The organism is Streptomyces sp. R-07 (assembly GCF_049913175.1).
In the GTDB taxonomy this organism is placed as follows: domain Bacteria; phylum Actinomycetota; class Actinomycetes; order Streptomycetales; family Streptomycetaceae; genus Streptomyces.
This window is the reverse complement of the sequence record NZ_CP183978.1, coordinates 7175587-7232357: the sequence shown is the minus strand read 5'-3', so window position 1 is coordinate 7232357 and position 56771 is coordinate 7175587. Positions and strand designations below refer to the sequence as shown.

Here is a 56771-nt window from a genome sequence, read left to right as displayed (position 1 = left end):
GACGAGCGGGACGCTCCCGAATACGTGGACCGCCTGCGCTACCCGCGCCTGCACGTCCAGGCCCTCATGGTCGGCGGAGCGAAAGACCCGGACGGCGTGCCATATGAGTGCGAGATACAACTGCGCACAAAGGCAGTCGACTTGTGGTCGAGCATGTCCCACGAGCTCCTCTACAAGCCTGGCGTCGAACCCCCGGCCGATGTCAGACGCTCGCTGTACCGTCTGATCGCACTGGTCGAGCTGTACGACCTCGAAGTCGAACGGGGGGTGGAAGCGATGGCGCAACATCCCGATCTTGTCCAAGCCAACCGTCTCCTCAGCGTGGCCGAACAGCTCTACCGGACGTTCACCAACCAACCCTACAGCCGAGACCTCTCCCGGGACGTCGTCGACGTCCTGTCCCGGACCATCACCGACGGCGCCGCCTACGGCGAACAACTCATCGAGTTCACCGAAAACTTCCGTGAGCGTCTCGATCGGGCCTACACCGACTACGGCCCCACCAGCGTCCACTTCTTGCAGCACGGTCGCTATCTGCTGGCCAGCCAGCCGGAGAGTCTGATCATCTTCGAGCGGCTGCACCATGCGCGCTTCAGCCTCAAAAGCGCCTGGGACAGAAGCCACCTACCGGAATCCATGCTTGCCGATATGGCGCAGATCTGGGGAAACGGACTATGAGCAACCCCACACAGCCAGAACCCCCAGCCCTTGCGGCCGCCACCGCGATGTTCGTCGAGGTCCTCGTGGTGGGTATCGGCACGCTCACCGCAGCGGTTCTCCTCCTCATCGCGCTCGTCGGTCCCGTCACCGCGAGCAAACTCGCCCCGGCAGTGGACTCGTCCCTGGTCGCGGGCGCGGCCCTCGCCGCCGCCTACGCCCTGGGCATCCTTATCGACCGAGCCGCTGACGCGATCCTCACCCACCAGCGTCGGCTCCTTCGCACCCAGCACTTCCCTTCTCAGAACGCGTATGCCCAAGCGCGCCTACGCCTGGTCGACCACCCTGCCCAGGCCGCACGGGCCGACTACACCCGCTCACGCATGCGCATCTGCCGCGGATGGTTTCTCAACTCGATGGCCCTGACCCTCACTGCTGACCTGACCATGCTGCGCTACTCCTTCGCCCATCGCCCGCTCGTGCTCTGCGCCGCCACGCTGCTCGGCGCGGTGACCGCCTTCGGATTCCACCGCGCCTGGCGCGCGCTCACCGAGACTGGCTACCGCAAACTCGCCCAGCAGACCGCCCTCACCACCGGCTCGGCCGTGCCCTCGCAGCCTCAACCTGGCACGACACTTCCCTGAGGCAGCCGGAGAGTGAGCGCCGTCTTGACGCTGATCGCAGTCCAACTATGGCCTCGACCCGGTCGGCACCGCTGTTACGAACCATGAACTGGCGAGGCAGACTTCGGACCAGCTTCGAAGCCATGCTCCAGACCATCGCCGCTTCCACCAGCCGCACTGGCCTCGCCGTCCAGACCAACTCGACGGTGAGTGCCCCACCAACATCCGCATCTGCGACGACGAGGTTGCCGCCCTGCCCACCATCCGCCATCACTTCCAGGGCGATTGGACTCGCCTCACGCGGCGTTCGCTCCAGCACCCTGACAAGATCAGACCAAGGTATTGATTCCCAGCAATTCCTCAGGCGGAATACTCCGCGCCCTCCCGCGATTGGTCTTCGTGCAGAGATCACAGGGGGAGGCGCTAATGGCCGAGTTGATGTTGTTCCGGCAAGGCGCGGACGGGCGGGATGTCGAGCTGTCCGGTTCGACAGTGGCGCTGGAGGTGGAACTGCAGCGGCGGGTCGAGGCCGGTCTGGAGCAGATGCTCGGTATCCGGTTCCTGGCGTCGGAGTACGCGACCGGGCCGTGGCACCGGGGGCGGATCGACACGCTAGGGCTGGATGAGAACGGCAGTCCGGTGGTGATCGAGTTCAAGAAGGGCTCTGACAGCGGGGTGCTGTCGCAGGCCGTCTCCTACATGGCGTGGCTGGAGTCCGCGCAGCACGAGTTCGAGGCGCTCGTCCGGAAGGTACTGGGCGCGGAGGCGGCCGAGTCCGTCGACTGGCGGCGTCCGCGGATGGTCTGTATCGCGGCCGGCTTCTCGCACCACGACCGGGTAGCCGTGCAGCGGGTGCCCGAACGGATCGACCTGGTGCGTTACCGCGTCTTCGAGGGTGGTCTGCTGAGCCTGCTGCTGGTGGACTCCTCGCCTGGCGTGCCGAGCACGGCGTCTCGGCGGAGCCGCGCGCGGGAAGCGGCGGCCGAGGACGCGGCGGCGGCCCCGGTAGTTCCTGCGCCGGCGGGTGCTGGTCTTGTCCCGGAGTGCCTGCGGGATCTGTTCGCGGAGGTGGACGAGGCGCTGACGGCGTGGGGCGAGGTCGAGGTGGCGGTACTGCGGCACTACATCGCCTACCGGAGGCTGGTGAACGTGGCGTCGGTCCTGTTCCGTCCGAAGCACCAGGTGATCCTGGTCTATCTCAGACTCGACCCGGACACGGTCGTGCTGGAGGATGGCTTCACTCGGGACATGCGTGGTGTCGGGCATCTCGGGACGGGGGACCTGGAGGTGCGTATCGCTTCGGTGGAGGACCTGGAGAAGGCGGCGCCGTTGATCCGGCGGGCGTTCGAGGCGGCCTGAGACAAGCGGAAGGGCGGCTGGAGCATCGGTTCTCGATGTTCCAACCGCCCTTCGGTGTCTGCGGCCCGCCGGCCCCGGGGTTTTCGTTCTCATGCTCAGTCCTCCGGTCCGGCCAGGGTGAAGTCGTCCTGCTCCAGCTCGGCGCGCAGGCGCCGTTCGGCGATGTCGGCGTAGTGCGGGGAGAGTTCGACGCCGACGAACTTTCGGCCTTCGCGGAGGGCGGCGACGCCCGTGGACCCGCTTCCGGTGAAGAGGTCGAGGACGGTGCCACCTTCGGGGCAGACCTGGACGAGCTGCCGCATGATCCCGACGGGCTTCTGGGTGATGTGGACCCGGCCCTTGCGGGGCTGGGAGGCGATGTAGTGGCCGGGCAGGTAGAGGTCGCGGGTGTTGTCGAGGGATCCCTTGACGCCCCAGACGATGAACTCGGAGTCCTGCTTCGGCCCGCCCTTGCGGGGCCGGCTGGCGGGCTTGATCCACGGGAGGGTGCCGCTCCAGGTCCAGCCGGCCATCTGCAGTGCGTCGGTCGTGGTCGGTTCCTGTCGCCAGTCGGTGAAGACCATGGCGACCGCGTGCTCGGTGGAGGCCCGGTATGCCTCGGTGAGCAGTTCGGTCAGCCAGGAGCGGTAGGAGCGCTGGTCGCGGTTCTCGCCGGGAAAGTCGGCGAGGTCGTGTGCAGAGTTGCTGGTGACGTACTTGGCCCGCGCGGTGCGTCCGGTGCGTTCCGAGCTCGTACGGCCGCCGGAGTTGTACGGCGGGTCGGTGATCACGGCGTTCACGCTCTCGTCCGGGAGGGACTTCAGGACGGTCAGGGCGTCGCCTCGGTGCAGCGTGTAGCTCATGGGAGGGCCTCTCTTCGGGGGGCGGAGGGTCGTGGGCCCGTGCCGGACAGCGCTCAACAGCGCTCGGCTCTGGCGGGGTTGAGCCGGAGGTTAGCCGTAGTTTCCGGCCGGACCTAACGAAGCGGCGGTGGCTCGGGGCCGGGGCCGGGGATCGTTTGGCGCGGCCGGAATCGCGGTCTACTGTCTCGCCGTGTCGCCGGGAAGAAGCCTCGCTCCACCCCGCTGACCTGTGCTTATCCGTGCCTCAGCGCACGGATAAGTGTGTTCCCCTCGTGTCCCCTGCCGTCAGGAGTCCCTGGTGTTCTGCCTGAGATTACGAGCGCGGCTGGCTGCCGCGCGTGACCTGAGACCGGCGTCCGGGAGCCACCAACTCCCCTGACCCCGGGCCCGTCCGAGCGGCGGATGCACATCGGCGCGGTGCCGGCGGCTTTGCACGAGAAGCCGGCACCGCGCCTCCTACGAACACCGAGGAGCCGCTGCGATGCAGCATGCCCTGATACCTCCGCGCCCCGACCCGATGGCGTCGCCCGGCCGGCCCCGCCGCCCCGGTGAACGGCGGCGGTGATGAAGAAGACCACCAAGGGTGTCGTCGGCCTGTTCACGGCCGGCTCGATGCTGCTGGTCGTGCCGGTCCTCGCCTTCGGCGCCGGCACCGCTTCGGCCTCCTGCCCGACCGACGGCGCGCAGTCCGTGGACACCGCGGCGGTCGCCGACCAGGTGAAGGCCATCCTGGAAGGCGGCGGCAAGACGTCGGTCTCCGTGCCCGGTCTGGACAATCCGGCCGAGCAGATCCCCTTCGCCAAGACGATCCAGGCCACCGGCGTCGCGATGAACATCCCGGCCCGCGGGCAGATCGTGGCCCTGGCGACCGCCCTGCAGGAAAGCGGCCTGCGGAACCTGACCTGGGGCGACCGCGACAGCTTGGGGTTGTTCCAGCAGCGGCCGTCGCAGGGCTGGGGCACGGCGAACGAGATCCTCGACCCGGTGCACGCCAGCACCAAGTTCTACGAAGGGCTCAAGAAGGTCTCGGGCTGGGAGTCCCTGTCGATCACCCAGGCCGCCCAGGTGGTGCAGCGGTCGGGCTATCCCGAGGCGTACGCCAAGTGGGAGCCACTGGCCACCGCTCTGCAGAAGGCCATCGAGCCCCTGCTGCCGAAGGCCAGTGGCGGTGGCATGTCACCGGATCCGGCGCCGGACGGTGCCGGCGGTCCTTCGCCCGGCACTGCGGGCGGCTGTAGCGCCGAAGGGGACGGGACCGACTTCGGCACCATCCCGGGCGGCGCGCTGCCGAAGGAGTACAACATGTGCAGACGGCGATCCGGTGGGCGCTCGGCCAGCTCGGCACGCCGTACCAGTGGGGCGGTACCTGCACCGACTCCCACGGTGACACGGCTATGGGCCGGTGCGACCGCTCCTCCCTGATGCAGCAGGCGTACAAGGCCGCCGGGGTCACCCTGACGCGGACGACGTACACGCAGGTCAAGGAGGGCAAGCCGGTCCCGGCCGACGCTCTTCGGCCGGGTGACCTCATCTTCACCGAGGGAACGGCCGCCGTTCCCTCGCACGTCGGCATGGCCATCGGCCAGGGCCTGATCGTGCACGCCCCACGCACCGGCGACGTCGTCCGCATCACGACCGTCGCCGCCTGGAAACCCGGGATTCTCGCGGTCCGCCGAGTCGTCTGACCGGCACCTCTCCCCCTCCCCCCCCTTTCCCGCACCGCCGCCCCACCCCCACGGGCTTCGGCGTACATTCATTCGAACTGGAGTTCCCCATGTATCTCGCCGAACAGGTCATACAGCTCGCCTACGACCCCGGGATCAAGCCGAACGAGGGCGGGCTGCCGGGCCTGAACGTCCTCAAGCAGGTGATGGGCTCCATCAACCTCTTCGGCCTCGTCGCCGTGGTGGGCGCGCTCGCCGTCAGCGCGGGCGTGTGGGCTTGGGGCCACCACTCCGGCGGCCACCAGGCCGAGGCCAACGGCAAGAAGGGCGTCCTGGTGAGCGCCGGCGCGGCCCTTCTGCTCGGCGCGGCAAATGGCGTGGTGGCGTTCTTCAGCACGCTGGGGACGCAGGTCCGCTGATGCCTTCCCACTCCTCCAACCCCGGCGGCGCATCTCGCGTGCGCCGCCGGGCGTTGCTCGGCACCGTCGTCCTGGCGGTGCTCGTCGCCCTCGCCGGCCTGGCCGCCTACCTCACCCGCGACGGCAGGATCCCCGCCAAGACCGCGGCGGCGCGTCCGAGTTCGCCGACGTCTTCCTCCTCGGCCGTCTCGTCGTCCGGGCCGCCCCCGGTGACCACCCGTCCCCGCTCCCTGCCGGTTCCGCCGAGGACCACCGACCCGATCGCCTTCGGGAAGGCAGCCGCAGCGGCGCTGTGGTCGTACGACACCCGCGCGTACCCGCAGGCCGAACTGCGGCGCGCTCTGCACGCGTGGCTGACCCCGGAGGCCAAGTACGCCGACGCGACCTCGGTCGACCGGGGTATCCCCTCGCCGGTGCTGTGGAAGGAGATGGCCGCCAACGGCCAGTTCGCCACCGCCACGGTGCACGAGGGGCACTTCCCGAACGCGTTCACCCGGGCCCTTCAGGAGGACCCGGGCGCGATCACCCAGGCGTACATCTACGCGGTGACGGTCTCGGGCAAGCAGACGATCGCCTGGAAGGGCTCGCCGGGCGGCGCGGAGAGCCGCTCCACCACCCTCGCGGTCCAGTGCCGCCCCCACCAGCCCTGCGCCCTGGCCGGCGTCATGCCGTCCGTCGCGCCCTGACCCACGTTCCCGAAAGGAGGTACCACCATGGACGTCTGCGGCCTTCCCATGATGGACAAGGTGTGCACCGCCGTCGACTTCGCCACCAACCCAGCCGGGGCCGTCACCGACGGCATCGGCGCGTGGATCGCGAAATCGGCAGGAGAACTGGCGGCCAGCGCGGCGGACCTCGCCGCCAAGGCCGTCGACCAGACGACCGCCATCGACCTCAATGCCGGCTGGTTCCGGGACAACTACCAGCTTCTGCTTCCCATCGGGCTCGCCCTGACCGTCGGCACGTTCTGTATCCAGCTCATGCTCGCGGCCTGGCGGCGCGACGAGCGGGCCCTGGCCCAGGCCGCGATCGGCACCATGACCGGCGTCCTGTTCAGCTTCTGCGCCATCGCCTTCACCACCGTCGCCATCACCGTGGTCGACGCCCTGTCCGACGGCCTGTTCCAAGCCGCCAACACCTCGGTCGACGACGCGATCCGCCGCGTCGTGAAGATCAATGAGTTGGGGGCGATGTACGGCCTGGGCTGGGGCGTTCCCGCCTTGGTCGCCCTGGGCTGCGCGATCGGCTCCTTCCTCTACTGGGGCGTCATGGTCGCCCGAAAGGTCGGCGTCCTGATCATGGTCTCGCTCGCCGTGTTCGCCGGCGCCGGCGGCGGCTGGGAGGTCGCCAAGCGCTGGCGGCGCGGCTGGATCGAGGCCACCGCCACCCTGGTCGTCTCGAAACTCCTGATGACCATCGTCTTCCTGATCGGCGTCTCCGCCATGGGCAAGAGCGACGCCAACGACGGGCTGTCGGCCCTGTCCGACGCGATGGCCGGCATCGTCGTCATGGTCCTGGTCCTCCTGTGCCCCTACGCCACGTACAAGTTCGTCCACTGGGCGAGTGACGGCGGCGGACAAGACGACCTGCACCGCACCGGCGTCGCGGGCATGGCCATCGCCGCCGGAGCGGCGAAGACCGCCGCCAGCCTGGCGATGCGGGTCGGCACCGGAACCCCCGCTCCCCAGGGGCCGAGCCAGGTTCCCGGCGCGGGTGCCGACGGCGTCGCCTCCGGGATCAACCCAGCCGGCGGCAACCTCAGCAAGGAGGGCATCGACGCCGGCCCGCCCAAGCCGCAGACCCGCTTCCGGTACGGCGAGGACCCGAGCGCCCCCGGCGACAAGGGCCGGGCCCTGATCCAGCGGCCCGGGATCCCGCCGCTCATCACGCGTCCCGGCGGAAGCGAAGCAGCCCCTTCCGCCGACGAGATCCCGGCCCCGGCCGCCTCTTCCGGTGTTCTCACCGGCGCGTCGGCTCCGGGCAGCAGCATGGTCTCCGTGCCGTCCGCCGCCGGATCCCCGTGGTTCGCCGCCCGGGCCGCGCCGCCGGCCACACCCCCTCCGGCCTCGACCCCACCGGCCGTCGGTTCCCCGACGCCGACGAACTGGGTGTACCCCACTCAGCCGCCCTCGGGTTCCTGACCCGTCACCACCGGGGGCGGGCTGTCCCTCCGCAGCCCGCCCCCTCTCGACCCGACCGTCAAAGGAGTCCCGTCATGTCCTCCAGAAGAGCGCCGCACGCCCCGTCCCTCGTTCGCTCCCACCGTCTGGAACCCTCATGTCCGGCAAGCACCAGGCCGAAGTCCCCTCGGCCACCGTGAAGTTCCCCCACCGCAGCAGGCGCGGCGTCCTGCTCGGCCTGACCGCCCCGCAGCTCCTCGTCGCCGGCCTCACCGGCCTTCTCCTTCTCGCCGTGATCCTCGCCCGCGGCGTGGTCGGCGCTCTCGCGCTCATCCCCCTGTGGGCCGCCATCGCCCTGTTCGTCTTCGTCCGCCACCGGGGCCGTGCCCTGGCCGACTGGGCGCCGATCGTCGTCCGGTACGCCCTGCGCCGGATGCGCGGCCAGCTCGTCTGGCTCACCCGTCCCTCGCGCCGGCCGACCCGCGAGGGACTGCTCCACCTGCCGGGCACCGCCGCCAGCCTGCGCGTGGCCACCGCGCCCGACGGCCGGTACGGCGCGGTCCACAATCCGCACCACGGCACGCTGACCGCCGTGGTCAAGGTCTCCTCCCGCGCCTACGCCCTGCTCGACCCGGGCACCCAGCACGCCAACGTCAGCGGCTGGGGACGGGCCCTGGCCGCGCTCGCCCGGACCGGTCAGATCGCCCGCGTCCAGGTGATCGAGCGCACCGTCCCGGACTCCGGCGACAGCCTGCGCCGCTACTGGGAGGAAGAGCACGGCCGCCCCGACACCCCGGTGGCCGGCGCGATCTACAACGAGCTGATCCAGAGCGCCGGCCCGGCCGCCGCCCCGCACGAGGCGTACGTCGCGCTGTCGCTGGACACCAAGGCGGCACGCCGGCTGATCAACCAGGCCGGCGGCGGACTGACCGGGGCCTTCAGCGTCCTTACGCAGCTGACCTCGACCTTCGAGCAGGCCGCGCGGACCGCCGGGCTCAACCCGACCGGCTGGCTCACCGCCCGCGAGATCGCGGCCGTTGTACGTACGGCGTACGACCCCAAGGCGCTCGCGGTGCTGGACCGCTGGTCGGCCACCGGACGCACCGAGGCCGACGCCGCCGCTGCCGGTCCGGTGGTGGTCGTGGAGAAGGCGGACCACATCGCGACCGACTCAGCCATCCACGCCACGTACTGGGTGGAGAACTGGCCCCGGACCGAAACCAGCGCCGGCTTCCTGCACCAGCTCCTGTTCACCGGCGGGGTCCGGCGCACGCTGTCGCTCTCCTACGAGCCGAAGGGACTGGACGCCGCCCTGCGAGACGTCCAGCGCAAGAAGGCGTCGGTCATCGCCGATGCCGCCGAGCGGGCCCGGCGCGGCCAGGTCGACTCCGAGGCGGACTCGATCGAGTACCAGGACATCAAAGCACGCGAGCGGCAGCTCATCGCCGGCCACGCGGACGTCGCCCTGACCGGGCTGCTAACCGTCTCGGCCGACTCCGAGGAGGAGCTGCGCACCGCGTGCGCGGTCGTGGAGACCGCCGCCGTCGGCGCCCAGCTCGACCTCCGGCCCCTGACCTGGCAGCAGGCCGAGGCGTTCACCGCCGCCGCCCTGCCGCTTGCCCTCGCCGCGTAACCTCCGACGCCCCCTGCCGAAAGAGCACTTCCGTGTCCCGCACCCCCAGCACGCCCGCGCAGGACTTCGTGCCCTTCGCCACCGCCGCGCTCGACTTCCACCGCGCGCTCAACCTCCCGGGCGGCCCGCTCGTCACCTCCCGCGCCGAGCTGGACGCCCTGCACGCCCATCTCGTCTCGCTGTACGAGCTGCTCGACGCCCACGCCGGACGCGTCGGCCAGCTCCTGCCGGCGGAGGGCGACCACCTGCGTGCCGCCCGCACCCGGATCTGGCAGGCCGCTGACCACCTCCACGCCGCCTACCACGCAGCCCCCCGGGCGGACTCCGGCGAGGTGCCCGAGCGCGAGGCGTGCCGGGCCGGCCTTCCCGAAGGCGTGCCGGAGCTGACCGTCTGCCAGCGTCATCAGCGCACCGCGCACCTGGTCCGCCGCCGTACGACGCCGGCCGACCTGCACGCCCCGTTCACCGGCCTCGTCCGCCGCTGATCCCCTCTCGCCTGGAGAAACGTTCATGCCCCGTACCCGCGCCAGCGCCTCCCAGCTGTTCGTGCCTCACAAGGCATCACGCAGCCAGCGGAGGGCCGCCCGAGCCGGTTTCGCCGACGCCCACCGCCAGGCCCGCCGCGCCGAAGCGCCCCCCAGGCACCGTGCCCAGGAGGCCGCCGATCCGGAGCTGCGGCCGGTCTACCCGCTGTCCGGGCGGCCCGGCCCGGCTTCGGCCCGCGGCGGCAAGCTCAGCCTGCCCGCCCATCGGATGACCACCGCCACCGTCAGCGGGGCCTATCCGTTCGTCGCCGAGGGCGGTCTGGGGGCGGAGGGGGTCTTCATCGGCCGCGACGTCCACGCTGAGGCCGCGTTCTGCTTCGACCCGTTCTCGCTGTACGGCAGCGGCCGGATCGAGGGCTTCACCAACCCCAACGCCGTCCTCGCCGGGATCATCGGCATGGGCAAGTCCGCGCTCGCGAAGTCCATCGCCACCAGGTCGATCGCCCACGGCTACCGGATCTACATCCCCTGTGACCCGAAGGGCGAGTGGACCGGCGTCGCACAGGCCCTCGGCGGCTACAGCATCGCGCTCGGTCCAGGCCTCCCGGGACGGCTGAACCCGCTGGACGCACCGGCCCGGCCCGCCTCCGTCAACGAGGACGACTGGGTGAGCGAGGTCCGCAAGCGCCGCCTGCTGCTCCTGGCCGGCCTGGCGCGCACCGTCCTGAAGCGCGATCTGCTGCCGATGGAGCACACCGCCCTGGACCTCGCCCTCGACCTGGTCGTCGCCGAGGCCGCCGCCCGGGGCACGGTTCCGTTGCTCGGCGAGATCGCCTATGTCCTCGGCTCTCCCCAGCGCCTCGACCAGGCCCTCGGTAACTCCTCCGGGCACCTGGGGACGGCCGCCCAGGACGTCGCGCACGCCCTGCGCCGTCTCGTCCACGGCGACTTGAGCGGCATGTTCGACGCTCCTTCGACGGTCGCGTTCGACCCGACCGCGCCGATGCTGTCGATCGACCTCTCCCGCCTCGGCGGTGCCGGTGACGACACCGCGCTGGTCCTCGCCATGACGTGCGCGAGCGCGTGGATGGAGTCCGCCCTCGCCGACCCCGGCGGCGGTCGGCGCTGGGTGATCTACGACGAGGCGTGGCGGGTGATGCGGCACGTCGGCCTGCTGGAGCGGATGCAGTCCCAGTGGAAGCTCTCCCGTGGTCTCGGCATCGCGAACTTGATGGTCATCCACCGACTCAGCGACCTGCTCTCGGCGGGCGACGCCGGCTCGCGTGGCCGGGTCTTGGCCGAGGGCCTCCTGGCCGACTGCTCCACACGCATCATCTACCGGCAGGAGCCCGACCAGCTCGACGCCGCCGCGTCCCTGCTCGGCCTGACCGGCGTCGAGACCCAGGCGGTGTCCGCCCTGACCAAGGGCCGGGGCCTGTGGAAGGTCGCGGGCCGGTCCTTCATCACGCAGCACATCCTGCACCCGGCCGAACGCGAACTGTTCGACACCGACGCCCGGATGGCGGCCTAGGCATGTCCGGAGAAAGGATCACGTCCGTTTCCCCCAGTTCTCCCGCCCCGGCCGAGAACCAGCCGACGGCCACCGAGGACCTGGCGTGGCGAAGGCACATCCCAGCGCTGGCCTCCGCCGTCGCCGGGATCCGGCAGGCGTCCGACGCCTGGGACGCGGTCTCGGACTCCTTCTGCGACACCGACGGCTGGCCCGTCGACGAGCACGGGTACGAGGACGGCAAGGTGAAGCGCGACGCCGAGGCATGGCGGCACGTCGAGGTCTTCCTCGACCACAGCCCCGAGGTCCTGGCCGGCATCCGCGCCACCGCCTGTGCTGCCGACTACGTCGAGGGGCCCATCAGCGAAGACCTCCGCTCGCTGCGCGGGATCGACACCACCCTGAAACACGCGGCAAAGCTCCAGCGCGAGTGGGACCAGATCATGGCCCTCATGGACGCCTCGCTGCCCGGCTCGCGAAAGCTCTACGAGGGCAGGGCGAAGGAGGAGCGGAACGCCGACGGTTGGCACTACGCCGACGAGCTGGCCATCCACGGCCCGGCCCTCGTCCGAGCCGCCGACTTCCTGGCCGGGCGGGCGGACACCGAGCAGTCCGCGCACGCCGAGCGGGCGCGCGTGGCTCTCGCCTGCTCGGACTCCGGTCTTCGCGGAGCCCTGCCCGCTTCTCCCCCGGTGCCGTCGGCACCCAACGCACCGGTCCCGGGCCGCTCCCGCTGACGCTCGTAGCACCCGGTCCCGGCCAGGCCAAACCGCCCGATCACCAGATCCTCGTGGACCACCGCCCGCCCGACGCGGTCCGGCCCGTACCCACTGCGGTGACCGCCGGCCGCTAGGGCGTCTCACCACGGAGAAAACCCATGCACCAGGACAATCCCCTGATCACCATCCAGCAGGAGGGACCACAGATCACCGCGTGGACCAGCTCCTCCTCGCCTGTTGTCTCCGAGGGCCCGAAACAGGATCACGGGTACGGCTACCTCACCGGCCCCCTCCGCCAGCGGGGCCTGGAGGTCACCGTCGAGTACGGACTGAGCGACTGCATCGTCGACGTCTCCCTCCCCGACGGCAGCTCGGTGATCATCTCGCCACCGCAGGAACCGCCTTCCGAGAAACCCGAGTTCCCCGAGAGCTGGACGGCGATCCGCCACCGGGAGGCCGCGCCCGCGGTGTACGAGGTGATCTACGACTCCGAGCCCGACGGTCCCGATGCCCGGCACGGCGGCAGCGTCTCAAGCCTGCTCGCCGCCGTCGACGCGCGCCTGGACCAGCTCGGCGTGGCGCCCCGTCCCGGGCAGCACCGTTCCTCCCGGGAGCGCGCCGCCGACGAGGTACTCCGCCGGGCGGGCTTCATCGCCGCGATGTCGTTGGACGGGGAGTGCTATCACCGGCTGCCCACGACCATGACCGACCCGGCCGAACAGCGGCGGGCGGTGACCGGGGCCTTCACCGCACTACAGGCCGATGGCTTCAAGGTCCTGTGCGATTCGACCCCGCTCAGGCCCGGCACTCCCCCTGCCCGGCCGTACGAGGCACGGCTCGGGGACGTCCTCACCACCCAGCCCGGCCCGGTCCTAAGCCCTGTAGCCCCAACCGCGCTGCCGACCTCCGTTCCACCTCGGGTGAGCGCTGCTCTCGCACCCTCCCCGTCGGCCGGATCGCGTCCGGTCCGCACACGCCTGGCGGCGGAAGCCCCCCAGCGTGCCGCGCCGCCGCCCACGCGTCCCTCCACCGCACCTGGTCGCTGACCTCTTCCCTCCTCGGAGTTCGCCGTATGCCTCGCACCAGCAGACCCGTTCCTGCCCTCGCCCTCCCCCGTCATCGAGCCCGCACCGGATGGATCAGCCGTGTTGCCCAACTCCGCCGAAGAACTGCTTCCCGACGTCGCCATCGGGCGCCACCCCGACTACGGCATCGTCGCCGCGAACCCCAAGAACCTCGTCGCCGGCACCTGGATGCTGAAGCGGCTCGACTTCCGCCCCGTCCCGGGCGAGCCGACCCTGTACGCCCTGACCGACCAGCAGCGTGACGGGCAGGGCCGCGCCACCCGGGCCGTCGAGCTGCTGCGCAACGCCGACTTCCGGGTCGACACGGACGCCGTGTTCAACCCCGCCCTCGCACCCGGGCCTCGCCCCCTCCCGGGCCGAACCCCGCTCGGCGAGCCCGATGTCGCGTTCGCCGAACATCCACGGCTCGGCATCATCGCGGCCATCGACGACCGGGCCTCCCAAATCACCGCACTCGCCCTGCTCGACCACGGCTGGCGACACGACCCCCGCCTGAACATCTACACGCTGCCCACCACCACTGACCGCGACGAGGCCCTGGGGAAGGTCGCCGACGCCACGCTGGCCCTGCACCGTTCCGGTGTCCAGGTCGCCGTACACCCTCACCTCGCGCAGGACGTAGCGACCCGCCACCATCCCGCGACCGCGCCGGTCCCGTCCCGCGACCGCACCCAGAACGTCGGCGTCCATCGCTCGCCGCTCAGCACCGCCGCGCTCGCCGCCAGCCCGGCCCTCGCCGGCCTCCCGGGCAAGCGGCCGGCGGCCGCTCCCGCCACCTCCGTCGCGGCGGCCCGGCCGGTCGACCCGCGCATCGACTTCTCCCGCGACCGCTGACCCAACCCCAGTAAGGAAGCCCCCCACGACAGTGTTGGTAAGTCCGGCTATCAGAAGTTGTGGAATGGTCCTCCATCCCATGAAGATCCACGGACTTCAGCTGGCTCCCAGTCCGCGTAGAAGTCGTTTGGTGACTCATCCAGCTTGACCTCCTCCGCGAGCCCTTCCAACTCTTCAAGTTCCTCGTGTTCGACACGCAGGTCGCAGGCCGGGCAGGTGAAGACGAAGGGGGTGAACATGACCGCCCACTCATCCTCGTCTACGTGCGTGTCCCCACTAAGCCAGCCCTGGGAGTCGCATGCCGGGCAGGTGGCGGGCTCGTCGTGTTCGATGTAGCCGGGAGGGGAGACTCGCGCAATCGTGCTGAGGACGAGCTCGCGTTCCTTCTGGAGCAAGTGGCCGTAACGTTCCGAGAAGACATCTTTGGCCCGAGCAAGTTTGCTCTCCAGCCGGACACGGACAGCTTCCACGTTCTCTTCGAGAAGCCGATCGTGCAGGGACTCGTAACGGCCCCAGTAGGAAGTGTTGATCTTGAGCTCGACGAGCAGGGGGTCGATCAGCCGGAGACACGTGGTGAAGACGGCATTGACCTCTGACCGGTCGTACATGCCACTGTGCGCGACGCCGTTACGAGCATTGGCTAGCGGTCCAAGCGCCCGCTGATCGACCGGCATCTTCTTCCGCAAGATCTTCTGCGCTCGCGCATGGGCTTCGGCCAAGCCGATGGTCTTGACCTGCTCCGCGGGAACCGAAGCGTGTGACCCGTGACCCGTCGCGTGCAGCAAGGAGTTGAAATCCTTGCCCTCCACTACGAGAGCCGGGTGGAGGCTGGCCAGGTATGACTTGAGGAGATGCTCGGCAGCGATCCCGGCGTGGTGGACCGCCAGGTCATGAGACGACGGGCCTTCGGCGAGCGCGGTGAAGGCTGCGATCATCCATTTGCGCGAAGAGAGCTTGAGCTGTTCAGAGTCCATGGCCAGGACACTAGGCGGCCGGAGCCGACACATTGTCGGAATTTCGGTGGCACTCAGTAGTGCTACCGGTGACATATGGCCGCTTCTGCCGCAGCGCCGAGCGGCCGAAGTCGCATCGGCAGCCGTTCTCGCCGTCCGGACCGTGTTCGGGCAGGAACCGTGCCGCAGGTTAAAGACCATCTGGCCGATCAACCACTCCTGCGGCCACCACACCGACCGCGACCTGTCCGATCGGCCGGCCGACTATCGCTGTCCTGTCCCATCTGAAGTGAGCTGTGGATGATGCTGTGACCAGGGCGATGCAGGTTCGGTGAAGTACTTCGGTTGGTCCGACATGGCCTCGCCGGCGCTTGGAAGGGGTGTGGAGCGAGCGCCGGCGGCTCGGCTAGAGAACATCCGTTTCCTGTCCGCCCATCGCAGGGACTGGCTGTTCAACCGCGACCTTCTGTACGAGCTCCTTGTCGCCGAGCTGGAAGGAGTCCCATTGGCGCAGGTCCCGCGCTGTTTACCCGACCAGCCGGAGTCGCACGTGCGATCCGCGGTTCACCACCCGCTCTGGGCAGGTCGCCTCGAAGCCGCAGGTCCCAGCCTCGCTGCAGGACGCGAGCCATCAGTGTCGTGTGGAACAGGCCGGCTCCGGGCAACCGCGCTATGCGGTCGAGCGCGGCCCCGGCACGAGGCAGTCATTTGGTGATCGGTCTTCGGATTCGAGGCACAGATTGTACGATGTGACCTGCCACACAGAGCAGTTGAGGGGGAGTCATGTCGCAGCTCGTGCGCTTACAGATGCCAGACGAGAAGGTCGTCTGGGCAACGGTCGACGAGGGCGACGGGCCCAGCGACTCGGGCCTCGGCGAGCGGATCACGGAAAAGCTTGACGGATTCCAAGAAGCGCTCCAGACCGTCGCCTCCAATGTGCGCAATGCGGTGGCGTCGGCCCGCCCCGACGAGACCAGTGTCGAGTTCGGTCTGGAACTGGCCGTCGGCGAGAGCGGCATTGTCGCCGCAGTAGTCGGCGGCAGCGGCAAGGCGGCGTTCAAGGTGACGTTGACCTGGAACGGCCAGGGGCTGCCCGCCACACCGGCGACACCGGTCGTGCCACCGCAGCCAGCACAGCCCCCGGCCGTACCCCCGGTGCCACCGGTTCAGGACTGAGGCCGTCCGCTGTGCGCAGGCCCTCGCCCCTGTCCCTTCTTCAGGAACACCTGGGCTCCTGTCGCGTGCGCGTGCAGGGGGTGACGCAGGGGACGGGTTTCTTCGTCGCCCCGGGCCACGTCGTAACCTGCGCCCATGTGGCGGGGGCGCAGCCAGGGACTCGATTGCCCGTCTTCTGGGAGGACACGGAGTTCGAGGGAATCGTGCTGACCGCGTCGGCCCCGCCCAAGGGCAGGGAGCTGTGGCCGTATCCGGATCTGGCTGTCGTACGGCTCCTCGACGCCCCCTCGGGTCACCCGTGCGTCTGGCTCGACACCGTGCCTCCTTCGCGTGACGCCGGCCTGACCGCGATCGGCTTCTCCGACGTCTATGAGCCCGGCAGCGCGGCTGAGCGCTCCGCCGCCCTCGTCCGCGGGGGCACCCAGAAACTGCAGGTCGGCGAGATGCTGGAGCTAGTGGGCGGCGAGGTCAACAAAGGGCTGTCCGGTGGCCCGGTGCTGAACCACGAGTCCGGTGGTGTCTGCGCGATCGTCAAGGCGACCAGACTGCGGAACACGTCCATGGGAGGTCTGGGCACCCCCGTGAGCGCCCTGAGGCTGCTGGACGCGGACGTCTACCGCAACATCATCCGGGCACACGACGCCTTTCACGGGCAGGACGACCGATGGTCCCGGCTGTCCGACCGCGTCATCGGGCATGCCGCGGTCGGGGCCGACGAGGGCCTCGACACGGCGCTCAACTCCACCGAGGAGCGGCAACTGCTGGCGATCATCTCCCAGTTGCCGGAGGACCCGATGGACGAGACCCTCTCCGGTACGAGCAGCCATCTCGCCGCGTTCTTCGCCGCGGCCGTCGAAGGCGCCCTCCCGCCCGCGTCGTACCCGCTGCTGGACCACCGTGACGTCTTCACCGAGCTGGCCGCCCAGATGCCGCCCGAGGACGGTGGGCTTCCCTTCGAGCTGGCCTTCGCCGCCGACCTCGCCCGCCGGGGCGCAACAGCGGGGCCGGCCTGGCAAGGCGCTGTCCAGCAGCTGCGCGACCGAGCGCTGATCACGGCGGGCAGGCTGGGACTCGGTGACACGATGCAGCGACGTCTGGCCGAGCGGCCCGGGTCGGAAGTCCAGCCCTCGATCATCGGCAGGATTCGACATTCCATGCGCGACCGGCGGCTGTACCACGTCATGGTGTGGCGATACCGCTCGGCGAGCGACATCCGTCCGGCTGCCCAGGAGTCGGACGCGCTTCCCCTGGACCAGGCGGTTAAGCATCTGGCGGAGCTGCTGCCCGCGCAGATCGAGATCATGGGTGGGGCCACCAGCCCCGGTCTGATCGAGTTGATCCTTCCCATGGAGGCACTCGACGAAGACTTCGCCGATCTCGCGCTCTGGCCGCAGTTGCCCTGGTTCTCGCTGGGCCGCAAGCAACGGGTGGTCGTCCGGCCGCTGGAGCGACACGAGGCGCCCTCGTTGCATGCGGCATGGGCTGAGCGCTGGCAGCAACTGGACGGCAAGGCGGTCGGCGACATGGTGGTGTGCGTGTGCGGCCGAGGTGACCAGCATCAGGCCGCGCTGGACGCCTCGTTCGACAACGACCCGGCATTGGGCGCGCTCGCGCTCGCGGGTACGCCGCAGTCGCCACCTGTCTCGGACGCCTACCAGGTGGCCGTCGCGTCCGGAGTACCGATGATGATGTGGCGGCGGGGCAGCCCGGCCTGCGAGCGTGCCGACGGCGGCAGGTGCGGGGCGCCGGGCCGTCGGGCCTGCCCCGGCAACGGATTCTTCACCGAGCTGTGTGCCTCCTTGGACGACGCGCGGCGGGACGACCTGCCCGAGCGGATCCGCCGGTTGCGCGTCGATGCGGAGAAGCCCCCGAAGAGGGAGGGGCACCTCGGTGGCGACATCGTTCTGCTGTGGGACGACCCGCGGCGCCAAATCCCTCGATCGCCTTTGGCCCCGGCCCAGGAAGGACGCTCCCGATGAGCGAGTGGCGGATCTACCAAGGTGTGCGCGAGCCGCACGACGGCATCGATCGCCTGCCGGCCCCACCGCCGTGGCGCGACTTCGAACACACCGGTGAGGTGACGCCGTTCGACCGGAACGTCGAGTCCCACGGGGACCGGCGACTACCGAGGGCTGACGCGTACAAGGCCGAGGAAGGAACGGTCGAGGCGGTGAACACGGCCCTCTACTTGCGCCGCCCCCTGCTGGTGACGGGCGATCCCGGCGTAGGCAAGTCCACACTGGCCTACGCGGTCGCCCGTGAACTGAAGCTGGGCACGGTGCTGCGCTGGCCGATCAACAGCAAGACCGGACTGCGCGACGGTCTCTATCAGTACGACTCACTGGGCCGTCTGGAGGACGCCGGAGTCACCCGCGCGGCCAGGGACGCCCCACCGGGTTCCGAGGAGCATGAGGAGCGCGCCACGGACATCGGGCGCTACCTGCGGCTCGGGCCGCTCGGGACGGCCCTGGCGCCGTACGCGTTGCCGCGCGTCCTGCTCATCGACGAGATCGACAAGAGCGACATCGACCTGCCGAACGACCTCCTCGATGTCTTCGAGGAAGGCATGTTCGAGATCCCGGAGCTCTCCCGGGTGGCCGACAGACATCCCACGGTCCGGGTCCGCCCGGCGGACGACGGCGAACCGGTCAAGGTCGTGAGCGGCAAGGTACGCTGCCGCACCTTCCCCTTCGTCATCCTGACGAGCAACGGCGAACGCGAGTTCCCACCCGCTTTCCTTCGCCGCTGTGTCAGGCTCAATCTCCCCGCCGTCGACAGCGACGAACGGCTACGGACGATCGTGAAGGCGCATCTCCCCACTGCTGCCGAGGACGTCGACGAAGTCATCAACCGGTTCCTCAGCCACGCTGCCTCGGGCGAGCTGGCCACCGACCAGCTTCTCAACGCCGTCTACCTGGTGAGCCGTACGACAGGTGACGGTGCGCCGAGCCTCGATCGGCTCAGCGAACTGGTCTTCCAGCATCTCAATACGACGGTGCCGGCGAAACCGTGATCGAGCGGCTCGGCGCGTTGCTCGCCGACCTGTGTCCGGCAGAGCAGCCGCCCACACCTCGCGAGGTCGCCGAACTCATCTGGCTGGCACAGCACTTGCCCGAAGAGAGCGGGCGGGCCTCGTCGACCGCCGTGCCGACCGGGGGACGTTCGACGCCGCCCACCCTGGAAGGCGGCGCCGAACAGGAGCCATCAGAGGCCGGTGACGACGACCGCTCCGAGTCCGAGGCCACGCGGTTGTACGTGCCCAGGCGCCCCTTCCCGGACGGAGAGGAAGAGCCACAGGTCGAACAGGCGGCGCCGGTCCGCGTCACGGGACCGCCGGCGCTGCCGCGCCGCCGCGAGCTGGCGCGTGCCCTGCGCCCGCTCAAACGGCGCGTTCCCTCCAGGGTCCGGACCGTCCTGGACGAGGACGCCACCGTCAGCCGGATCGCCGATCACGATCACTGGATCCCGGTCCTCGCACCGGCGGCGGACCGATGGCTCGACGTTCGGATCGTCCTGGACTCCTACGGTGAGAGCGCCGTCTTCTGGGAGCCGCTCGCTCGTGAGCTGCGCACGTTGCTGCTCCAGCTCGGCGCGTTCCGCGATGTCCGGCTGCACTATCTGGCCCCCCGCGGCGACGGCGACCCCGGGATCGGAACTGGAACAGGTTCGTCAACGTCGTCGCAGCCGCTTCGCTCAACGGGGTCGCTCGTCAATCCGACCGGCCGCACGGTGACCCTGGTCCTCACGGACGGCGTGGCACCGGCCTGGCGCACCGGCCCGATGCTCCAGGCGCTGCGGACGTGGGCGGACCACGGCCCGACAGCCGTTCTCCAGACCCTCCCAGAGAACGTGTGGGCACGGACAGCCCTGGCACCCGAGCCAGGACGCTTTCGCACCACAGAGGCGGGCGGTCCCAATTCCCGTTTGCTGTATACGGGTTACGGGCTGCGGCCACCCGTTGTGGGACACCGCGTCCCGGTACCGGTGCTGGGGGTCACTCCGGAATGGCTGGGGCCGTGGGCACACGCGATCGCGCAACCGGCCGCGTTCGACGGAGCGGCCATGCTGCTGCCCGTGTCACCCGGATCTCCGTACCACCGCGTCGATGCGCCCGGGGACATCGATGTACCCGAGCGGAGCATCACGTTCGAGGACTTCCAGGCCCAGGCACAGCCTGATGTCCTCCGACTCGCCGCGTATCTCGCCGCCGCCCCGCTCAATCTCGGGGTGATGCGGACTGTGCAGTCCGCGATGCTGCCAGCCAGCCCGCTGTCCGACCTGGCGGAGATCGTCTACAGCGGACTGCTGCGAAGGGTGAACGGCGGCAGCCGCCCGGACGACGCGCTGAACCATGCCTACGAGTTCGTTCCGGGCGTACGGGAGCGCCTGCTGAGCACCATCCGGCGGGACGAGGCCGACGAAGTGATCGCCGCGGTTTCGGCGTACGTGGACCGGAACGCTCCGACGAGCGGCGCTCGTTTCACGGCCGCCGTCCGGGATCCCGACGGAACGCTCGCCCTGCCGATCGGCGCGCGTCACTGGGCGGAGGTGCACAACCTCGTACGCCGACGACAGGGAAGGCACATGGCCCCGGCGACACCGCGTGTACGGACACCGGTGGACGACCTGGTACCGAAGCCCTCAGCGGAATCCGCAGGGCAGATCTCGGCCCCGTCTGCCTCGGACGCGGAGGGACGCCGCTTCCTCGTCACCATCGGTGTCTCGCGTCATGAGGACCCATCGCTGGGTGACCTCCCTGGCGTGCGGGCGGGCATCGTGCGTGTGCACGACATCTTCGAGCGGCTTGGCTATACCCACGTACGGCTCGACCTGGCTGCCGATCCGAAACGCGCCGCGCTGGTGCAGGGCCTGCGTGAATGGGCTGTCGACGCCTCACTGGGTCCCGCCGACGTGGTCGTCGTGTATTTCGCCGGATTCGCCGAGCACGTGGGCGGGCAACTGCGTTTGCTGGCCTCCGACAGCGTGCGACAGGACGAGAACACCACCTTGATCCCCGAGGTGGCGTTCGAGGGCCTGCTCCGCAGCGGAGTCGGGCATCTGCTGCTCCTCTTGGACACGTCTGTCGGCGATCCGGATGTCGCCGGCGACGACGTCTTTCGGAGGCTCGTCCGTTCCTCCCGGCCCGAGGTCGAGCTGTCAGTGCTCAGCGCTTCCGTCAGTTATGAGTCGGAGGAGGGAAGCCTGTTCGTCAAGGCGCTGGCTCACGCATTGTCCGTTCCCGTGACCGTCGGCAGTGGTCGCTTCTTCGATCTGAGGGAGGTGCGGCGAAAAATGTCGGAGTTCCTCGGTTCACGGTATGGCAGAGCGGGCGGGGATGTTTTTCTCTCCACGTCGGGTGCAGCAGAGCAGCCGTTCTTCCCGAACCCGGAGCACTACGACGTGTTCGTCTCGTATGCGCATGAGGACGGACAATGGGCGGTCACGTTGGCCGAGGATCTTCGGCGGCGAGGGCTTGAGGTGTGGCTCGACCGCTGGGAACTGTCCCCTGGACAGGATGTGGCCGCAGGCTTGCGGGACGGACTGGCGAAGGCCGACGCGATGGTGGCCGTGGTGAGTCCGGGGTGGCTCACTTCCGAGTGGGCCAACAGGGAGTTCGAGGCGGCCACCACGGACGGCCGCACGCGGGTGTTCCCGGTGCTCTGGGGGGATGTGACGAACGTCCCCTCCTCCATCGCCGAACGGGGGTACTTCGACTTTCGTAGAGGGATGACTCCGGATGAGTACGAGGAGAGTCTTCGGCAACTGGTACGCGCGATCCGGGAGTTGCCGGCTTCCGCGCGCCCGGCGGCGCCGCCCGCGGCGTTGTCCTGGCTCACCCGGCCGATGCACGACAGCGGGACCCGCGCGGGGTGGCGTGACTCCTTCACGCTGTTCGGCCATCCGACCGACTGCCACATCTACGAAGGTGACGGAACCCGCTCCATCAAGGAGGAGAACGTCCGCATCCGCTATACCCCGGAGCGCGTGACGTTCCCCGAGGAGATCGCAGGCTGGCGGCGGACGATCGAGGACGAGGAGCGGCGCAAGGAGGCGGCGGGCCGACCGTACAGCTGGAACTCCCGCCGCTTCGCCGTCGATGGACTGACCGTGTCCCGCACGCACATCGGCGAGTCGCCGATCGTCACGCTCTCGCTACGGGATGCCGACTACTTCGACTTCCTGACCACGTCCCTCAACCTCGACCGCCCGCAGACGAACGGGCTGACTCTGCGCCAGCAGTACCTGGAAAGCCAGGACCCCGTCCAGGCCCCGTCGTTCATGTCCTGCAGCTTCGGGGTTCACGTGGCCGTGCGGACCCGAAGGGACGGCAAGATGTTGTTCTCGCACCGCAGCGGCAGGGTCGCGGGACCGAACCGCTCACGCTGGAACTCTTCGGCGAACGTGGGCATGGCGGTCAACGATGACCTCGGGCCAGACAGGCGGATCAGCTTGCACGCCGTGGCCCGGCGCGCCCTGCGCGAGCAACTGGCGATTCAGGCGGCGGACAGCCTCGACCTCGAACTTCTCGGCTTCGGCCTGGATCTCCGGAGCAACCAGTGGGCGGCGTTCTTCAGCGCGGAACTCCACGATCTCGACGAGCGGGCACTGCGCCAGCGATGGGCCCGCGGAATCGAGGACAAGTGGGTGCACGACGAATACGACTTCGTGCCTGCCGACCCCGATTCCGTGCTTTCGTTCCTGCTGAACAAGCACGTCGACACGTGGACGCCGTGTGCCCCTGCCGTGTACTACCTGGCCTTGGTCCGTGCCGCCGTACGCAGCCGCGACGGTGACCGGGCGGGACGCTTCGACGTCGAGATCGCGGAGCAACGTGTCCTGCACGCGGCAGCGGGGGCGGACGGTTGAGATCAGCCGTCAGCCGGACAAGTCCGACACCTTCTCCCGCAGAGACTTCCGTCGACGAATCCGCAGGCGAGGGTGACCATGGCGGGCGACCAGCACCTTGACCTGGCCTCACGCCGCTTCTACCCGACTGGGAGCTGTTCGCCGACATGGCCGTGGCTATCCTGCACGCGCACGGCTGCTGGCCCACCCCCGGTTCCACCTGCGCTTCACGCCGACCAGCTCGTCCTGGCCGAACCTGCGACGAGATCCTCGACAAAGTCGCCGCCTACTGCCGACGAATCTCTGACTCAGATCACTAGCCCATTCGGTGCCCCGCTGCGGCGGGCACCAGCTTCTGCGCTCCCCGCAGGTCAGGGCCAGTGAGCGCGGCTTCTATCAGTGATCTCCGGCGGGGCCAAATCGCGAATCCAGCGGATTCTCTCCCCGTCGGTCCGACCTCCCGGGCCGTTGTTCCGTCATTCCCTTCCGAGGTAGCCGCCGTGATCGCCCACCTGCAGCGCGCCAGCGACGCCGCCGGCCTGCTCACCTACCTGTACGGGCCGGGTGAACGCGGCAACCACGTCAACCCCCGGCTGGTCGCGGGTGACGGCCATGGGGCGCCGGTCGAACTGCTCACCGAGCCGGGCTCGCTGTCGTACTTGGCCCAGGCGATCGACGCTCCCGTCGAGCGTCTCGGGGCCCGTGCTCCCGCTCGGCCGACGTGGGTCTGCTCGGTGCGCTCCGATCCCCGTCTGCCGGACCTCACCGACGCGCAGTGGGCCGGCGTCGCCCGACGGCTGGTGTCCGCCACCGGCATCGCCCCGGACGGTGATCCGGACGCCTGCCGGTGGATCGCCCTGCGCAACCAGGCCCAGCAGGTGTACGTCGTGGCCAGCCTCGCCCGCGAGGACGGCGGCCTGCACAACGGCTACCGCGACGCCTTTCGCCTCCAGACCGAATGCCGCCGGATCGCGGCCGAGCTGGGACACCTGGCCACCGCCTCCCCTCCGACTTCCCGTGCCCAGGAGACTTCTGTGCCCGCTCCTCCGATCACCATCTCTTCCGAGTTCAGCGGCAGCGTCGTGGCGAAGGGCGCCAACGACGATCTCTCCGCCATGATCCTCAAGCACGCCGGCTTCCAGCAGATCCAGGACTGGCACGGTCGGCGCCACCGACTTCCCACCACCACGCCGGTCGCCGACCAGGTCGCCATCGCCAGCCACGCCGCCGAGATGCTCCGCGCCGCCCGCTACGACGTCGCTCTCGCGCCCTCCCTGGACGTGGCCCGGATGAGCACCCCGGTGAATCCGGTTGAGTCCTACGCCGCTGGCGCCGCGCTTCTCCAGATCACCGATGCGATCAGGTCGGCCGCGAACGGAGAGGGCCTCCGGCGAGCGGTCGACCAGCTCCTCCACCCCGAGCACGGGGCCCTGGAGCGCGTCCGGGAAGCGCTGGAGGCCGCCGGCGAGCACATCAACGACCTCGACGACGAGGCGTACAGGCTGGCCGACCGGTTCGGCTTCGCGGCGGACTTCGTCTGCTCGGCACAGTCGGAACTCGTCGACTCGGAGGACGAGCTGCGTCGTGTCGGCGGCCCTTCCCGGTCCGAGGCCAAGGCGCCGACGCAGTCCTCGAACCCGTCCGTCACCCGGAGCGCGGCGCTGGCCGTCTCACCCATCGCGGCCAAGGCCGGCACTGGCACCCACGTCCCTCCTGCCCCCTCGCCGGTTCCGTCCGCAGGACGTCCCGCCCCGCGTTCCCGCTGAAACGATTCCGTTCGATCCCGAAGGAGTAGGCCCATGAGCTGCACGAGAGCCGAGCGCGCCCCGCCCCTGCCCGCTCGCACCCCAAGGAACCGCCCGTGCCCTCCCCGCGCACCAGCGCGCCGTCGACCACCACCGGCTCCGACGCGCTCCTCTACCTCCTGTTCGGCGTCCTCGGCGCCGCCATGGCCTTCGGCTCCCTCGCCTGGTTGACCGGCAACCTCACCAACTCCCTCGTCGGAAGCGGCCCGTGGGCCCCGTTCCGCGCCACCGACGCCCTGCTGCACCCCGAGGTGCTGTGGCCGGCCCTGAGCACCACCGCGCTGTTGGTCGGTGCCCGCGTCGTTCCCGGCCTGCTCACCCTGGCCCTGCTCACCACCGGCTTGGTGCTGTGGCTGCCCCGGCGCGCCGGGGCCAAGACCGGTCTCGCTCGCAAGGGCGACCTGGCGCCGCTGCTGGACAAGGAGATCACCGCGAAGGCGAAGAGCCTGCGCCCGTCCCTCGGCGACCGGGAGTGTAAAAGAGGTCGCTCCCGCTGACCGCGGCATCCTGCTCGGCACCCTCACCCCGGGCCGGGCCGAGGTTCGCGCGTCCTGGGAGGACGTGATCGTCGCGATCATGGCCCCGCGTTCCGGTAAGACGTCCGGGCTGGCGATCCCGGCGATCCTCTCGGCTCCCGGCCCGGTCCTGCTCACCAGCAACAAGGCGGCGAATGACGCGTTCACCACCACGGTGGACGCCCGCGCGGAGGTCGGCACGGTCTGGACCCTGGCCGCGGGCGGGCAGCGTGCCCGCCGATCGCCGAACGGCTGCGGGAGATCACCGAGCTGGCGGACACGGCCGAGCGTGACGGCGACCTCGTCCAGGCCGCCGTCACGCAGAACAAGGCCGCTCTCATCGCCAGCGACTGCGGCCTGCCGGCCCTGGCCCGCACCCTGTGCTGGGCTCATGCCGAGGTATATCTCCACGCCCCCCGGCCGCTCCCTGCCGACGCTGCCCGGCTCGCGCTGGAACCCCTCGTCAACCTCGCTCGGCTCCGTATCCGCGCTGGTGACGGCGAAGCCGCGTACGAGCTGTTGTCCGACCTGTTCCAGGCGGTGAGCAGCCGTGCCCCAGAAGCCACGATCGACGGTCGGACTCTCTCGCTGGTCGACCTGACCGCTTCAAAGGACGACCTGAAGAAGATCGTCCAGTGGCTCTGGACGGTCCTTCTCGCCGACGGCACCCGGGCGCTCATTGGTGCCGGCCGGTGGAGGGAAGCCCTCCACCAGGTGGAACAGCACAACGGGATCGGAGGCCGCCTGCTCGACGGACGCCAAATTGCGGTGCTCTCTCGTATCGTCGGCGGAGAACCGGAAGCGGCCCTCGGCCTACTCAACGCCTCCCGCTTCACCGATCCGTGGGAAGAGGACGTCGCCTCCTGCCTCACCGTCGCGTGCCTCCTGGCCGACGGCTCCGACACCGCGGACACGGCCGTCTCCCACATGATCCGCCGCTACCTCGACGGACGCATCGAGCCTGGCCTCGCCGTCTTCCGGACTCGCTGGGGCCTTACCGTCCTCGACCTATCCGCACACACGGAAGCCGTCTCGCAGCGTCTCGTCGACGAGGCCCTGGGGGCTGGCGACGGCTACGCGGCCCGCGATCTCGTTGAACATTCCTCGGAGCACCAAATCCTCGCCTCGGAGACCCTGCGCGCTCTCCGAACCATCGTCCAGGCGGCCGGGCTTCTCGGCACGACGTCCACGCATACAGCGGCGTCGCTTCGTGCCGATGCCGCGCGCGCCCGCAGCGTCACGAACGAGGCGATGCAGTCGGCTGCTGGGCGCTGAATGAGCAACGTCGGACTAGAGCGTGTCTCTTTGATGGGTTGATCAGTTGATCGGATATGTCTGTCCGGTTAGTGATCACTGATGCGATGTGGGACCGGATCGAGCCGCTGATGCCGGCCGATCCGGTTCGTGGCCGGCGGTGGGCCGATCACCGCCGCACCCTTGAGGCCATCGCGTGGAAGTACCGCACCTGTTCGCCCTGGCGGGATCTGCCGGACGAGCTCGGCTCGTTCCAGACCGCCCACAAACGCCTGATCAGGTGGGCCGTGGACGGCACCTGGGAACGCATCCTTGCCGCGGTGCTGGCAGCGGCCGAGGGGGCTGACGACATCGGTTGGACTGTGTCTGTGGACTCCACCGTCTGCCGGGCTCACCAGCACGCCGCCGGCGCCCGGAAAAAGGGGCTCCAGGCCGGGTCGAACCCGACGACCACGCGCTCGGACGCTCCCGCGGCGGCCTGAGCACAAAGGTCCACCTTGCCAGCGACGGCCACGCACGGCCCTTGGCCCTTCGCGTCACCGCGGGTCAGGCGGGTGACGCCCCGGCCTTCGAGACCGTCATGGCCGCCATCCGTGTTCCGCGCACCGGCCCCGGACGACCGAGAACCCGACCCGATGCCGTCCTGGCAGACTGCGCATACTCATCCCGCACGATCCGGAGCCACCTGCGTCGACGCGGCATTCGCGCTGTCATCCCTCAGCCCTCCGACCAGATCGGCCACCGTCTGCGGCGAGGCCGCGCCGGAGGCCGCCCGCCCGCCTTCGATGCCGAGACATACAAGGAACGCAATGCCGTCGAGCGGTGCATCGCCCGGCTCAAGCAGTGGCGCGGCCTGGCCATGCGGACGGACAAGCTCGCCATTGCTTACCAGGCCGCACTGCACCTTGCCGCGATCCTCATCTGGACCCGGCGCTGAGCAAGGCGTCTGAAGGGTTCGTCAGGCCGGCCGATGGACGACGAGCCGGTTCTGTTCTCCGTCGAAGATGCCAGCCAGGATGTTGGCCTCCTGCCGGTGCCCGTTGAAGAGGCCCAGCTGGTCGACGTGCACGATCAGGATGTCGTACATGTCGATCACTTCAGAGATGCCCCGGGTCTGAATCGTGTCCGACCACGCGTCCAGGTTCCGGCCGAACCACTCCGGCAATCCGCACGGCTCGCTCACCGCGTCCCAGAAGTCGTCGAGTGTCTCGATCAGCCGACCGCGCAGGTCAATGATCAGCTCGCTGTCCGTCATCGCAGCAGACTAACCAGACCCACCACGAGTTACTCACCAGTCAAAGAGACAGGCTCTAGCGGGTGGCATTGGGGTGCCCACCCCGGCGGAGGGGTTCAGCCACGGGGCAGGCCGGGGAACCGGTCGTAGGCGGCATCACCGGGGGACACGATGGACTCGATCCGCTCGGGCGGGATCGGCGATCTGTAGAAGACGTCGGCGTCGGCCGACTCGTGGCCCAGGGCCTTGCCGGCCAAGACGTGGATGACGGAGGGGAAGACGCTGTGCCCCTCCTGACCCCGGGTAGTGAGGTCGAGGAGGGCGGTGACGACCGAAGGGGTTCCCAGGCTTCGGAGCTTCGCGGCGAGAACGGGGGAGCCCTCGCAGTGCTGCCAGTAGATGGCCTCGCCGCCCCAGTAGGTCAGCAACCGGTGGATCCCGTCGATGTGGTGGGTCAGGGGCGCGGCTGACAAGGTCAGGCACACCTGGTCCTCACGCCTGCCCCACCCGCGGTGCCCGGGAACCGTCTCGTTCACCGACCGCAGCCTCTCGTGTTCCGCGGCTGTGAGGTGCCCGAGCGCGCGGGCCTGGTCCAGGCGGTCGTTGACGAGCCGGGCGTCGAGCAGCCGCAGCCCCTGGGCGCGGATCGCGTCCTTCTCGTACCCCAGGAGACGGGTGTGGTGGCGGGCCCGGACGAGGTGTCCTTCGAGATAGGCGAGCACCGTGTCCTCGTGCGCCAGGATGTCGAGGTCCTGGTAGTACTCCGGGGCATGACCCGCACGGCGGGCGTCGTCGGCGAGCCGGCCAACAAGCTCGGCGAGCGGACGGGGCCAGGAGGCGCGGACATCCACGTCGACGACCGGCAGAGCGACCGATTCCATAGGCATGCTCGACAGTGTGCAGCTGCCAGGGGGCGGCGTCCTGCGCTTTACGCTCCGTCGCCCGGGCCCCGCCAGCCTGGTCGGTCGAGGAGCGCGACAGTGACACATCCGCCCGACCGGACCGATGACAGGCAGGTGCGCCGGTTTCACATCCCCTGGGTCCGCCCGATTCAGGACTCTGGGGCTTTCATCGCCGGCCGTCTCCTCGCTTCGGCGCCCGCCCCGGGCACTTCCGTTCCGGTGCGGGAAAACCGCTGCCCTCGGGCGAGGCGGGCAGCTAGTTTCGGGCCGCATGAGCAAACATCTCCCCTTTCGCGAGGCCGCCCTGTCGTGGCTCGAGCACGCCCACAACCTGCCGCCGACCCCCCACGCCATCACCGACGAGGCGCTGGCGGACGGGCCGAACTGGGAAGCCCTGGAAGAAGCAGTATCCACCGCTGCGCCCAGGGACGAACACCCCGACCTCTACGCCAAGGTCAACGGGGACCGGATACCGAACTACCGGGTCCTGCTGGGTGAGTCGGGCCTGGGCGCGGCGACTCGACTGATCGCTCAGGGCGCGGACGTACCCAAGGCCGAGGTCGCGGACAGTTTCGTCGCGTTTTGCGCCCACTCGGCACCGGCTCCCGAACGGTGGCTGCTCCTCAACGGCTGCTTCCCACGGGGAACGCGGATCCGGCTGGGGCGGTACACCCTGCAGACCTTTACCGAGGACGAGCTCCGTCAGGCAGTTCCGATGCCGGCGCTCCATGGCCTCATGCCTGGCGGTCTCGATCTCGGGCTGATCGCTGGTGCACCGTTCCTCCACGTTTCTGCCCCCGACCACACGGTCACCCGCCGTCCGACCTGGTTCGACTTCACCGGCCCGCGGGCAGAGGCCCAGCACTGGCAGGCCCTCCTCCCGCTGATGCTGTGGGACGACGAACTCCTGCGGGTGGACTCGGTCTTCACCGTCCAACGCGGACGGCGCTTCGACCTGCGCCCCACCGCAGTGCCCACCACACTCCACATCGATGAAGACCGCCATGGGAGGGAAAACGAGGTCGAGGTCCGTGAGACCGGCGCCTTCCACGTCCCACCCACGAGCCTCCCAGCCCTGACCGCCTTCTGCACCACGATCTCGGCGAAGATCGATGCCGTCATGGCCGGTGTGACGCACGAGCGGCGCATCCTCAACCGGCGCGCCCGACGCCTTGAACGAGCCGCCCGCCACCTCCTGGCCGCCTACCAGCGCACCTACGACGACGACTGCGTCTGGCCCGTGGAGGCCGACGCTCTGCTCCTCGACTACGTCATCACCCTGGAAGCCCTGCTGATCAGCCCTGCGGACAAGGACCACAAGCACATCACCGAGAACATCCGGTCTCGTGCCGCCGCACTCTTTCTCACCCCTGCGGAACGGGAACGAACCGAAGCCCTCGTCCAGCAGGCATACAAGGCCCGATCCACCTACGTCCACGGCGACGTGATCAAGGACCAGACCGAGAAGACGAAGCTTGAAGCGCTGCGCACACTCAGACTCCTCACGCTGCAGATTTTCCTGCGCTGGCTCGTCCTGACCCCCTCAGACACCAACGATCTCGCACCCCTGCTCGACGCCGCCGCCGAGGGGCCGGACCACGAGCGACTCGTTGAACAGCCGTTGCGTGACTTCTTCACCGCCACACCGCCACGCGCGCGCCCCGCAGACATCGTCTGACCCCGCGCGGCGGCCGAGCACCGCGCGACGGAGAGCACCTTTATACGAGGGGGACGTCGGGCCGGACCGATAGAGTGCACCACCTGAGGGCGTGTCGGCGGCGGTCGCAAGCCTGAAACTGGCTGTGCGCTTCACTCCCGCCGAGAGGTCTCCTTGAACAAGCCCTTGAGCACGCTCTTCGACCTGTCTATCTCGCATCAGCAGATCGGCCTGCTCGCCCACCTTGCGAGCCCCTGGCTCGCGACTGGTGAATGGCCTCTGTGGGGAAACGTCCAGCATCACTACGACCAGCGCCGTATCGACGCCGACGACCTGCTGGCCTCCCTGCCACGCCTCGGCAGGGAAACCCCCTTCGGCGCCGGGTACGGCTTCACGACAGGCATCCGCCCGCCCGTGGGCGAAGGTGACCGAGTACGCCTCACGATCGCCGCCGCCATCGTCCTCCCCGAGATGCGCATGATGGCTGGCGAACCTTTCATACGAGTGCTTCGGCACATGATCGACCTATACACCAGCAAGCCCAGCTCAAGCACCGAGGTCAGCAAGGCGTACCTGCGCTCGGAAGAACTGACTTTGGCCATACCCGGCTTGACATCAACGTTCATTCAGGCTCTTCCCGACCTGCTGTCCTACGAGCCCGCGATCAGCAGCGGCAACGGCACGTCGCGTCCCGACGGAACCTGGGAGCGGGAGATCACCCGCAGCGTGCTGCAGTTCCGCGATGTCACCACCCTCGAGGAGTACCTCGACAAGACGACTGAGATCGTCCACGTCAACGCCCCCGACTACTCCGGCACCTCCGGCCACATCAGCGGGTTCAGCTTCGGCCAGGTGCCGGCGCAGATCGCCCCGGCCGCATCCGGGACGACCGACCGGGGGGCGTATGTCGCCGCCGACCTCCTGGAGGACCTGGTCGAGGCGGGAGCGAAGTCCACGTGGAAGGTCCACAAGCTCGTCGCCCTGTGCCAAGGGTTGAACGACGCCTACGCGGCAGGGAACCCGTACGTCTGCGCTGCGATGATCCGAGCCATCCTGGACCACATCCCGCCGCTGTTCGGCCATACCAGCTTCGACCAGGTAGCGGCCCAGCACCGATTCGCTATGCAGAAGACGGACAAGGCCCACGCGAAGGTCCTCGCAGGCTCCCGTGTCATCGGCGACGACGTAATGCACCGACCCATCGGCCCGAGCGTGCCAGCCATCAGCATGGGCGACATCCCCGAGCCTGTCCGCCTCAGCGCGGTGCTCCACGAGGTACTCACGCTCCTGCGGAAGAACACCCTGTAGGAAACGGGAACGTTGAAGTCTATAAGGGCTGTCCCGTAAACCTGACTGACCTCAACCCTAGGCTGGCCCACGAGCAGATCACGCAGATGTGCCACTTGTGGCCCGGCCAGTGCGCCGACCGGGCCAGCGGCGGCTGCTAGAGCCTACCGACGGCGAACTCGTCGATAGTCGACTGGTAGCTGATGATGCCGCCGGTCGCGCAGGCGCCGCCAAGGTCCATCGGGTTGGTCGTGGTCCGGCCGTTCGCGCGCACGGTGCCGTACTGGAAGGGACCGCTCTCCCGGCGGGGGCGACGGACGGCTCGGACGAGGGCTTCGATCAGCCCTGACGGACCCCGCGAGTCAGCTGGTGGGGCGGAAGCCGGTCGGCACCCTTGTCCTCAGCGTGGCAAGGAACCTCCACACCCCGTCGGGTTTATGGAGCGAGTGCAGGGCTCTGGGGAAGGCCAGTTCATCGTCTTCGGGATCGAGCTGATCGCGCAGCGCCCGCCACGTCGCCTCATAGTCCGCACACGCCTGCTGGACAGCGGCCTGCATCACGACATTGGGCGATGTTCCGCTGTGCTTGACCGCTTCGACCCACTGATCGCTTCGACGGAGGGGGGACACAGCCGCGTTGGGCGCGCCGATCGCTCGGCCCAGGATTCTCAGCCGCTCCTCGATGCACTGCCCGAATTCCGTAAGGCTCTCCTTCGCTGACCCGGCCCCGAACCATGTCGCCTCGTCCAGGAGATCGTCCAGCTCGGGCAGCTTGGATGGCAGGCCGCACTTCGCCAGGAGCGCCGAGTCGGCGATCGCCCGGACGGTCTGCAGGAGCTTCGCCCGGTCACGCCAGTCCCGGCCTTGATTGGCGGCCACACGGTGGACGCCCTGCCAGACCGACTTCTCCGTGACGAACCACTGGGCGATCACGTGCGACTCGGCGGGGAGGAGCTTCCCGCGCAGGCGCCATGTGTGCTCCATGACCTGCGCGGCGCCGCCCAGCAACTGCTGGTCGTAGGCCATCATTTCAGCCCACAGGGGGCGCTGGGGCCGGTCACGGTCGGGGGCGTCGTGCGGATACGTCTCGCGTTCGAAGCGTATGAACCGGTCGTGCGGGCGCAGCTCCTCAAAATCCGGATCCTCTGTGAGGAGCCAGGAGCGCATGATCGGGTGAAAACTCGTCAAGTCCGCTCTCGCGGCGGCCTCGAGCTCCCCCACGGCCAGCGCGGCGAGCTCGTCCCGCTTCTGCTTTTCCTCATGGCCGGTCATCGCCACCGCGTACACGCATGCCGCGTTGTAACTGTCCTGCCAAGGCCGGGGCGGCCACAGCTTCCAGTTCCTGAACCGTTCCGTCATGCCTCGCCAGATCCACCGGCCTCGCGCCCGCTCTACGCGCTTCCTGAGGTCCTTCGGCTCCATGGGCCAGGAGAGATCGTTCCGCAGTCCCTTCACCCGGCCTCTCTCGGTCTGCTGAACAGCCCATGCCAGACGCAGTGGCGCCCACACGTCCCGATTGAGCCGGAGCGAGGTCCACGTGAGTCCTCTGCTCCGCCGTCTGCTGGGATTCCTGAGGAAGCGGAGGACGGGGTAGTCGCAGGCGAGTTGATACATCTCCTCCTCGCAAGCGAGCTGGAATATGAAGCTGACGGTCTTCTGGTCGAGCCGATCCTCCCCGAGCTCACGCTCGAGCCAGGCCCTGGCCTTCTTCTCGCCGTAAATAGGCTCCTTCTCGCCTGGTGGCGTGAGATAGATGACCGTTCGCCAATATCGCTCGACGAGTGCGGGGGTCAGCGACTTGCGTATCTCTCTTCGGGTGTGCGCGCGCCGGGGGCACCTGCGGTAATCAGTAGGATCCACGGTCGACCTGCACCACTGATGAGCGGTGCGTTCGGCCATACCGAGGACGACGGCATAGCGGAACCGCGCTTCGAGCAGGCCGTTGCGCCACCATCGGTACCGCTTGGACAACGATCGGCGTGGATTCCAGGGACCTCTGCTCAGGCGGGCGCTCCGCTGCTCCCTGCTCTGCCCGTCCAGAAGGACTGCTCCGTGATAGGTCTCAAGGGCATCGAGATGCAACCACAGCTTCTCCTGTGTTCCCGCGATCTGTGTGCGCAGGTGCAGGTTCGTGGGATCGAGCCGTAGCGCCGTGTAATAGCGGTCGAGGGCATCGTCGAACTGCCGCTCCTGGCAGAGTTCCCTTGCCTCTTGGTAGGCGGCGAACAGCTCGGGTTGCAGATTCCGGCCGCGCCATTCCTGCCAGGGTGCCCTCCGGCTTGCCTGCGTGACGGGCACCAGTGCGGCCATCACCCAGTACCCGGCAGCCTGCACCGCGTCCCCCCACGTCTTTCGCCACAGCGTTTCCGTACGGCTGCCCCTCATGGCGTAGGAGGTGACGGTGACGGTGACGCCGAACACGGGCTCCTGCTCCCGCACACGCAGCACTCCGCGCACCGCGTAGGCGACCTTCGGCCTCAGCCGACTGAACAAGCGCAAGATGCTCGTCCCCAGCTTTTTCGGCTCCAGGTCGATGTCGCCGAGCAGATCGAGAAAGTTTTCCGCCGGAGATTCGGCGGGAAGCGCGGATGGGGGATAGAGGTTCGTCTCTGACAGCTGCTTACGCAACTGGGCGGTGAGACCCTCGAGATGTTCCTCGCCCTCCGCGGTCGAGGAGGCGAGGTGCTGCACGTCCACCGGCCCCGGTTTGTATGCGTTTCGCTGGAGCATCCAACGGCGCAACATCATGAACGAGAGGATCAGGAGGAGCAGGCACAACAGACGGAGGCTCAGGCCGGCTCCGTCCTTGCCCCCCGTCACGATCCGCTCAGCGCCTTCGAAGAACGCCATGAACCGCTCGGAGACATCCTGGAACCAGCCGGGCCAGTTCTCCGAGGCCTGCCACCTTGGTTTCACCCAGCCCACACAGCAGACAGCGACGACCAAGAGAACGATGGAGAGAATCGCCAGTGCCCCTGAACGCATCACGTGAGGTACGGGCAATGATGACGCGTCGATCGAGGAGTGTCGCTCGGAACGAGAGGACATGTCGGCCTCTAGTGGTCCTAGTCGTCAAACACCAGTCTTCTACGCTTCCCCCCCGGAGCAAGTCGATCAGGCGCCGACCTCCGACGACACGGACGTGACCTCTGAACGACCACGGGGCGGCCTCTGTCGCCAGAGGCCGCCCCGTGGTCGTACCGGGCCTTCTGGCCCCGGTCAGTGGCTGCTAGGCCGTGTATCGGAAGTGAACCGTGTGCATAGGGTGTCGGCATGCCACTGGGTCACATAGTCCTCTCTTCCGGTCGTTCGATCCGGCTCACCGAGCTACGGATGTCTTCGACCTACGGGGGGATGCTGGAGGGCTACCCGTGCAAGCGCATCAACGACCTGAAGGTCAGTTGGCTCCAGCGGCAGGCCGAACGCGCGTTTCCCTCCACGCCGGTCCATCTTGTTCCGCCCTCCCGCGAGTACCCGGACGAGACCGCTGGCGCCTTCGGTCCCGTTGAGGTGCTGCCCTCAGTGGCCTGCGTCGGTGTCTTCGACTCCACGGCGCTCGACCCGGCAATGGATGGTTCCACCCTCGTCGTCGCCTGGTTCCAGCCGGCACCGGAGGTACCGGCGGGTGAGGATGCTGATCTTGCGCTTCGCAGCATTCGCTGGGAAGAGCTGGCCCAGGACTACGAGCTCTAGGGACACGTGCTGATCACAGCCACTCGTTGATGGCCGCTACGAGGACAGTGGCCTCATAGCGGACCGCGAGTTTGTCGTAGCGGGTGGCCACGGCTCGGTGGCGCTTGAGGCGGTTGATCCCGCACTCGACCGCGTGACGCTCGCGGTAGTCGGCCGGGTCGAAGCGCGGTGGCCGGCCGCCGCGGGAGCCGAGCTTCTGGCGGTTGCGTGCCTGGTCGGCCTTGTCCGGGATGGTGCAGCGGATGCCCCGGCGGCGCAGGTAGGCGCGGTTCTTGCGGGAGGCGTACGCCTTGTCCGCCCGCACGCGATCGGGGCGGACGCGCGGCCGGCCCGGCCCGATGCGGGGCACGCGGACCTTCTCCAGCACCGTCTCGAACTGCGGCGAGTCGCCGCGCTGCCCTGCCGTCACCACGATCGACATGGGCTTTTGCCCTTGCTCGACGGCCAGGTGCAGCTTGGTGGTGAATCCGCCGCGTGAGCGGCCCAGTCCGTGATCAACAGGCTCGGTGAAGATGCCGCCCGGCGGTTCCTTCTGCAGGTCGCCCTGCCTGCGGGCCCTGGCCGCGTGCTGATGGGCGCGGCACACCGTGGAGTCGACGCTCAGGTCCCACACGATCGCAACCTTCGCGTCGGCCAGGGACTGGAGCCGGGTGAGGACCCGGTGCCAGGTGCGTCCCGCTGCCATCGGCGGAACAGGTCGTAAACCCGGCCCCACGGTCCGTACTCGACGGGTACGTCCCGCCACGGAACACCGGTCCGGACCCGGAACCGTATGCCGTCGATCAGCCGTCGCCGAGGCCAGACGGGCGGCCGCCCCGGCTTCCTCCCCTTCGGCAACAACGGCTCTAGCACCGCCCACTCTTCGTCCGTGAGATCTCCCCGCCCCATGAACCGTGATCATGCACGCTCAAGATCCACTTTCGATACACGACCTAGACGTAAATCCCTCAGCGCCAGACCGTAGCGACCGGGAGCACCACCTATGGGCGCACTGCTTTGCCCCTCAGATCACCTCAGCAAAGTCGTCGCGTACAGCCGCGATCTCTCTGAAGACGGCGCATCCCGCCACTCCGCCCCCTATCTGCAACGGCAGCAGCGAGACCCACTACCTGACTATGAGTCAGATAAGTCAGCAAAAGGTCAGCATCAATCCGATTGAACCCTGGCACACATGACTTAAGACGAGACTCGACACGCTCCCTCGCGAGCCCAGTGGACCCCCGCCCCTCGACCACAGGACCGGCAGCGGATCGGGGGTCCTGGCATCGCGGGCGCGAGTAGGAGCACGGCCCGCCCGCTCACACGTTTGCCCAGGTCAGCGCACTCGTCCCCGCGGCTTCAGCGGGGTGGCGGGCAGTTCCGGGGCAGTCAGGCGGGCGCCGTCGTAGCCATGCACCTCGCCGAACCGCGAGCCCTTCTCCCAGTCCTCGCGCGCCTGTACGATCTCGTCACCGGATCGGCCGACGAAGTTCCACCACATGACGATCTCCTCCTCGAAGGGTTCGCCGCCGAGGAGCATCAGACCGGCGTCCGAGAGCGCGCGGAGGGGGAGTTCCGTGCGGCCGCAGCCGAGGTAGAGCATGGAGCCGGGCAGGACCGGGACGCCGTCGACGTGGGCCTCGCCGGACATGGCGAGGACCGCGTACTCGAAGTCGGGCTCCAGGGGCAGGCTCGTCTCGGTGCCCGCCGTGAGGGCGAGGTCCGCGCCGACGAGCGGGGTGTACGTGGTGCCCGGCGAGGCGGCGCCGTCGAGCGCGCCGAGGATGACCGTGGCGGTGAGGCCGGGCGCGGTGACCTGGGGCAGTTCGGCGTGGTGCTGGAAGTGGGGTTCCACGTGCCGGTGGGCGTCGGGCAGGGCGACCCAGAGCTGGGCGCCGTGCAGGAAGCGGGCGTGCGGCCGGGGGCTCTCCTCCGAGTGGGAGATCGCCCGGCCGGAGGTCATGAGGCCCAGCTCGCGCGGGCGGATGGTCTGCAGGCTGCCGGTGGAGTCGCGGTGCAGGACCTCGCCGTCGTGGAGCCAGCTGACGGTCTGCAGCCCCATGTGCGGGTGCGGTGGGACCTGCATGCCGGGCTCGTCGGCGATGTCGTCGGGGCCGTAGTGGTCGACGAAGGCCCAGGCGCCGACCATGCGCCGGCCCAGGTTCGGGAGCAGTCTGCGGACCTCGGTCGACTCGCCGAGCCGGACATGGCGGGGGCTGAGCAGCTCCCGCACCGGTTCGGCGACGACGAAGCCGCGGCCGCCGCACACGGTCAGCGTGGCCTGACGATCCAGATTGCTCATGACGCTCAACCATCCTTAGTGGAATGTTCAACCAACCGCCGGTGTTGACCTGGTCGACCACCCCACAGGGTGGCAGATCCGGGGCTCTGGAAAGGGAGAGCAAGTGAGCGACACGTACTACGAGTTCGGAACGGCCTCAGAACGCTGGGACCGGGCGCAGCTGTTCTTCGACGCGAAGGAGTACGGAACCGCCGTCCGTATCCTCCGCGGCCTCGTCGCCGAGCACCCGGAGCAGACGGCCCAACGGCTCCTCCTCGCCCGGGCCTACTACCACTCCGCGCAGCTCTCCCGCGCCGAGACCGAGCTGCGCGCCGTCCTGGAGCGCGACCCCGTCGAGCACTACGCCCGGCTCATGCTCGGGCGCGCCCTGGAGCGCCAGGGCCGACCGGAGGAGGCCGCGCCGCACCTGCGGATGGCCGCCGCCATGACGGGCGACACCCCGTCCTGACCCTGTCCTGACGCGAAGCTGATACCCCCACGCGGTATATTCGCCGCCAGGAGGTCCTGGCTGTGCGTACACACCGAGCGGAACGCGCTGAACGAGCGGGAGGTGCCCTGGGGCACCTCCTTCTCGTCGTCGTGCTCGCGCTCGGAGTGTTCCTGATGCACTCCGTCGGCCACCCAGAGGGCTCCGGCGGAGGCATGGACGCCGCTTCCGGCTCGCCTCACAGCGCCCCCGCCGCGCACCACGGCATGGGTTCCGACGCCCGGCCCGACGGCGGGAACTCCGACGCCCGGCCTCACGGCGGCAGCCGGGACTCCGACGCCCGGCACGCGCCGGGTACCGGAATGGACATGACCACCCTCTGCGTGGCCGTCCTCGGCGCCTGGCTGTTCGCGGGTCTCGTCCGGGCCGCGCTCGGACGCCGCCCCGACTGGCTCACCCTCCTCCTCGCGCGGCTCACCCCCGCGCTCGGCCCGCACGCCCCGCCGCGCCGGCCCCCCGACCTCGCCCAGCTGTCCGTCCTGCGGATCTAGGCCGTACCGCCACCGCGGGCGCCCCGTGCTGCCCGTGAACGCCTTCGGCCTGTCCATTTCCCGTACGCGTCTCCGTACGTACGAACAGCACTCGAGGTATCACCCACATGCGTGCCTTCACCCACCGCACCGCCCGTAAGTTCGCCCTCGCCGGCGCCGTCACCGCGACCGCGCTCCTGCTCGCCGCCTGCGGCGCGGACGAGGACAAGAACGGTATGGACCACGGCGGTATGTCCGCCACCGCCTCCCCCTCCACCGCCTCGGGGGCCACCGCCGAGGCCGCTGCGCCCGGTCCCTTCGACGACGCGGACGTCATGTTCGCGCAGATGATGATCCCCCACCACGAGCAGGCCCTGGAGATGGCGAAGCTCGCCGACGGCCGGGCCGAGGACCCCGAGGTCAAGAAGCTGGTCGCCGCGATCGAGCAGGCCCAGGACCCGGAGATCCAGAAGATGAAGGCCTGGCTGAAGGGCTGGGGCAAGCCCGAGTCCGCCGCGATGGACCACAGCGGCGGCCACGGCATGGCCGGGATGATGTCCGACCAGGACATGAAGGACCTCGCCGCGACCAAGGGCAAGGCCTTCGACCGCAAGTTCGCCGAGCTGATGATCGCCCACCACGACGGCGCCGTCGCCATGGCGAAGGACGAGCAGAAGAACGGGCGCAACGCCACCGCCAAGAAGCTCGCTGACGACGTCGTGCGGACCCAGTCCGCCGAGGTCGCCCAGCTGCGGAAGATCCTCGACCGGCTCTGATCCGGCCCTCTCCTCCCCCGGCCACGCGCGCGCGTGCGTCACGGGCGGCCCGTCCCACCACCTCGGGACGGGCCGCCCTCGCCGCCGCGCCCCGCGCCTCCCGTACCCGCGCACCCCCGTGCCCCCGTGCCCGCGTACCCGCGTACCCGCGTACTCCTGGCGAAAGAACGATGAAGACGTACCTCTCCGGCCGCTCGGCCACGACCCTCGGTGCCGCCCTCACCGCCGTGGCCCTCGCCTTGACGCTGACCGCCTGCACCTCCGAGGCCCCGGCCCCCGAAGGCCGTTCCGGATCGGCCCTCGACCACATCCACGGCCTCGGCCTGCGCGGCGACACCCTCTACGTCGCCACCCACCAGGGCCTCCACACCCCGGACGTCGCCGGTCGGCCGACCCTGGTCGGCGACCGGCGCGACGACTTCATGGGCTTCACGGTCACGGCCCGCGGCGACTTCCTCGCGAGCGGACACCCGACGCCCGGCGGCGACCGCCCCGCCGACCTCGGGCTCATCGCGTCGACGGACTCCGGCCGCACCTGGCAGGAGAGGTCACTCGCGGGGAAGGTCGACTTCCACGCGCTCGACACCGCGGCGGACTCCACCGTCTACGGCTACGACAGCGCCAACGGCCTCCTGCGCGTCAGCGCCGACGGGGTCACCTGGGAGGACCGCGCCGCGCTGCGCGCCCTCGACATCGCCGTCTCCCCCGCCGCCCCGGGCACGGTCCTCGCCACCACCGAGGACGGCGTGGTCCGCTCCACGGACGGCGGCCGGACCTTCGCCCCGTCGGCCTCCGGGCGGGTCCTCGCGTACGTCTCCTGGGCCGCCCCGGACGCCCTGTTCGGTATCGACCCCAGGAGTGCAGTCGTGCCCGCTGGTCCTTCTTGGCCGTGACCCTCTGCCGGATGCCCGAGAGGTCTTCCAGGGCGATCCCGCGCGAGGTGCGTTCAGCGGTGGCGACGAGCCGTTTGGCGATGAAGTGTTTGGTGTTCGCGGCGTGCCGCGCCTCACGGCGACGGACACGCTTCCTCGCCCGCCGGATCACGGCCGAGCGCAAGCTCGACCTCTTCCTCCGGCTCTACCTCCCGCGCGGCCCGCGCGATCCGCGCGATCCGCGCTGGACCCTGTGGATCGAGCTCTGGGCCCGCACCCCGGGCAACACCGCGCGTCGCGAGGCCCAGGCCGAACCGGACACGGGCTGGCAGGAGGACCTGGAGGCGCTGCTCGCGGCCGGCGCGGCACGGCGGCGTTTCGCCCCGCTGGACGCCGACGCCCACGCCTCCGAACTCCTGGCCCTGCTCGACGGGTTGAGCACCCGGGTGGTCCTCGGTCAGGAGCCGGGCCGCGGCCCCCGGCCCGCCCTGGAGGCCGCGCGCTCGGCGGCGCGCGCTGGTCCCTCCGTACTCCCTGACGACCGACGCCAGTTGACGGGTCGTCAGCCCCGGTACGCCTCAAGGAGGCGCAGCCACGCCTCGCTCAGCGTCGGATACGCGGGGACGGCGTGCCACAGGCGGGCGATCGGCACCTCGCCCGCGACGGCGACCGTCGCCGAATGGAGGAGCTCGCCGATGCCGGGCCCGACGAAGGCGGCGCCGAGGACCACCTCCCGGTCGAGGTCCACGACCATCCGGGCGTGCCCCCGGTACCCCTGGGCGTAGAGACCGGCCCCGGCGACCTGCCGCATGTCGAGGTCCACGGCCCGCACCCGGTGCCCCGCGCGCTCCGCCTCGGCGAGGCTGAGCCCGACGGCGGCCGCCTCCGGGTCGCTGAACACGACCTGCGGCACGGCGGCGTGGTCGGCGGTGGCCGTGTGCGCGCCCCAGGGCCCGGTGTCCAGGGAGGCGTCCGCCCGTGCGCGGGCGGCGATGGCCGCGCCGGCGATCCGGGCCTGGTACTTGCCCTGGTGGGTCATGAGCGCACGGTGGTTGACGTCGCCGACGGCGTAGAGCCAGTCGCTTCCGGTGACCCGGAGGCTGTCGTCGACGTCGAGCCAGGAGCCCGGCGTCAGACCGACCGTCTCCAGGCCGATGTCCTCGGTGCGCGGCTTACGGCCCGTCGCGAAGAGCACCTCGTCGCCCTCGACGTGGTCGCCGCCCTCCAGGACCACGGTGACCGGTCCGGTGCCCCCGTCGCGTACCACCGCGCTCACCGCCACGCCGGTACGGACGTCCGCGCCGCGCGCGGTGAGCGCCGCGGCCACGTGCTCGCCGAGGAACGGCTCCATGCGCGGCAGCAGCCCCCCGCCCCGTACGAGCAGGGTCACCTTCGCGCCGAGGGCCTGGTAGGCGGTGGCCATCTCCACGCCCACCACTCCCCCGCCGACGACGACGAGCCGCTCGGGCACCCGGTCGGAACCGGTCGCCTCACGGCTGGTCCAGGGGTGCGCCGCGGGCAGTCCCGGCAGCTCGGGGAGGAGCGCGCGGGTGCCGGTGCAGACGGCGACCGCGTGCCGGGCGGTGAGCACGTCGCGTTCTCCCTCGGGACCCGCGACCTCGACCCGGCGCGGCCCGAGGAGCCGGCCGTGGCCCCGGAAGACGCGGACGCCGATCGAGTCCAGCCAGTCGACCTGGCCGTCGTCCTTCCAGTGGCCGACGACCTCGTCCCGGTGGGCGAAGACGTCCATCGCGTCCAGCGGACCGTAGACCGACTCGCGCAGACCGGCGACCTTGCGGGCGTCGGAACGGGCGATCGCGGGGCGGAGCAGCGCCTTGCTGGGCATGCACGCCCAGTACGAGCACTCGCCGCCGATCAGCTCGCTCTCGACGATCGCCGCGGTGAGACCGCCCGCCCTCACCCGGTCGACGACGTTCTCGCCGACCGGCCCCGCGCCGATCACCACCACGTCGTAGGTGTGCTCGTCTTCCACCGTTCGTGTCATGGTCCCAGTCTGGTGGCAGAGGTACGGAATAGCGCGGCTCGATACGCCGTTGTGCCGGGCGAGTCCCCAGGGGACCGTGAGGACACCGCCAGGAGACCCGAAAGGTAGGCAGCATGAGCACCGTAGAGCTCACCAAGGACAACTTCGACGAGATCGTGAGCGGGAGCGAATTCGTCCTCATCGATTTCTGGGCTTCGTGGTGCGGTCCCTGCCGTCAGTTCGCCCCGGTCTTCGAGGCGGCGTCCGAGCGGCACCAGGACCTCGTCTTCGCCAAGGTGGACACCGAGGCGCAGCAGGAGCTGGCCGCCGCGTTCGAGATCCGCTCGATCCCGACCCTGATGATCGTCCGGGACAACGTGGCCGTCTTCGCGCAGCCCGGCGCGCTGCCGGAGACCGCCCTGGAGGACGTCATCGGGCAGGCGCGCAAGCTGGACATGGACGAGGTCCGCAAGTCCATCGAGGGCGCACAGCAGAAGTGATCCACCGCGAGAGGGGTACGGGAGAGCCTCCCGTACCCCTCTCGCGCGTCGTGGGGCGGCCGCCGCGCCCTCGCGTGCCCTGAGGCGGCGGTCGTCGCGTCCTCGCGTGTCCTGAGGCGGCGGTCGTCGCGCCCCCGCGTGTCCTGAGGCGGCGGTTGCGTCCCCGCGTGCGTGGTGGCGGCCGCCGCGCCCTCGCCTGTTGTGGAGCGGCCGCCGCGTCGGGCCGCCCGGTTCAGCGCTCCAGGACCAGCGCGAGGCCCTGGCCGACGCCGATGCAGAGCGCCGCGAGGCCCGTTCCCGAGCCGGCCGCCGCGAGCTGGTGCGCCACCGAGCCGGCGAGCCGGGCGCCGGACGCACCCAGCGGGTGACCGATCGCGACGGCCCCACCGCGAGGATTCACGATTTCGGGGTCGAGTTCCGGCCATTCGGCGAGGCAGCCGAGCGACTGGGCCGCGAAGGCCTCGTTGAGCTCGAAGGTCGTCAGGTCGGCGAAGGAACGCCCGGCCTTCTCCAGCGCCCGACGGACCGCCGCGACCGGCCCGAGGCCGAAGAGCTGGGGCTCGATCCCGGTGACCGCGGAGGTGCGGATCCGGGCGAGGGGTTCGCGGCCGGTCTCGCGCAGCCCGTCCTCGTCGACGAGGAGCAGCGCCGCCGCGCCGTCGTTGAGCGGCGAGGAGTTGCCGGGCGTGACGGTGCCGCCCTCGCGGCGGAAGGCGGGCTTGAGCTTGGCGAGGGCCTCCATGGACGTGGTGTCGCGGATGCACTCGTCGCGGGTGAGGTCCACCCCGGGGTACGGGACGACCTCGTCGTCGTAGAGGCCCTTCGCCCAGGCCTCGGCCGCCTTCCGGTGGCTGGCGAGGGCGAAGGTGTCCTGCTGCTCGCGGCTGAGCCCGTGCTTGTCGGCGATGAGCTCCGCGCCCTCGCCCAGCGCGACCGTCCACTCGGCGGGCATCTTCGGGTTCGTCATGCGCCAGCCGAGCGTGGTGGAGTGGAGCTGCTGGTGGCCGGCGGGGAAGGCCCGCTCGGGCTTCTGCAGGACCCAGGGGGCGCGGGACATCGACTCGACGCCGCCCGCGATCGCCACGGAGGCGTCGCCGAGGGCGATGGCGCGGGCCGCCTGGATCACGGCCTCCAGACCGGAGCCGCAGAGGCGGTTGACGGTGACGCCGGGGACGGTGACGGGCAGCCCGGCGAGGAGGACGGCCATCCGAGCGACGTCGCGGTTGTCCTCGCCCGCGCCGTTGGCGTCGCCGAAGTAGACGTCGTCCACGCGCGCGGGGTCGAGCGCGGGAGAGCGGTCGACGAGCGCGCGGACGACATGGGCCGCGAGGTCGTCGGGGCGTACGGAGGCGAGGGCGCCCCCGAACTTCCCGATCGGGGTGCGGACGGCGTCGACGATGTAGACGTCGCGGATGCTCATCGGTTCTCTCCCACGTGACCTTCGGACCTTCAGACCTTCGGAGCGACGACGACTCTGTTCGCCTGGTGAAACAATCTTCGCCGCATTGCGCGCGCAGAGTCTCTGTCCGACGGCCCGTCGTGTCAACGGGCCGCTTCGGGACACAGGGGATCGACGGGAGGGAGGTCAGTGGGCCGCGGCGGGGCGGACCAGGGCAGTGAGGCCGTAGTCGAGCTCGCGGCCGTCGACGAGCAGCGCCTCGACCGTGCCCGTCTCGGGGTCGATGTCGGCCCGGATGCCGTGCCCCTCGTAGATCGGGTAGCCCGACTCGCCGTGCCGCCCGGTGGCCTCGACGACGGCCGTGCGGATGGCGCTGTCCGTGACGGCGGCGCCGCCGCGGTCCTCCACGTGCTCGGGCACCAGCAGGATCTCGTACCGCTTCGGAACTGTGCTCATGCACCGAAGCTAAGCGCTGACCCGCGCTCCCGCCGTCCGGCCGGGGCACCCGTCCCGCTCGGCTCCCGGACGGACTCCCGCACCGAGGGGCCCCACCCGCTCAGCCCGACTCCCGCACCGAGGGGCCCCACCCGCTCAGCTGGACTCCCGGTGCACGATCCGTGAGTCCAGGAGGTCGCGGGAGAGGGGCGGGGCGTCCGGTTCCCGTACGGCGCGGTCGACCAGCTCCGCCAGCTCGCGGCCGAGCACCATGTCGATCCGTACGGTGCTGAGCCGGGGCCGCAGCAGCCGGCCGAGGAGCAGGTCGTCGGCGCCGACGACGGCGGTCTCCGCGGGCACGGAGATCCCGGCGTCCTGGAGCGACCGCATCAGGAGCATCGCGTACTCGTCGTTGTACGCGAAGACGCCGTCGAGCCCGAGTTCGCGCCACCGCGCGGCGAGCGCGTCCGCCGACTCCTCCTCGTACCGCAGCGGCAGGGGTACGACGGTGGCGCCGGTGCCCCCGGCCGCGCGGCGCGCGCCGTCGAGGCGCGGTCCGGAGAACATCGAGAGGCCCGGCTCCTCGGGGACGACGACGCCGATCCGGCGCCGGCCGGTCGCCAGGAGGTGCTCGGTGGCCACCTCGCCGACCCGCCCCTGGTCCATGACGAGGGCGTGGGTGCCCTCCACGCGCTGGGTGCCGAGGGTGATCACGGCCCGGGCCCCGGACCGCTTGAGGATCTCGACGCCCTGCCCACTGAGCTCGACCTCGCCGAGGGAGACCACGGCCACCGGCCGCAGCTCGGCCCAGGCGCGGGCGGCCTCCTCGCCCTCCAGGCCGACGCTGCCGTACTGCACGACCGTGTAGTCGAGGCGGCGCAGGGCCCACTGGAAGTCGTTGAAGAACTGGCTGTACAGCGGCCCGACGGGGACGTGGGAGGTCGGGAGCAGCACCATGCGGCTGTGGCCGGCGCGCAGGCTGCGGGCCGCGGCGTGCGGCACGTAGCCCAGCTCCTCGGCGGCCTCGCGGACCCGGCGCCGGGTGGGTTCGCTGATGCGGACGGCCGAGGTGTTGTTCAGGACGTACGAGACGGTGGCCCGGGAGACGCCCGCGAGGCGCGCGACGTCGGCGCTGGTCGGGACCGCCCGCCCGGAGGGGCGTTCGGGGGACTGATCGGTTGGCTGGCTCATCGATCCGGCATCTTTCCAGAACAATCCGGCGCAGGGTCTGGCGGATGGCCGGAATCGGGTGCTACACAATGCTCACACGAGTCACTGACACGTGTCACCTCCCCGTTCAATCCGCTCCTCGCCCCCTCGTCGGGCGATCTCCTCAGGAGGGCAAAGTGGCCCTTTCCTCCCCCGGGCCCGGCTCCGACACGGGTGCCCCCGGTTCCGCCACCGGCACGGTCGTCCCCGGCTCCCCCACGGCCCCCCGGCCGACGCGCGGCCTGCTGCCCCTGCTGCTCGCCGGCAACACCGCGATGTACGCGCTGTACATCGGCGTCCCCGGCATGCTCCTCGCGCTCCAGATCGAGGCCATCGACCCCGTCGGCAAGGTGGCGAACTTCGGCCTCGTCTCCGGCATATCCGCGATCTTCGCCACCGTCTTCAACCCGGTCGCGGGCGCCCTCTCGGACCGGTCGGGCCGCCGCAACCCCTGGATCCTCGCCGGCGGCCTGCTCGCCCTCCCCGTGATGCTGCTCCTCGGCAGCGTCCACACGATCCTGCTGGTCACCATCGCCTGGTGTCTGGGCCAGGCCGTCATGAACATCTACCAGGCGGCCATCACCTCCGTGGTCCCCGACCGGGTCCCCCTGGCCGCGCGGGGCAAGGCCTCGGCCGCCGTCGGGCTCGGCCTCCCCATCGGCTCCACGATCGGCGCCCTCGTCGGCGCGGCCTTCTCCGAGCACTACCGCACCGGCTACCTCGTCTTCGGCGCGATCGTCGCCGCCACCGCCGTACTGTTCACCACCTGCGCCCGCGAGGAGCGCATGCCCCCGAAGGCGCCGCTGCCCGTCAAGGAGCAGATCGCGGCCTTCGGCAGCGCGCTCAGGAACCACGACTTCCGCTGGGCGTTCATCGGCCGCGCCCTGCTCATCCTCGGCTACTTCGCCGTGGCCGGCTTCCAGCTGTACATCCTCAAGGACCACACCGACCTGCCCGCCGGGCTGAGCGCCGAGGAGGCCGTGGCGATCCTCATGCCGGTCAACTCGGTCGCCATGGTGGTCTCCACCGTCCTCGGCGGCTGGCTCTCCGACCGGTACGACCGCCGCAAGCTCTTCGTCGGCGCCTCCGCCGCGCTCGCCGCCGTCGCGCTGCTCATCCCCGCCGTCTCCAGCAGCTGGACCGGGATGCTGGCCTTCTCCGTCGTCAACGGCCTCGGCTTCGGCTGCTACATGGCCGTCGACACCGCCCTGGTGACCATGGTGCTGCCCAAGGCCGAGGACGCGGCCCGGGACATGGGCGTCCTCAACGTCGCCAACGCCGGCCCGCAGATCGTCGCCCCCTTCGTGGCCTCGCTCATCGTGTCGCTCAGTGGCGGATACACGGCGCTCTTCCTGGTCGCGGCCGTACTGTCGGTACTCGGCGCGCTGGCCGTGCGCCCCATCCGCAGCGTGCGCTGATCCCGTCGGCGCGCGCCGCAGCCCACAAGCAGCGTGCGCCGACCCCGTCGGCCGCGCCCCGTCCACGGCGTGCGCCCGCCCCGTCGGTGCCCGCCGAGCACCGCAGGAAGGCGGCACCGTGCGCCTGCACACCACCACTTGGGGATCCGGTGACCGGACGGCCCTGCTCGTCCACGGCCTCATGGCCGACCACCGCACCTGGCGCAGGGTCGGGCCGGCGCTCGCGGATCGCGGCTACCGGGTGATCGCCGTGGACCTGCGGGGGCACGGGGCGAGCGACCGGGCCCCGGGCCCGGAGGCGTACCGGCCGGACGACCACGCCGACGACCTCGTCGAAACCCTTCCGGCCGGCGCGGAGTTGGCGATCGGCCACTCGCTCGGCGGGCTCGTCCTCGCCCGGGCGGTGGAGCGGCTGGCGCCGGCCCGCGCGGTGTACTCCGACCCGGCCTGGCACCTGGCGGCCGGCCCCTGCGGCTACCGGGCCGAGCTCTTCGTCAGGGGCAAGTCGATGACCCGCGAGCAGATCAGGGGGTTCAACCCGCACTGGCCGGAGGAGGACATCGACGTCGAGATGGCCTCGGTGCGGGACTGGGACGAGCGGACGGCCCACGGGCTCACGGAGTTCGTCGGCGCCGACCTGTGGCCGGTCCGGCCCGTGGTGCCCTCCCTCGTCGTCCTCGCCGATCCGAGCACGCTGGTGCGGCCGGAGCACGCCCGGATGCTGACGGACCGCGGGTTCGAACTCCGTACGGTGAAGGGGGCGGGGCACACCGTCCACCGGGACGAGTTCGACGGGTTCATGTCCGCCCTGGAGGGGTGGATCTGACGTACCGTTCAGCCATGGACGACACGTCGATGGACAGCTCGATGGTGGGACTGCTCGGCCGGGTGACCGGCACCGTCGGCCCCGGCCTCGTCGGCGAGGTGATCGTCCGGATCCGCGGCGGCGCCGAGCACTTCCTCGCCCATCCCGCCACGCCGAAGGAGCGGATCGAGGTCGGCACGGTCGTGATGGTCATGGAACATCTCCCTCCACGCACCGTCTATGTCACAGCCGCGTACGACAGTTGACCGAACCGTTGAGTGTGCGCCCGTCACGGGCGCACACTCCCTTCACCGGATCCGCACGGCTCCGGTGAAGGGGGACCTTGTCCATGAGCATCGGCATTCTGGCAGGCGTCGTCGTCGGCGCCATCGCCGTTCTGATCGGTGTGTTCAAAATGATGTGGCGCGTCGCGGAACCCAACGAGGCGCTGATCATCTCCGGTTCCAACCACAAGAACGAGGGCCTCGGCGCAGGCATGGGGTTCCGCATCGTCACCGGGCGCGGCACCCTCGTGCTCCCCGGCGTCCAGGCGGTACGGAAGCTCTCGCTGGACCTCAACGAGACGCAGCTGTCCGTCGAGTGCGTCACCCACCAGGGCATTCCGCTCAAGGTCCGCGGAGTGGTGATCTTCAAGGTCGGTGACGACTTCGTGTCGATCGCCAACGCCGCCCGCCGCTTCCTCGACCAGCAGAAGCTGATGTCGGAGCGGGTGCACATCGTCTTCGCCGGTCATCTCCGCGCCATCGTCGGCGGGTTGACCGTGGAGGACATGATCCGTGACCGGGAGAAGCTGACCGGGCAGGCCCGCTCGGCCTGTGGCACGGAGATGGAGAAGCTCGGCCTGATCGTCGACTCGCTGCAGATCCACGAGATCGAGGACCCGACCGGGTACATCAAGAACCTGGCCGCCCCGCACGCGGCCGCCGTCCAGCGGGACGCGCGGATCGCGCAGGCGGAGGCGAACCGGCGCGCGACCGAGGCCGAGCAGCAGGCAGCGGCGCGCATGTCGGAGGCGACCCGCGACAGCGAGATCCTCCAGGCGGGCTACCAGGCCGAGCGGGACCAGGCCTCCGCCAAGGCCCGGCAGGCCGGTCCGCTGGCCGACGCGGCCTCGCGCCAGGAGGTCGTCGTCCAGGAGACCCGGGTCGCCGAGCTGGAGGGTCACCGCAAGGAGCAGCAGCTCCAGGCGGAGGTCCGCAAGCCGGCCGACGCGATGGCGTACGAGACCCGGACGCTGGCCGCGGCCGAGCGTGACGCCCGGATCTCGGCCGCCGAGGCCGAGGCGAAGGAGACGGAGCTGGCGAGCGCGGCCAAGGCGACGGCGACCCGGCTCACCGGTGAGGCGGAGGCGGCGGCGCAGCACGCCAAGGGCCTCGCGATCGCCGAGGCCACGCGCGCGAAGGGCTTGGCCGAGGCCGAGGCGATCAAGGCGCGGGCTGCGGCGCTCGCGGAGAACCAGGAGGCCGTGGTCGCCCAGCAGCTGGCCGAGAAGTGGCCGGAGATCGTGTCCGCGGGTGCCTCCGCCTTCGGGAACGTCGACCAGATGGTGCTGCTCAACGGCGCCGACGGCATGGCGGACGTGTTCGCCAAGGCCCTGACCATGGGCGGGACGGGCCTCGGCCTGGCCCGGCAGCTCCTGGCCACGATGAGCCCGGCGGCGCAGGAGAAGGCGGCCGGGGTGGCGCTGCCGGTGCCGCCGGCCCCGCGCTCCGAGGGGAGCGTGGAGATCCCGGTGGGCGACGGGCAGTAACCCCGTACGTGAGGTACGCGAGGGCCCGGTGCCGTCACGGCGCCGGGCCCTCGCGTGTGATCCGCTCGGCCTCAGTTGTGGCCGAACTTGCGTTCCTTGCGGTGGGACGCGTGCTCGACGAGAGGCATCGACGCCTCTCTCGTGGGGGCCGGCGAGCTCTTCTCCTTCGCGGCCGCGTCGGTGCGGGCCTCATGGCCGCCGGTACGGGCTCCCCGGTTCGTCCGGGTCTGTTTCTTGCCCACGATCGTGCCTCCCGTGACGGGTGTCGGACGGTGGTCCGTATGCCCTCAGCCTGGCACGGGGGCACCAGAGCCGCATGTCAGAGCGGGTTCGCGAGGACCCGCCGGAAGGCGGCGAGCGTCGGGGTGCCGGAGGCGCGGTCCAGGACGGCGAAGACGACCTCCTCGAAGTGGCCGGCGAAGCGGCCCTCGCCGGTGAGCAGGGCCTTGAAGGCCCCCGCGACCTCCGCCGGGTCGTTCTGGAAGACTCCGCAGCCCCAGGCGCCGAGGACGAGCCGCCGGTAGCCGGCCGCGGCGGCCGTCTCCAGGACGCGCTCGGCGCGCGAGGCGAGGGCGGCGGGCAGGCGGCCCGCGAGCTCGGGGGTGTTGCGGCGGACGACGCCCGCGTTGGGCGCGGGCGAGGTGAGGAAGCCGACCGTGAAGGGTTCGACGAGCAGGGCGCCCCGGTCGTCGCGGAAGACCGGGACCCGGGGCGAGTGGATGACCCGGTCGGTGTAGAGGGCGTCGTCCCGTTCGGCGCGGTGGTGGGCGTAGTAGTCGGGGGCGCGCAGCAGGGTGGCGTGGAGGGCGGAGGAGCGGCAGAGGGCCTCCTCCTGGGCCTGGGCGCCGTTGAGGTAGCCGCCGCCGGGGTTGCGGGCCGAGGCGAAGTTCAGGACGGCGACCTGCCGGGTGGCATCGGTCGTGGTCATGCGGCGGGCCGCCGCCAGGCTGCTCTCGGCCGTGACGGAGAGGGTGGGCGTGCGGTCCGTGTCGGGGGTGACGGGGACGGGCCCGGGGCCGTGGAGGCGGGTTCCGGCCAGGGCCGCGGCCAGGTCTTCGGCGAGGGAGACGGTCCGGCCGTCGGGGGCGCGGTAGTGGCCCGCGGCGACGATCTCCTCGGTCCGCCGCGCGATCTCGCGCAGTCGTGCACTCATGGACCTCAGGATGATCGTTTCGTCTCGGCGGGGACAACGGGTTTTCCGTGAGTTCCCCGATACGGCGGGGGATTTTGGACGAGCGGGGGCACAGGGGGCGCGTGGGGGCCGTCCGAGGCGCTCTTGCACGCCGCTGGGAGGTGGCTTTAGGTGGAAGCAGCGGCTCACCGGTAAGGGTCCCCGCGGGGACCCCGACGACCAGGAGGTGCACGGATGTCGCCGAGCGGCATACCGCGTGGCGGCCCCCCTCTCACCGAGGCGGAGGCGGAGGACCTGCTGCGATGTATCTGCTTCAAGACCGGCCCGCCCCGCACGGTGGGGGTGGAGCTGGAGTGGCTCGTGCACGAGCTGCGTGACCCCCGCCGGCCCGTACGGCCGCCGAGGCTCGCGGCCGCGCTGGACACCGTACGGGCGCTGCCCCTGGTGTCGGCCCTCACGTTCGAACCCGGCGGGCAGCTGGAGCTGAGCTCGCGCCCGGCCGGCTCCCTCATGGAGTGCCTCGACTCGCTCGCCGCCGACCTGGGCGCGGTGCGGGCGGCGCTCGGGCCGCTCGGCCTCACCCTCAGCGGTTACGGGGTGGATCCCTGGCACGCGCCGCGCGGCCGGGTGCTCCACGAGCCGCGGTACGACGCGATGGAGACCGCGCTGGACCGGACCGGGCCCGCCGGGCGGGCGATGATGTGCGACTCGGCGTCGGTTCAGATCTGCCTCGACGCCGGCCTGGAGGAGCCGGGTCCGCTCGGCTATCACCGGCGCTGGCGGCTCGCGCACCTCCTCGGTGCGGTGCTGGTGGCCGCCTTCGCCAACTCGCCGGTGCACGGTGGGCGCCGCACCGGCTGGCGCTCGACGCGGCAGGCGCTGTGGGCGGATCTCGACCCCCGGCGGGCGCTCGCGCCGTCGCCGGACGGGGAGCCGCGCGCGGAGTGGGCGGCGCACGTCCTGGACACCCCGGTGATGTGCGTGCGGGCCGAGGAGGGGCCGTGGGCGGTACCGGAGGGTCTGACGTTCCGGGAGTGGCTGCGGACCGGCCTTCCCCGTCCGGCCGACGCCGACGACCTGCGGTATCACATGACGACCCTCTTCCCGCCGGTGCGGCCGCGCGGTCATCTGGAGCTGCGGATGGTCGACGCGCAGCCGGGCGCGGACGGCTGGATGGTGCCGGTGGCGGTGACGACGGCCGTGTTCGACGACCCGGAGGCGGCGGAGACCGTGTACCGGGCGGTGAAACCGCTGGCGGAGCAGGCCGGTCCCGGTCCCGCCCCGCGCAATCCGCTCTGGGAGGCGGCGGCGCGGGACGGTCTCGCCGATCCCGAGCTGCACGCCGCCGCCCGGGCGGTGTTCTCCGCCGCGCTCGACGCGCTGCCCCGGATCGGGGCGAGCGAGGAGGTGCGGCGGGCGGTCGCCGCCTTCCACGAGCGGTACGTGATCCCCGGGAGCTGCCCGGCCGACAACCTCCAGGTGGTGACGTCATGACCGCGACCGACACCGGGGCCGGGCCGGAGGCCTTGCGGCGGAAGGCCCTCGACGCCCTCACCACCGCACGGGACCGCACCGCGCTCCTCACCGGCTGCGTGGAGGACGGCGAACTCACCGCGCAGCACTCGCCCTTGATGTCCCCGCTCGTCTGGGATCTGGCGCACATCGGCAACCAGGAGGAGCAGTGGCTGTGGCGGGCCGTCGCGGGGCGCGAGGCGCTGCGGCCCGAGATCGACTCGCTGTACGACGCCTTCCAGCACCCGCGCGCCTCCCGTCCGTCGCTGCCGCTGCTCTCGCCGGGCGAGGCCCGCGGCTATGCGGCGGACGTCCGGGTCCGGGTCCTCGACGTGCTGGAGACGACACCGCTGGAGGGGCGGCCGCTGCTCGACGCGGGGTTCGCGTTCGGCATGATCGCCCAGCACGAACAGCAGCACGACGAGACGATGCTGATCACCCATCAGCTGCGGAAGGGGCCCGCGGCCCTGACCGCTCCCCCGCCCCCGGTCCTGCGGTCGGGGCCGCTGCCCCCCGAAGTCCTCGTGCCCGGCGGCCCGTTCACCATGGGCACCTCGGACGAACCGTGGGCCCTGGACAACGAACGGCCGGCCCACCCCCGCATCGTCCCCGCCTTCCACATCGACACCACCCCCGTCACGAACGGCGCCTACCTCGCCTTCATGGCCGACGGCGGCTACACCGACCGCCGCTGGTGGCGGCCCGAGGGGTGGGCCCAGATCCGAGAGCACGGCATCGGGGCGCCGCTGTTCTGGCGCCGGGACGGCGGGCAGTGGCTGCGCCGCCGGTTCGGGGTGACGGAGCCGGTGCCCGAGGAGGAGCCGGTCCTGCACGTCAGCTGGTACGAGGCCGACGCCTACGCGCGCTGGGCGGGGCGCCGGCTCCCGACCGAGGCGGAATGGGAGAAGGCGGCCCGCCACGACCCGGTCTCCGGGCGCTCCCGCCGCTATCCGTGGGGCGACGCGGATCCGGGTCCCGAGCACGCGAACCTCGGGCAGCGGCACCTTCGGCCCGCGGCGGCCGGCAGCTATCCGGCGGGCGCCTCGCCGCTCGGCGTACGGCAGCTGATCGGTGACGTGTGGGAGTGGACGGCGAGCGACTTCCTGCCGTACCCGGGGTTCATGGCCTTCCCGTACAAGGAGTACTCGGAGGTGTTCTTCGGGCCGGAGCACAAGGTGCTGCGCGGCGGTTCGTTCGCGGTGGACCCGGTCGCCTGCCGGGGCACCTTCCGCAACTGGGACCTGCCGGTGCGGCGCCAGATCTTCTCCGGCTTCCGGACGGCACGGAACGCGGAGCTCGACTGATGTGCCGTCATGTCGCTTACCTGGGGCGGCCGGTGGCGCTCGGGGAGCTGCTCGTCCGGCCGGCGCACGCCCTGCTGCGCCAGTCCTGGGAGCCCCGTACGCAGGACAGCGGGGTGGTGAACGCCGACGGCTTCGGCGTGGGCTGGTACGCCGAGGGCGATCCGGTGCCGGCGCGGTACCGGCGGGCCGGCCCGATCTGGGGGGACCTGTCCTTCGCGGACCTCGCCCGGGTGGTGCGCTCCGGCGCGTTCCTCGGGGCGGTCCGGGGGGCCACGCTCCCCGGCGCCGACGGGGAGGCCGCGGCGGCTCCGTTCGCCTCCGGGCCCTGGCTGTTCAGCCACAACGGCGCGGTCGAGGGCTGGCCCGACTCCCTCACGGCCCTCGCCGACGCGCTGCCGTCCGGGGAGCTGCTGCGCCTGGAGGCGCGCACCGACTCGGCGCTGCTGTGGGCGCTCGTGCTGCACCGGCTGCGGGCCGGGGACGCGCCGGGGGACGCCATGGCCGACACCGTGCGGGAGGTCGCGGCCGCGGCCCCCGGTTCCCGGCTGAACCTGCTGCTCACCGACGGCGAGCGGATCGTCGCGACCGCCTGGCGGAACAGCCTCTGGTACCTGACGGGCCCCGACCGGACGGTCGTGGCCTCCGAACCGTACGACGACGATCCGCGCTGGCGGGAGGTGCCCGAGCGGACGCTCGTCACCGCCGACCACGCCGATGTCACCCTCACCCCGCTCAAGGAGCCGTCCGCGTGAGCCCGTTCCAGCTGACCCGCACCCTCGCCGCGGACGCCGCAGGCGCCGATCTGCGCGCCGACGTCCTCCACGGTCTGACCCGCTCCCCCAAGGAGCTGCCGCCCAAGTGGTTCTACGACGCCCGGGGCAGCGAGCTCTTCGAGGAGATCACCCGGCTGCCCGAGTACTACCCCACTCGGGCGGAGCGGGAGATCCTGGTCGCGCGGGCGCCGGAGATCGCCGCCGCGACCGGGGCCCGGACCCTGGTGGAGCTGGGTTCCGGCTCCTCCGAGAAGACCCGCTTCCTGATCGACGCGTTGCTTCCGGGTCTGGACGCGTACGTGCCCGTGGACGTGAGCGAGTCCGCGCTGACCGGGGCGGCCGAGTCGCTGCTCGCCGACCGGCCCGACCTGTGGGTGCACGCGCTCGTCGCCGACTTCACGCGCGGGCTCGCACTGCCGGGGACTCCGGGGCCGCGTCTGGTGGCCTTCCTCGGCGGGACGATCGGCAATCTGCTCCCCGCCGAGCGGCGGACCTTCCTGCGGTCGGTCCGGGCCATGCTCACGCCGGGCGACGCGCTGCTGCTCGGCACGGACCTGGTGAAGGACGAGGCGACGCTCGTGGCCGCCTACGACGACGCGGCCGGGGTGACGGCCGCGTTCAACAAGAACGTGCTGTCCGTGATCGACCGGGAGCTGGGTGCGGACGCCGATCCGGAGGCCTTCGACCACGTGGCGGTGTGGGACGCCGAGCGGGAGTGGATCGAGATGCGGCTGCGCGCCCGCCGCGCGCTGACCGTGAAGATCCCGGAACTGGATCTGGTGGTGCCGTTCGCGGCGGGCGAGGAGATGCGGACGGAGGTGTCGGCGAAGTTCCGTCAGGCGGGTGTACGGGAGGAGCTGGCGGCGGCGGGCCTCGAACTGGCCCGCTGGTGGACGGACAGCGAGGGCAGGTTCGCGCTCTCGTTGGCGACAGTGCGCTGAGAGACGGCTCGCTGAGAGACGGTGCCCTGATCGACGGCGCGCTGAGCCGCTGCGGCCAGGGCACCGCGGTCCGGATACCGGAGGCTGGATATCGGATCCAGTATTCGAATATCGGCGACCATCCTCCGCACGCTGACGACCCGCCACAGGGACGTGCCCAGCGGATCGTCCCCGACGTACGCGGCGGCTCCGGTGGGCCGGTAGTCGATCCGTACCGGCAGCACGGCGCATCCGCTGTCCAGGGCGGCCTGGAACGCGGCCGGGCGGAAGCGTCCCCGGGCCCGCCCGCACCAGGTCGAGCCCTCCGGGAAGACGACCACCCGGCCCCCGCCGGCGAGCACCCCGGACATCGCCCGCACGGTGCCGGGCAGGGCCCTGAGCCGGTCGCGGTCGATGAAGAGGGTGCCGCCGAGCGCGGCGAGCGTGCCGAGGACGGGCCAGTGGCGGACCTCCGCCTTGGCCACCATCCGGCCGGGCAGCACGGCCGCGAGGAGGGGGATGTCCAGCCAGGAGACGTGGTTCGCGACGACGAGGAGCGGGCCGGTGACCGCGCCGGCCTCCCCCTCGTACCGCACGCGCACGCCGAAGGCGCGGACCACCGCCCGTGTCCAGAAGCGGACCAGGGCGAGCCGGGTGGCCGCCGGGAGCAGCCCCGCGGCCGGGGCCAGCAGGAGGCCGAGGAGGACGGCGCCGATCCCGGCGGTCAGCCGGGCGACGGCGAGGACCGCCCCCGCCCGGTCGGCCCGGTGGTCACGGCCGGTCTCCGGGTGGGCGGCGCAGTGGCCCGGGGTGCAGGGCGCCGTGGGGAGCCACGGCGGGAGGGCCGTGGACCCGTTCACCGCGCCGGGGCGAGCGAGAGGAAGTGGTTGAGGTAGCGCGGGTTGGTGCGGCGCAGCGAGAGCAGGACGTAGAGGTCGGCGACGCCGAAGTCGGGGTCGTGCGCGGGGGCGCCGCAGACCCAGGCGCCGAGCCGCAGGTAGCCGCGCAGGAGCGGCGGGAGCTCGGTGCGGCCCTCGGGGCGGGTGACTCCGTCGGGGCTCCACAGCTTGTGCGGGGTGACCCAGTACTCCTCGGGGGCGAGGTGCTTGGACTTGACGGTGTCCCAGGTGGCGGCGGCGAGGGTGCCGCCGTCGGCGAGCGGGATCGAACAGCAGCCTGCGAGCCAGTTGTGGCCGGTCCGCTCCATGTAGCGGGCGAGGCCGGCCCAGATGAGGGCGATCACGGCGCCGTTGCGGTGGGCGGGGTGGACGCAGGAGCGGCCGACCTCCACCAGGTCGTGCCGGACGGGGGCGAGCCGGGTGAGGTCGAACTCGCTCTCGGAGTAGAGGCGTCCGGCGACGGCGGCGCGGTCGGGCGGCAGGATCCGGTAGGTGCCGACGATCTCGCCGGTGCTCTCCTCCCGTACCAGGAGGTGGTCGCAGTACGCGTCGA

General features: G+C 70.7%; 51 protein-coding genes and 3 pseudogenes (2 of these 54 only partly in view). 39 read left to right on the top strand and 15 right to left on the bottom strand.

All coding sequences use genetic code 11. The features are described 5' to 3' along the window. The 4 genes and pseudogenes from ACN9M0_RS33010 to ACN9M0_RS32995 form a co-directional block, all read left to right on the top strand. Window positions 1-678: the 3' portion of a hypothetical protein gene (locus ACN9M0_RS33010; RefSeq protein WP_366041242.1), read on the top strand. The gene continues 306 nt to the left of window position 1, outside the view; 678 of the gene's 984 nt are visible here — the last part of the coding sequence; the start codon falls outside the window, past its left edge; its stop codon occupies window positions 676-678. After that, window positions 675-1301: a hypothetical protein gene (locus tag ACN9M0_RS33005; RefSeq protein WP_366041241.1), complete on the top strand. Its 627-nt coding sequence runs from the start codon at window positions 675-677 to the stop codon at window positions 1299-1301. Before ACN9M0_RS33010 ends, ACN9M0_RS33005 begins: the two co-directional genes overlap by 4 nt. Window positions 1302-1381: 80 nt before the next feature. Continuing rightward, window positions 1382-1569 (top strand): annotated as a pseudogene (locus ACN9M0_RS33000) (ISAzo13-like element transposase-related protein); the annotation flags it as partial. 137 nt (window positions 1570-1706) lie between these two features. Beyond that, a complete protein-coding gene (locus ACN9M0_RS32995; RefSeq protein WP_366041240.1) occupies window positions 1707-2639 on the top strand; it encodes a DUF5655 domain-containing protein in 933 nt (310 codons plus the stop codon). Between the two features lie 95 nt (window positions 2640-2734). Here the strand turns inward: ACN9M0_RS32995 and ACN9M0_RS32990 are convergent, their stop codons facing one another. Further along, on the bottom strand, window positions 2735-3481 hold the full coding sequence (locus tag ACN9M0_RS32990; RefSeq protein ID WP_366041239.1) for a DNA-methyltransferase: 747 nt from the start codon (window positions 3479-3481) through the stop codon (window positions 2735-2737). Between the two features lie 564 nt (window positions 3482-4045). Between ACN9M0_RS32990 and ACN9M0_RS32985 the strand changes: the two are divergent. From ACN9M0_RS32985 to ACN9M0_RS32940, 10 genes and pseudogenes are all read left to right on the top strand, one after another. Beyond that, window positions 4046-5166, top strand: a pseudogene (locus tag ACN9M0_RS32985) (C40 family peptidase). Window positions 5167-5255: 89 nt separating this feature from the next. After that, a complete protein-coding gene (locus tag ACN9M0_RS32980) occupies window positions 5256-5564 on the top strand; it encodes a DUF6112 family protein (protein WP_328940903.1) in 309 nt (102 codons plus the stop codon). Continuing rightward, entirely contained in the window at window positions 5564-6250 is a 687-nt protein-coding gene (locus ACN9M0_RS32975; RefSeq protein ID WP_366041238.1) for a hypothetical protein, read from the top strand. Before ACN9M0_RS32980 ends, ACN9M0_RS32975 begins: the two co-directional genes overlap by 1 nt. A gap of 27 nt (window positions 6251-6277) precedes the next feature. Beyond that, on the top strand, window positions 6278-7705 hold the full coding sequence (locus ACN9M0_RS32970) for an SCO6881 family protein (protein WP_366041237.1): 1428 nt from the start codon (window positions 6278-6280) through the stop codon (window positions 7703-7705). A gap of 136 nt (window positions 7706-7841) precedes the next feature. Further along, the gene (locus ACN9M0_RS32965; RefSeq protein ID WP_366041236.1) at window positions 7842-9317 is read left to right on the top strand and encodes an SCO6880 family protein; all 1476 of its coding nucleotides are present in this window, start codon (window positions 7842-7844) and stop codon (window positions 9315-9317) included. Between the two features lie 32 nt (window positions 9318-9349). Then, entirely contained in the window at window positions 9350-9802 is a 453-nt protein-coding gene (locus tag ACN9M0_RS32960; protein ID WP_366041235.1) for a DUF6238 family protein, read from the top strand. Between the two features lie 25 nt (window positions 9803-9827). Continuing rightward, a complete protein-coding gene (locus ACN9M0_RS32955; RefSeq protein WP_366041234.1) occupies window positions 9828-11333 on the top strand; it encodes an ATP-binding protein in 1506 nt (501 codons plus the stop codon). Between the two features lie 80 nt (window positions 11334-11413). Then, the gene (locus ACN9M0_RS32950) at window positions 11414-12049 is read left to right on the top strand and encodes a hypothetical protein (RefSeq protein WP_366041261.1); all 636 of its coding nucleotides are present in this window, start codon (window positions 11414-11416) and stop codon (window positions 12047-12049) included. A gap of 140 nt (window positions 12050-12189) precedes the next feature. Beyond that, on the top strand, window positions 12190-13077 hold the full coding sequence (locus tag ACN9M0_RS32945; RefSeq protein WP_366041233.1) for a hypothetical protein: 888 nt from the start codon (window positions 12190-12192) through the stop codon (window positions 13075-13077). 99 nt (window positions 13078-13176) lie between these two features. Next, window positions 13177-13950 (top strand): hypothetical protein, encoded by a 774-nt coding sequence (locus ACN9M0_RS32940; protein ID WP_426404710.1) that lies wholly within the window; start codon window positions 13177-13179, stop codon window positions 13948-13950. A gap of 50 nt (window positions 13951-14000) precedes the next feature. Here the strand turns inward: ACN9M0_RS32940 and ACN9M0_RS32935 are convergent, their stop codons facing one another. Then, a complete protein-coding gene (locus ACN9M0_RS32935; RefSeq protein ID WP_266971870.1) occupies window positions 14001-14924 on the bottom strand; it encodes a hypothetical protein in 924 nt (307 codons plus the stop codon). Between the two features lie 762 nt (window positions 14925-15686). Here ACN9M0_RS32935 and ACN9M0_RS32930 point away from each other — a divergent pair. From ACN9M0_RS32930 to ACN9M0_RS32895, 8 genes are all read left to right on the top strand, one after another. Then, window positions 15687-16079 (top strand): CU044_2847 family protein, encoded by a 393-nt coding sequence (locus tag ACN9M0_RS32930; protein ID WP_366041231.1) that lies wholly within the window; start codon window positions 15687-15689, stop codon window positions 16077-16079. Between the two features lie 11 nt (window positions 16080-16090). Beyond that, window positions 16091-18058 carry a trypsin-like peptidase domain-containing protein gene (locus ACN9M0_RS32925; RefSeq protein ID WP_366041230.1) on the top strand — a complete coding sequence of 656 codons (1968 nt, stop codon included), beginning with the start codon at window positions 16091-16093 and terminating at the stop codon, window positions 18056-18058. Next, on the top strand, window positions 18055-19092 hold the full coding sequence (locus ACN9M0_RS32920) for an AAA family ATPase (protein WP_426404709.1): 1038 nt from the start codon (window positions 18055-18057) through the stop codon (window positions 19090-19092). Before ACN9M0_RS32925 ends, ACN9M0_RS32920 begins: the two co-directional genes overlap by 4 nt. Further along, on the top strand, window positions 19089-22946 hold the full coding sequence (locus ACN9M0_RS32915) for an SAV_2336 N-terminal domain-related protein (protein ID WP_366041228.1): 3858 nt from the start codon (window positions 19089-19091) through the stop codon (window positions 22944-22946). The genes ACN9M0_RS32920 and ACN9M0_RS32915 overlap by 4 nt, the downstream gene beginning before the upstream one ends. Window positions 22947-23425: 479 nt before the next feature. Continuing rightward, window positions 23426-24691: a hypothetical protein gene (locus tag ACN9M0_RS32910; RefSeq protein ID WP_266971865.1), complete on the top strand. Its 1266-nt coding sequence runs from the start codon at window positions 23426-23428 to the stop codon at window positions 24689-24691. A gap of 95 nt (window positions 24692-24786) precedes the next feature. Further along, a complete protein-coding gene (locus ACN9M0_RS32905; RefSeq protein ID WP_399701819.1) occupies window positions 24787-25227 on the top strand; it encodes a hypothetical protein in 441 nt (146 codons plus the stop codon). 537 nt (window positions 25228-25764) lie between these two features. Next, window positions 25765-26520 carry a hypothetical protein gene (locus ACN9M0_RS32900; protein ID WP_366041227.1) on the top strand — a complete coding sequence of 252 codons (756 nt, stop codon included), beginning with the start codon at window positions 25765-25767 and terminating at the stop codon, window positions 26518-26520. A 56-nt stretch (window positions 26521-26576) separates the two neighbouring features. Then, window positions 26577-27436 (top strand): IS5 family transposase gene (locus ACN9M0_RS32895; RefSeq protein WP_426404708.1). Its coding sequence is split into 2 segments (ribosomal slippage): window positions 26577-26919 and window positions 26919-27436, totalling 861 coding nucleotides; the frame shifts between segments, so codons are not numbered across the junction. 21 nt (window positions 27437-27457) lie between these two features. Here ACN9M0_RS32895 and ACN9M0_RS32890 read toward each other — a convergent pair. Together ACN9M0_RS32890 and ACN9M0_RS32885 are read right to left on the bottom strand one after the other, a co-directional pair. Then, window positions 27458-27754, bottom strand: coding sequence for a barstar family protein (locus ACN9M0_RS32890; protein WP_426404707.1), 297 nt, complete (start codon window positions 27752-27754; stop codon window positions 27458-27460). Window positions 27755-27849: 95 nt separating this feature from the next. Next, window positions 27850-28620: a hypothetical protein gene (locus ACN9M0_RS32885; RefSeq protein WP_366041305.1), complete on the bottom strand. Its 771-nt coding sequence runs from the start codon at window positions 28618-28620 to the stop codon at window positions 27850-27852. Window positions 28621-28906: 286 nt separating this feature from the next. On the opposite strand from ACN9M0_RS32885, the gene ACN9M0_RS32880 reads away from it, so the two are divergent. Together ACN9M0_RS32880 and ACN9M0_RS32875 are read left to right on the top strand one after the other, a co-directional pair. Beyond that, window positions 28907-30313, top strand: a complete 1407-nt coding sequence (locus ACN9M0_RS32880; RefSeq protein WP_366041306.1) for a hypothetical protein — start codon at window positions 28907-28909, stop codon at window positions 30311-30313. A gap of 165 nt (window positions 30314-30478) precedes the next feature. Next, complete coding sequence (locus ACN9M0_RS32875; RefSeq protein ID WP_366041307.1) at window positions 30479-31600, top strand: hypothetical protein; 1122 nt, start codon at window positions 30479-30481, stop codon at window positions 31598-31600. 341 nt (window positions 31601-31941) lie between these two features. On the opposite strand, the gene ACN9M0_RS32870 is transcribed toward ACN9M0_RS32875, so the two are convergent. Further along, entirely contained in the window at window positions 31942-34626 is a 2685-nt protein-coding gene (locus tag ACN9M0_RS32870; RefSeq protein ID WP_366041308.1) for a hypothetical protein, read from the bottom strand. 225 nt (window positions 34627-34851) lie between these two features. Between ACN9M0_RS32870 and ACN9M0_RS32865 the strand changes: the two genes are divergently transcribed. Continuing rightward, the gene (locus ACN9M0_RS32865) at window positions 34852-35271 is read left to right on the top strand and encodes a hypothetical protein (protein WP_366041309.1); all 420 of its coding nucleotides are present in this window, start codon (window positions 34852-34854) and stop codon (window positions 35269-35271) included. Between the two features lie 13 nt (window positions 35272-35284). Here ACN9M0_RS32865 and ACN9M0_RS32860 read toward each other — a convergent pair. Beyond that, window positions 35285-36159 (bottom strand): IS5 family transposase gene (locus ACN9M0_RS32860; protein WP_366041310.1). Its coding sequence is split into 2 segments (ribosomal slippage): window positions 35285-35943 and window positions 35943-36159, totalling 876 coding nucleotides; the frame shifts between segments, so codons are not numbered across the junction. Window positions 36160-36586: 427 nt separating this feature from the next. After that, window positions 36587-37552, bottom strand: a complete 966-nt coding sequence (locus ACN9M0_RS32855; protein WP_399701710.1) for a pirin family protein — start codon at window positions 37550-37552, stop codon at window positions 36587-36589. A gap of 103 nt (window positions 37553-37655) precedes the next feature. Between ACN9M0_RS32855 and ACN9M0_RS32850 the strand changes: the two genes are divergently transcribed. From ACN9M0_RS32850 to ACN9M0_RS32830, 5 genes and pseudogenes are all read left to right on the top strand, one after another. Further along, the gene (locus ACN9M0_RS32850; RefSeq protein WP_366041312.1) at window positions 37656-38000 is read left to right on the top strand and encodes a tetratricopeptide repeat protein; all 345 of its coding nucleotides are present in this window, start codon (window positions 37656-37658) and stop codon (window positions 37998-38000) included. Between the two features lie 155 nt (window positions 38001-38155). Continuing rightward, entirely contained in the window at window positions 38156-38530 is a 375-nt protein-coding gene (locus ACN9M0_RS32845; RefSeq protein WP_399701727.1) for a hypothetical protein, read from the top strand. 107 nt (window positions 38531-38637) lie between these two features. Continuing rightward, the gene (locus tag ACN9M0_RS32840) at window positions 38638-39285 is read left to right on the top strand and encodes a DUF305 domain-containing protein (protein ID WP_366041313.1); all 648 of its coding nucleotides are present in this window, start codon (window positions 38638-38640) and stop codon (window positions 39283-39285) included. A gap of 170 nt (window positions 39286-39455) precedes the next feature. Beyond that, window positions 39456-40178: a F510_1955 family glycosylhydrolase gene (locus ACN9M0_RS32835; protein ID WP_426404706.1), complete on the top strand. Its 723-nt coding sequence runs from the start codon at window positions 39456-39458 to the stop codon at window positions 40176-40178. 11 nt (window positions 40179-40189) lie between these two features. Next, a pseudogene (locus ACN9M0_RS32830) lies at window positions 40190-40603 on the top strand (TetR family transcriptional regulator C-terminal domain-containing protein); the annotation flags it as partial. Between the two features lie 116 nt (window positions 40604-40719). Here ACN9M0_RS32830 and ACN9M0_RS32825 read toward each other — a convergent pair. Beyond that, window positions 40720-42162: a dihydrolipoyl dehydrogenase family protein gene (locus ACN9M0_RS32825; RefSeq protein WP_426404705.1), complete on the bottom strand. Its 1443-nt coding sequence runs from the start codon at window positions 42160-42162 to the stop codon at window positions 40720-40722. A 113-nt stretch (window positions 42163-42275) separates the two neighbouring features. Between ACN9M0_RS32825 and trxA the strand changes: the two genes are divergently transcribed. After that, window positions 42276-42641 carry a thioredoxin gene (gene trxA, locus ACN9M0_RS32820; RefSeq protein WP_366041317.1) on the top strand — a complete coding sequence of 122 codons (366 nt, stop codon included), beginning with the start codon at window positions 42276-42278 and terminating at the stop codon, window positions 42639-42641. A gap of 232 nt (window positions 42642-42873) precedes the next feature. Here the strand turns inward: trxA and ACN9M0_RS32815 are convergent, their stop codons facing one another. The 3 genes from ACN9M0_RS32815 to ACN9M0_RS32805 form a co-directional block, all read right to left on the bottom strand. Next, window positions 42874-44061, bottom strand: a complete 1188-nt coding sequence (locus tag ACN9M0_RS32815) for a thiolase family protein (RefSeq protein WP_426404704.1) — start codon at window positions 44059-44061, stop codon at window positions 42874-42876. 165 nt (window positions 44062-44226) lie between these two features. Next, complete coding sequence (locus ACN9M0_RS32810; RefSeq protein ID WP_366041319.1) at window positions 44227-44496, bottom strand: hypothetical protein; 270 nt, start codon at window positions 44494-44496, stop codon at window positions 44227-44229. Window positions 44497-44631: 135 nt separating this feature from the next. Further along, the gene (locus tag ACN9M0_RS32805) at window positions 44632-45666 is read right to left on the bottom strand and encodes a LacI family DNA-binding transcriptional regulator (protein WP_426404703.1); all 1035 of its coding nucleotides are present in this window, start codon (window positions 45664-45666) and stop codon (window positions 44632-44634) included. 155 nt (window positions 45667-45821) lie between these two features. Between ACN9M0_RS32805 and ACN9M0_RS32800 the strand changes: the two genes are divergently transcribed. The 4 genes from ACN9M0_RS32800 (at window position 45822) to ACN9M0_RS32785 (ending at window position 49678) form a co-directional block, all read left to right on the top strand. Continuing rightward, a complete protein-coding gene (locus ACN9M0_RS32800) occupies window positions 45822-47102 on the top strand; it encodes an MFS transporter (RefSeq protein ID WP_366041321.1) in 1281 nt (426 codons plus the stop codon). A 118-nt stretch (window positions 47103-47220) separates the two neighbouring features. Continuing rightward, window positions 47221-47928, top strand: coding sequence for an alpha/beta fold hydrolase (locus ACN9M0_RS32795; protein ID WP_426404702.1), 708 nt, complete (start codon window positions 47221-47223; stop codon window positions 47926-47928). A 14-nt stretch (window positions 47929-47942) separates the two neighbouring features. Further along, window positions 47943-48173, top strand: coding sequence for a hypothetical protein (locus tag ACN9M0_RS32790; RefSeq protein ID WP_366041323.1), 231 nt, complete (start codon window positions 47943-47945; stop codon window positions 48171-48173). Between the two features lie 83 nt (window positions 48174-48256). Then, window positions 48257-49678, top strand: coding sequence for a flotillin family protein (locus ACN9M0_RS32785; protein WP_366041324.1), 1422 nt, complete (start codon window positions 48257-48259; stop codon window positions 49676-49678). A 71-nt stretch (window positions 49679-49749) separates the two neighbouring features. Here ACN9M0_RS32785 and ACN9M0_RS32780 read toward each other — a convergent pair whose 3' ends face one another. Next, window positions 49750-49920 (bottom strand): hypothetical protein, encoded by a 171-nt coding sequence (locus tag ACN9M0_RS32780; protein ID WP_366041325.1) that lies wholly within the window; start codon window positions 49918-49920, stop codon window positions 49750-49752. Window positions 49921-49997: 77 nt separating this feature from the next. Next, window positions 49998-50831 carry a TIGR02452 family protein gene (locus ACN9M0_RS32775; RefSeq protein WP_426404701.1) on the bottom strand — a complete coding sequence of 278 codons (834 nt, stop codon included), beginning with the start codon at window positions 50829-50831 and terminating at the stop codon, window positions 49998-50000. A 213-nt stretch (window positions 50832-51044) separates the two neighbouring features. Here ACN9M0_RS32775 and egtA point away from each other — a divergent pair, with 213 nt between their 5' ends. The 4 genes from egtA to egtD are packed head-to-tail and all read left to right on the top strand — an operon-like array spanning window position 51045 to window position 55340. Then, entirely contained in the window at window positions 51045-52304 is a 1260-nt protein-coding gene (gene egtA / locus ACN9M0_RS32770; RefSeq protein ID WP_366041327.1) for an ergothioneine biosynthesis glutamate--cysteine ligase EgtA, read from the top strand. Further along, entirely contained in the window at window positions 52301-53626 is a 1326-nt protein-coding gene (gene egtB / locus ACN9M0_RS32765; protein ID WP_426404700.1) for an ergothioneine biosynthesis protein EgtB, read from the top strand. The genes egtA and egtB overlap by 4 nt, the downstream gene beginning before the upstream one ends. Continuing rightward, the gene (gene egtC / locus ACN9M0_RS32760; protein ID WP_366041329.1) at window positions 53626-54378 is read left to right on the top strand and encodes an ergothioneine biosynthesis protein EgtC; all 753 of its coding nucleotides are present in this window, start codon (window positions 53626-53628) and stop codon (window positions 54376-54378) included. Before egtB ends, egtC begins: the two co-directional genes overlap by 1 nt. Further along, window positions 54375-55340, top strand: a complete 966-nt coding sequence (egtD, locus tag ACN9M0_RS32755; RefSeq protein WP_366041330.1) for an L-histidine N(alpha)-methyltransferase — start codon at window positions 54375-54377, stop codon at window positions 55338-55340. Before egtC ends, egtD begins: the two co-directional genes overlap by 4 nt. On the opposite strand, the gene ACN9M0_RS32750 is transcribed toward egtD, so the two are convergent. Both ACN9M0_RS32750 and ACN9M0_RS32745 read right to left on the bottom strand, forming a co-directional pair. Further along, the gene (locus tag ACN9M0_RS32750) at window positions 55235-56179 is read right to left on the bottom strand and encodes a lysophospholipid acyltransferase family protein (protein ID WP_426404699.1); all 945 of its coding nucleotides are present in this window, start codon (window positions 56177-56179) and stop codon (window positions 55235-55237) included. The two genes, egtD and ACN9M0_RS32750, sit on opposite strands and share 106 nt — an antisense overlap. Further along, window positions 56176-56771, bottom strand: partial view of a GNAT family N-acetyltransferase gene (locus tag ACN9M0_RS32745; RefSeq protein ID WP_426404698.1) — the 3' portion only. It continues 226 nt past the right edge of the window; 596 of the gene's 822 nt are visible here — the last part of the coding sequence; the start codon falls outside the window, past its right edge; the stop codon is at window positions 56176-56178. Before ACN9M0_RS32745 ends, ACN9M0_RS32750 begins: the two co-directional genes overlap by 4 nt.

What these genes read in the sequence shown, in the direction of transcription:
- egtA (WP_366041327.1), top strand. Translation starts at nt 51,045, where the DNA reads ATGTCGCCGAGCGGCATACCGCGTGGCGGCCCCCCTCTCACCGAGGCG.
- egtB (WP_426404700.1), top strand. Translation starts at nt 52,301, where the DNA reads ATGACCGCGACCGACACCGGGGCCGGGCCGGAGGCCTTGCGGCGGAAG.
- ACN9M0_RS32785 (WP_366041324.1), top strand. Translation starts at nt 48,257, where the DNA reads ATGAGCATCGGCATTCTGGCAGGCGTCGTCGTCGGCGCCATCGCCGTT.
- ACN9M0_RS32880 (WP_366041306.1), top strand. Translation starts at nt 28,907, where the DNA reads ATGAGCAAACATCTCCCCTTTCGCGAGGCCGCCCTGTCGTGGCTCGAG.
- egtC (WP_366041329.1), top strand. Translation starts at nt 53,626, where the DNA reads ATGTGCCGTCATGTCGCTTACCTGGGGCGGCCGGTGGCGCTCGGGGAG.
- ACN9M0_RS32975 (WP_366041238.1), top strand. Translation starts at nt 5,564, where the DNA reads ATGCCTTCCCACTCCTCCAACCCCGGCGGCGCATCTCGCGTGCGCCGC.
- ACN9M0_RS32945 (WP_366041233.1), top strand. Translation starts at nt 12,190, where the DNA reads ATGCACCAGGACAATCCCCTGATCACCATCCAGCAGGAGGGACCACAG.
- ACN9M0_RS32930 (WP_366041231.1), top strand. Translation starts at nt 15,687, where the DNA reads ATGTCGCAGCTCGTGCGCTTACAGATGCCAGACGAGAAGGTCGTCTGG.
- ACN9M0_RS32970 (WP_366041237.1), top strand. Translation starts at nt 6,278, where the DNA reads ATGGACGTCTGCGGCCTTCCCATGATGGACAAGGTGTGCACCGCCGTC.
- ACN9M0_RS32965 (WP_366041236.1), top strand. Translation starts at nt 7,842, where the DNA reads ATGTCCGGCAAGCACCAGGCCGAAGTCCCCTCGGCCACCGTGAAGTTC.
- ACN9M0_RS33005 (WP_366041241.1), top strand. Translation starts at nt 675, where the DNA reads ATGAGCAACCCCACACAGCCAGAACCCCCAGCCCTTGCGGCCGCCACC.
- ACN9M0_RS32835 (WP_426404706.1), top strand. Translation starts at nt 39,456, where the DNA reads ATGAAGACGTACCTCTCCGGCCGCTCGGCCACGACCCTCGGTGCCGCC.
- ACN9M0_RS32995 (WP_366041240.1), top strand. Translation starts at nt 1,707, where the DNA reads ATGGCCGAGTTGATGTTGTTCCGGCAAGGCGCGGACGGGCGGGATGTC.
- ACN9M0_RS32935 (WP_266971870.1), bottom strand. Translation starts at nt 14,924, where the DNA reads ATGGACTCTGAACAGCTCAAGCTCTCTTCGCGCAAATGGATGATCGCA.
- ACN9M0_RS32805 (WP_426404703.1), bottom strand. Translation starts at nt 45,666, where the DNA reads ATGAGCCAGCCAACCGATCAGTCCCCCGAACGCCCCTCCGGGCGGGCG.
- ACN9M0_RS32885 (WP_366041305.1), bottom strand. Translation starts at nt 28,620, where the DNA reads ATGCCTATGGAATCGGTCGCTCTGCCGGTCGTCGACGTGGATGTCCGC.
- ACN9M0_RS32955 (WP_366041234.1), top strand. Translation starts at nt 9,828, where the DNA reads ATGCCCCGTACCCGCGCCAGCGCCTCCCAGCTGTTCGTGCCTCACAAG.
- ACN9M0_RS32865 (WP_366041309.1), top strand. Translation starts at nt 34,852, where the DNA reads ATGCCACTGGGTCACATAGTCCTCTCTTCCGGTCGTTCGATCCGGCTC.
- ACN9M0_RS32815 (WP_426404704.1), bottom strand. Translation starts at nt 44,061, where the DNA reads ATGAGCATCCGCGACGTCTACATCGTCGACGCCGTCCGCACCCCGATC.
- ACN9M0_RS32825 (WP_426404705.1), bottom strand. Translation starts at nt 42,162, where the DNA reads ATGACACGAACGGTGGAAGACGAGCACACCTACGACGTGGTGGTGATC.
- trxA (WP_366041317.1), top strand. Translation starts at nt 42,276, where the DNA reads ATGAGCACCGTAGAGCTCACCAAGGACAACTTCGACGAGATCGTGAGC.
- ACN9M0_RS32790 (WP_366041323.1), top strand. Translation starts at nt 47,943, where the DNA reads ATGGACGACACGTCGATGGACAGCTCGATGGTGGGACTGCTCGGCCGG.
- ACN9M0_RS32920 (WP_426404709.1), top strand. Translation starts at nt 18,055, where the DNA reads ATGAGCGAGTGGCGGATCTACCAAGGTGTGCGCGAGCCGCACGACGGC.
- ACN9M0_RS32840 (WP_366041313.1), top strand. Translation starts at nt 38,638, where the DNA reads ATGCGTGCCTTCACCCACCGCACCGCCCGTAAGTTCGCCCTCGCCGGC.
- ACN9M0_RS32870 (WP_366041308.1), bottom strand. Translation starts at nt 34,626, where the DNA reads ATGTCCTCTCGTTCCGAGCGACACTCCTCGATCGACGCGTCATCATTG.
- ACN9M0_RS32810 (WP_366041319.1), bottom strand. Translation starts at nt 44,496, where the DNA reads ATGAGCACAGTTCCGAAGCGGTACGAGATCCTGCTGGTGCCCGAGCAC.
- ACN9M0_RS32855 (WP_399701710.1), bottom strand. Translation starts at nt 37,552, where the DNA reads ATGAGCAATCTGGATCGTCAGGCCACGCTGACCGTGTGCGGCGGCCGC.
- ACN9M0_RS32890 (WP_426404707.1), bottom strand. Translation starts at nt 27,754, where the DNA reads ATGACGGACAGCGAGCTGATCATTGACCTGCGCGGTCGGCTGATCGAG.
- ACN9M0_RS32845 (WP_399701727.1), top strand. Translation starts at nt 38,156, where the DNA reads ATGCACTCCGTCGGCCACCCAGAGGGCTCCGGCGGAGGCATGGACGCC.
- ACN9M0_RS32980 (WP_328940903.1), top strand. Translation starts at nt 5,256, where the DNA reads ATGTATCTCGCCGAACAGGTCATACAGCTCGCCTACGACCCCGGGATC.
- ACN9M0_RS32775 (WP_426404701.1), bottom strand. Translation starts at nt 50,831, where the DNA reads ATGAGTGCACGACTGCGCGAGATCGCGCGGCGGACCGAGGAGATCGTC.
- ACN9M0_RS32990 (WP_366041239.1), bottom strand. Translation starts at nt 3,481, where the DNA reads ATGAGCTACACGCTGCACCGAGGCGACGCCCTGACCGTCCTGAAGTCC.